This window comes from Sporosarcina sp. P20a (assembly GCF_002743175.1).
Lineage (GTDB): Bacteria > Bacillota > Bacilli > Bacillales_A > Planococcaceae > Sporosarcina.
Genome location: NZ_PDYT01000016.1, coordinates 1 through 57,671, shown reverse-complemented (window position 1 = coordinate 57,671; position 57,671 = coordinate 1). Strand labels below are relative to the sequence as shown.

Below are 57,671 nucleotides of genomic sequence, written 5' to 3'. Positions count from 1 at the left end.
CATATAAAGACCTAATTCGTCATCTTCCTTGAAGACAGCGTTGACTCCATATACTTCTTTGATGATATCCTTTGTAATGATTTCACGCGGCGGACCTTCTGCAATGATTCGACCATTCTTCATCATAATAATCTCATCACTGTACCGAATCGCCTGATTGATATCATGCAACACCATGACAATCGTCAATCCATAGTCTTCATTTAGTGATTTCACAAGCTCCAATAATTCAATCTGATAATATATATCCAAATAAGTTGTGGGCTCATCCAGGCACAGTATTTCTGACTGTTGTGCCAGTGCCATCGCAATCCATACACGCTGACGCTCTCCACCCGATAATGCTTCTAAGTCATTATGGCGTTTGTCTGTTAGATTCGTCACGGACAATGCCCAATCTATAGCCTTACGATCCTCTTCTTGATTACGCTGCAATAACGTTTTATGTGGCAGCCGACCAAAGCCAACCAGTTTTTCAATCGTCAAATCTTTTGGTACTTCATTCTGTTGATATACAATTGCTAACTTCTTCGCAAATTCTTTCGGCTTAAACATCACTAAATCACGATTCTCCAGTGAAGCTGTTCCTGAAGTCGGCATATTACTTCGTGAAAGTACACTGAGTAATGTCGATTTCCCACAGCCATTCGGCCCTATGATCGTCGTCACTTTCCCTTTAGAAATAGACGTCGAGACATCATCCAAGTGATTGGTGATATTATCATGCGATACAATAATGCGCTTCATTTCCATAACAGGTCACTCTTTTCGCAGTAAGAATATTAAGAACGGTCCACCGATGATCGCCATCAGCGTCGAAGCAGGTATTTCAAGCGGTGCCACAATCGTTCTACCGAGCGTGTCAGCCAGCAAGATAATCAAAGCCCCTAAAAGCGCTGTGAACGGTATAAGCACCTTATGATCATAGCCAACTAATCTGCGGGCAATATGCGGTACAAGTAATCCGACGAATGATATCACACCCGCCACTACGACCGAAATCGCTGCTAGTAAAACAGCTACTGCCGCAATAATTAAACGGGCACGCGCGACATGGAAGCCGATACTCTTTGCTGTCTTATCCTGTAGCACTAATAAATTACACCAGCTGTACAATGCAAACGCCAGAACCAATCCGATAGTTCCGTATGTTGCAATTGTCGATACATCGCTCCATGTACGCATCGTTAAATTCGAACCAATCACACTTGAGGCTGAGACATTCAACGAACCACCAAAGCTAATGAACGCTTCGGTGAGACCTGTGAACATCGCATTGATCGCAATTCCCACAAGAATTAATTTCAATGGGCTGAGACCTGATTTCCACGACAATGCAAAGACGAGAAAACAAGCGAAGGCCCCACCCATAAATGCAAATAAAGGCGTCATGAAAAAGAGCGCCGGAAAGAACGAAATAATGAATAACTGCACGAATGCTGCTCCGGAGGATATCCCGATAATCCCTGCATCGGCAAGGGGGTTACGCATGACAGACTGCAACAAGACACCCGAAACCGACAATGCCGCGCCTGCAAAAATTGCCACTATCATTCGTGGAAAGCGCAAGTCACGAATTGCTTCCATCTGACTGTTGTCCTGTTCAAAAAGCGCACCGAAAAATTCAAAGAATCCCATTTTAATACTGCCTGTCGTAGCCGAATACACGATGGTTACAACAAGCAGCAGGGAAACGATTACATAACTAGCAATTCTTTTTCTCATGACGGCCTTCCTTTTCAAACGAAATTCATCGAGTTATCGATAGAAAATCTTCATTAGCTCACTTAATGCTTCAGGTACTTGCAACGAAGCGGTTGTGCCGAATAACTCTTCTTCCAAGTCATAGACTTTACCATTTTTCACGGCGTCAAAATGCTTCCATACATCATTCGTTTGGAACTCTTCATTAAACATTTCCACGACTTCATCTGGCATACCATGTGATAAACGCAAGATAATATCTGGATTACTATTATGAAGATACTCAGTATTGGATGATAAGTACTCAGGGTCCTGACCTTCCATGACATTTGTTCCACCCGCACGTTTTACGAGATCACCCGCGTAGGAGTTTTCTGTCGCGACTAAGTAACTGCCTGGAATACCTAGTAATATCAATACACTTGGTCCTTTGCGATTCGCAGCCACTACTTCGGCAGCTTCAATCTTTTTCTGTAAGTCCCCTACTAATTTATCTGCTTGAGTAGTACGATTATAGCGCTCTCCAAGACCTTGGATTTCTTGTATCATCGAGTCCACACTCTGGAAATTTAAAAATGTTGTCGGGATATTCAATTGTTCAAATCCGGCTTCAAGGTCATATTCCAATGTGGATACCGATAAAAAATCTGTTGGATCCATTGACTTCACAATTTCCATATCCGGCGTCATCGCATTACCGATAGTTGGAAGCCCATCAAAGCGGCTCGCCAACTTTTTTTCTGTTTCAGGAATGGCGATGGCATCTATATCTAACTTATCTAGAATGTCCGCGATGACTACAGTGCCCGCAATAATTCGTTGATCACTTGTTTCAGCGGCTTCACTTTTCTCGGCGGTATCTGCTGAAACGGCTTTCTCTTCTTTATCATTGCCGCACCCTGCGATAATAGCTGCTGTCATGACTGCCAACATCAGCAATACATATCTCCATTTTTTTTGCACGATGTAATCCTCCACTCATTATTCATTACGCATAACATGATTTTTCTTTAGTAGTCGACGTATCAATAAGACACCCGACAACATACATAATGTAAACAGTATTCCCATTTTCATTATATCAAAGGGAATCGTTTGTTCATCTTGTACAGAGGTTGCCAGTTCTTCCGGTTCACTTGCTACTTGCGTAACGACCTCAGCTGGTTCTTCCTTCACATCATCCACCGTACGATCGAATTCCAATTGCACTTCAGGAAGAAGAGGCGGTAACTCGTCCTGTTGTTGTTCTTTTTCTTCGTTCGACTTTTCTATCTTTTTTTCTTTTTCAGTCGTGGTTTGTTTAGTTAGAGTAGTGGGGTTTTTAGGTTGCTCAGTTCGCTTAGTCAATGAAGAAACTGCCTTGTTGTCTGAAGGTACTTTGTTCAAAAACTTCGCTATCTGTTGCTGATTGAAAGCAAGTTGCAAATACTCTTCCTGTACATGCGAGTTCTCAGATTCCTTCACTTTCATCCAGATACGAGTCCCCTTCTGGAAATCTTCTACTTCAAACTGCACAATACGTGTCTTGTTTTGTGATACCACTTTTGGTTCCACTAAATTCCCTTGCTGCTCTACTGTGAAGCCTTTAACCTTACTCGGTTGAAGAATCTCTAACTGGGCAAAGTATCGATTGTCACGTGTTACAACGCGCAGTACTGGATTGACGTATTCATTCATTGCCGAAGGTTTACCGTCTGAAAGCAATCGGTAGTGTATCGTATCATCACCTGACTGAATGGACTTCACTGGTTGGTCCTGGTCAAATGCCGGTAAGGACTGCTCCTCGATCAACACTTCATATGAAAAGGATTGCAGTGCATGTTCTTTAGGCAAACGATATGTGCCCGTAAGTTCAATCTTGTGTTGTACATCCTCTATATCAAACTGAACTAAGTTTTCTGCTCGATCCAGTCGCGTGCTCGTTTTGATTCCTTGTTGCACGGCAGTGATTTGCGTTAGGATGTGATCATTCTTCGCCGCAATGGATAGTGTATAGCGATCTTCCTTAACTGTTAACGTAGCCTGCTTAGCAAATAAAACATTTGTATCCTCGGCTTCATGTGATAAAAAACTTAGTTCAACTTGATACACATCATTTACGACTTCTTTCCGTTCATTTGCGGTTACAGAATGAAAAGGAAGCCACGCAGAGATGAGTAGCAAAAGTAGAGGGAACAAAACCATTCTTTTCATTTCAGACGTACACTCCTTTACATATCATGTAAAACGACAGGAACTTCCTTCCGCTTTTGAATAGCGAAAGGAAGTATCTGTACTTGATCTTATTTATTCATAAATTCTAATGAACCATATAGAATTTTAGCCATTTGTGTACGTTGTAATGAACTGCCTGAGCTGATCAAAACTTTACCGTTTGGCTGAGGTGCACCTGTCATGATTTTTTCTGCATATAATAATGCAAATGCCTGCTTCGCCTCAGGATCTGTAATTGCTTTTCCATCTGCATAGAACGGAAGAGTTGTATCCCCTTTTTTGATTTCTTTACCTTCTGCAAATTGAATCGCACGGTATAGCATCAAAGCACCTTGCTGACGAGTTAGTGTATCGTTCGGGTTGAACTTTTCATTTGTTTGCACAATGCCTGCTTCTGCAAGAGCATTGATTGCGCTTTTACGCTCAGTATCTGTAATCTTGTCTAAGTCCTTGAATCCAACGTCTTTAGTAGACTCAAGATTTAATGCACGTGCAACCATCAATGCGAACTGTGAACGTGTGATGTTGTTCCGTGGATTGAACTTGTCCGCGCTTTTTACAATACCTTTATCAAGCAATGCAAGGATCGCTTCTTTGTTACCGTCTTTGTCGATATCTTTAAACGGGTTTACAGTTGGTTTTGCACCATCAAGACCAATTTGCACTTTGTGGTTTGAATCATATTTAATAGGTCCTTCATTTACAATAACGTGAAGATCCGCATTTACTAACTTCGTTAGATCCGCTACCTTGAATGTATATGTGCGTACGCCAGTTGATTTATCATCTGTTGCTACAGGTACATCCTTACCAGCGATTTTGAATCCGTGGATATAGCCGCCTTTAGGGAAGGTTACTGTTACTTCATTACCGTCCGTTACTTTCTTTACAGATGCTACTGGTGACATATAGGTATTCATAATAGACTCTTCATTCGTTCCATCCTTAAAGACCTTAACGCTTATTTCCTCAATTACTTCTGCTTCATAATCAAATTCATACCACACGTCACGTCCTGGAACTTGAACGTGCATCTTTCCAGAGTTGATCTTATTTAACTCTACCGGAAAACTGTACAAAACAGATCCATCTGTGTTCTCCACTCCTGGTGCGGTAACAAATTCATTGCCTTGCTTTGTTTGTACTTCTAAAATCATGGGTGCTGACTTAGCGATGACTGTCAGATTTGCAAATGTCTTACCCTCATTTTCTACAATTGTTACTTGGGGCAAAACATGATTGCTAATTGCAGGTTGCGGTTCAGTTGTACCTGATTTATACACCTTCAAATCTACTGCTTGATCCACTGCTACTGCCTGTGTCAAAGCAGATGTTGCCTGGTTGCTTGTGCTGATCGGGTTAGCCGATGCTGCTGTTGGAATAGCAATGGAAGCTGCTAGTAATGAAGCAAGTACTACTTTCATTGCGCGAGATGATGTTTTTTTCGTCATAATTATTGTTCCCCCTGTTTTCTTTGGAATCTAGTTTTATACAATAAAAATGCAGAACCTGCGAATACAAAGATTAATAGGTACGGCGTTGAATCACTGGTTTGTGGATTCTTAACTGGTACTTGAGTAGTTGGTTTTTTTGTGACTGTACTGGTACTAGTGTTGGTATTTGTATTTGTATTTGTGTTCGTGTTAGTACTAGGTGGTGGGGTAGTAGTAGTTGCAGGTGGTTTTACTGCCGGTGGTGTCACGGCACTCTTGTCCTCGAACACCAAATCAACTGTATACTCGTGGTGGTAATTAATATGCTCTACGTCCACTTTTATAGGAATCTTCACTGGCTTTGAAATATCACTTACGCTAAACTCTACAACACGCGTGTCTGCTTTTAGATCTTCATTGACTACTTCTGCACCGCCTGCAGGCTCAAACTTCGTAATCAAAGAACTGTTCTTCAGCGTAAGCTGTACGATGGCAGAACCATTCGTCACCGTTACGAGTGCCGGTTTTTGGAAGTAATCATTCGCAATAGATGCGTTATTGCTGTCCGGCTGATTGACTTGATAATTTAATTGCTGGGTACCGTCTGCTATTTTAGCGGATGCTTGCGGCAGACCTATTGTCAGCACGAAAAAACTTACAACTAAAAAGTATAAAAATGCTTTTCTCACTTGGACATAATCCCCTCTCACTTGTTCATTTTCATGCTACATAAATCCACCGATTGATTTCCAGCCGCTGGATATATTTCCACTTCTAAATTATCTCATAAATTGTCCCATACATGAATCATAGCAACTTACCATCTAGTAGATTATGACAAACGTGTGACGTTTATAACGCACAAATGAGAACAATTATCATTTAATATATCCTGTTTTGCCAGTAATGTCAATCGATTATTGGAAAATTATTTCAATTTGAACTGTGTATTTTTCCATTAGTCACTAAATTGAAAGCCCTGCATAGTCTAGATAGATATGATTTATGGACGAAAGGGGTATTACGATGAATCTTCAGTCTTTTAGTGGTGTCGTCATGGTAATAAATGATTTCTATACGGGGCAAAATAGTGACACAGGTTGCTACCTATTGATGACAGTAGATAATGGCCAAGGAAATGTCGTCAACTTTGTAGTGGAGCCGACAACTTATTTCGTCAATCACGTGAAAGTTCATGTAGGTGATCGCGTTACAGGTTTTTATGATGCCGACGCTCCCACACCTATGATTTATCCCCCTCAATTTAGAGCGGTGGTTATGTCCAATGATTCTAGTCGTGAAAACGTCAAAGTCGACTACTTCAATCGTCGCTTGCAAAGTAGTGATGGAACGCTTCAATTGAATCTGTCCCCGAAAACTGAAATACTTTCGACAAATGGCCAGCATTTCACAGGAAATATAGCAGAGCGAAATTTGATAGTTTTATATGGGGCCACTACAAAAAGTATTCCACCACAAACTACACCACATAAAATCATTGTCATTTGTTCATGAGTTTTGTACTTAGAGAAAATAGAGACACGCGGCTTGACGCGTGTCTCTATTTCATATGGAAAAGAATCGTTGTGTCGTCTTATGGATTTCTCTATATGCTTCATCAACAGTTACACCTTTAATTTCAGCGATGCTATGCATACTTTCATGCATCATGGAGGGATGTGTTAACTTCCCTTTGAAAGTATGCTCAAAAGTCCATGGTCCATCTGTCTCTACCATTAACTGAGTTAACGGAACTTGTTTAACAATATGCTGAATCTTTTCTCGATACGTAACTTCCGGGGTTACAGAAATCATATAACCGTTCGAAACAATTCGCTGCAATACTATATCGTCCCCTTTGAACCAATGAAAGTGTGCTTTCGTGATTGAATACCGCTCTAACATCTCACACACCCTATCCGCATCTTCATAAACGGCATGTAAAGCAATTGGCAAGTTATATTTAGCCGCCTTCCGAATAAAGCATTCCAACATATTTTTATATAGCGCTACGTCCACATTAGGTTGTTCTTGTCGCAAATAATAAGGTAACCCCACTTCTCCAATTGCCGTGAGACAATCTACATGGTCATCGATCAATCGAAGAATAGCTGAAAGCTCACATTCACTCGGAAGAGCTTGTTCGGGATGATAGCCTATAGCAGGTTTGATGCGTCTATCTCTTTTTGCAAGTTCTAATTGCTTAACGGAAGATGTAAAGTCATTTGATACCGCCACGATTGCAGTGACATCATTCACTTCTAATTCGCTCAAAATTTGAAGCCGCTCTTCCTTTTCATACATATCCAAATGAATATGGGCATCAATAATCTGTCTGCTCAAAACCAATCACCCGCTTCCACTAATCTTCCATGTTTCACGTGAAACATCTACCCGTAAATGAACCTGAACTATTATCTAAGCGTCATACTAATTTACTTCATGAAAAAGTAGGCGGTGACATATGAATTTTCATGCATTACGTAATAAGACAATGAATTCTACACGACAACTCTTTAATTTTGGAAGGCAACAAGCTTTATCTTGCATTTTTCCTGTTATCATCTTCAGCTCACTGGCACTTACACAAATTATACCTTTACCTTTCCTGCCACGATACGACTGGCTACTCCTCATTTTTATCGGAACTCAGTGGTGGATGGTACGATCTGGACTCGAGACACGTGATGAACTGAAAGTGATTACGTTATTTCATATCATTGGCCTAACTTTAGAGATATTTAAAGTACATATGGGTTCCTGGTCTTACCCTGAAGAAGGCTTTTTCAAAGTTCTTGGTGTTCCTTTATACAGCGGCTTCATGTATGCGAGTGTGGCAAGTTATTTATGCCAGGCTTGGAGGAGATTACACGTCAATCTGATTCAATGGCCACCGCTCTGGGCAGTTGTTCCGCTTGCCATCGCTATATATGGAAACTTCTTCACACATCATTATTGGGTTGATATAAGATGGTGGTTGTCCGCATTCGTACTACTTATTTTTTGGCGTGCCTCGGTGAGTTATTGGGTAACTGGAAAACAGTACCGTATGCCCTTATCTCTTTCATTTATATTAATCGGCTTTTTCGTTTGGGTAGCTGAAAATATTGCTACTTTCTTCGGGGCTTGGACCTATCCCAATCAAAGCGAGACATGGCATCTCGTTGGTATAGGTAAATTAAGTTCTTGGTTATTATTAGTCATCGTCAGTTTCCTCATCGTAGCTGTGTTAAAACAAATAAAAAAGGAATAGATATGTATATAGTAACAGGCAAATACTTTACTATGCACATTCTCTCAGAAAAGTGTATTCCACGGGAAATAAATGAATATGCACTATCAAAAACGCAGCAGGCTCAATAGCCTACTGCGTTTTATTGATGATTAATGTGTAGTTGGTTCAGGGTAATTGAAGCCTTTTGTATCTACTTCAACTGTCTTCATTTTCTGCTCTTCAATAGGCTTGTCCATAGCATCTGTTTCATTAGCTACGATAGCATCCACTGTCTCCATGCCTTCCGTCACTTTACCGAAAGCTGCATACTCGCCATCGAGTGAAGTGTTGTCGTCCGTCATGATAAAGAATTGTGACCCTGCAGAGTTCGGCTCTTGCGTACGTGCAGTTGAAATGACACCACGCTCATGTTTCATATTATTTTCAAAACCGTTTGAAGAAAATTCTCCATCAATAGAGTATCCTGGTCCACCAGATCCATCACCTGAAGAATCTCCGCCTTGAATCATAAAGCCTGGAATTACACGGTGGAAAATCAAACCATCGTAATAGCCATCTTCAATTAAAGAGATGAAGTTTGCTACTGTATTCGGTGCAACAGTCGGCTCTAGTTCTAAGACGATCTTCTCATCGTTTTCCATCGTAATTGTCACGATAGGGTTCTCTTTTACGTCTGCCGAGTAATCAACCGCTGCTTCTTTAGGTTGCTCTGTAGATTCTTCTTTCGGTGTCTCCACTGTTTTTTCTTCAGTTGCTTTGCCACACCCTACTAGAAAAATTGCCAATGCCATTACACTTATTAGGAAATACCATGCTTTATTACGCTTAAACATATCTTTCTAACACTCCCTATTATTTTATACCTTCAATTACCTTTAAATCATTTACTGCTCACGGTAGCGTAATGCTAATCCTTTTAGAAAGTTTCGAGCGTATCGATCGCCACACGGTTTATAATTTCGGTGGCCTTCTTTACGAAGAACAGCACTCAATTCATTTTTAGAAATCGTAACACCTGCATTTTCTAATATATCGAGCATATCTTCACTTGTGAGAGATAACGCGATTTTAACTTTCTTTAGCAAAATATTATTAACATTTCGATGGCCTTCCTCTGACATGAGGAATGGTTGCGGACCATTTTCAGCATTCTCCGGTACTCCCCTTTTTGAGCTGATCAAACCATTTAGAAATGACTCCAACGTTATATTGTCAATTTCCTTGGCATATTCATTCATCTGCATTTCATCCGTGCTATCCTCATTTGTTTTCGTCAGCATCTCTTTAACTTCTGCTCTGTTTGTCTTCAGTCCGCCTAACGCAAACATTTCTACAACTGCCGAATCTTTTAGATCCAATGCATAGCGTAATCTACTTAAAATATCATTATTATTCATGTAATCACCTGTACCCTCTCTAGTCTATTGCTGTGATTCTTAGTATAGCCTGATTCGTTATAATTTGTCTTCATTCAATCGATTGAAGTTGCTTCTGCCTCATTTTCAATTGTTTGTATAAACTGATCACCGAAATCACAAATTGATGTAACGACTGGTTCCAATAATAAACCGATATCACTTAATTTATACTCCACTTTCGGTGGCACAACAGGATAGACGTAACGTGTAATGATTTTGTCCTCTTCTAATTCACGTAACTGTCTGATTAGCATACGTTGATTCGCATCAGGAAGCTTTTTCTGCATCTCACTTAGTCGTAATGGCGATTCGTGTAGCAAGCACCAGATAATCGCAATTTTCCAACGTCCGCCTATGACGGATAAAGCTAAATCCTTACTAGTGAAATACTGCTTATCTTTATAATGAATGACCATATTGCTTCACTTCTTTCTATACTTTTCATGTTCATAGTGACAAAAGAGTCAGTATTGCATGGTGAATTATAATATGTAATGATAGAAATGTAAACACTATAAAGTAAAAGAAAGAAGGGCTTCATTTGAAAAGTAGAGCAGCTGTAGCATTCAAACCTGGAGAACCACTTAAAATTGTAGAAATCGATGTAGAAGAACCAAAAGCTAATGAGGTATTAGTCAAAATTCTTTACACTTCTGTCTGTCACACAGACGCATATACATTATCCGGCGATGACGCAGAAGGAGTATTTCCAGCCGTTTTAGGTCACGAGGGCGCTGGCGTCGTAGTTTCAGTAGGTGAAGGAGTCACATCCGTAAAACCTGGGGATCACGTGATTCCATTGTACACACCTGAATGTGGGAAATGTAAGTTCTGTCTATCCGGTAAAACTAATCTATGTGGCGCAATTCGCGAAACACAAGGTAAAGGATTAATGCCTGATGGTACTACACGCTTCTCTTACAACGGAGAACCTATCTATCACTACATGGGAACAAGCACATTCAGTGAGTATACTGTCGTGTCTGAAATCTCCCTAGTTAAAGTAGAAGACCACAACGTACCACTGGATAAAGTTTGTCTATTCGGATGTGGCGTCACTACGGGTATTGGAGCTGTTCATAAAACAGCGAAAGTAGAAGAAGGTGCTGTTACGGCAGTCTTCGGTCTAGGCGCTATTGGTTTAGCCGTTATTCAAGGACTAAAGCAAGCAAAAGCGGGCCGTATCATCGCCATTGATATGAATGAAGATAAATTTGAATTGGCGAAGAAGATGGGCGCAACAGATTTCATCAACCCTTCTACATTTGATAAGCCCATTCAAGAAGTCATTGTAGAGATGACGGACGGCGGCGTAGATTACAGCTTCGAGTGTATCGGTAATGTTGAAGTCATGAAAGCTGCTCTTGAGTGCTGCCATAAAGGTTGGGGCGAGAGCATCATCATTGGTGTCGCGGGTGCTGGTAAAGAAATTCATACACGTCCATTCCAACTAGTTACGGGTCGCGTATGGCGCGGTTCTGCATTTGGTGGAGTAAAAGGAAGAACTGAATTGCCAGGGATGATTGATGACTACATGGACGGTGAAATTGATTTAGATTCGTTCATTACGCACCAACTAAACTTTACGGATATCAATGAAGCTTTTGATTTACTGCATAAAGGTGAATCAATTCGATCAATATTAACATATGGAGAGTGAGATCATGAATGTAGAACGCGTTGAGCAAAGACGATCTTTTGGTGGGGAACAAAACAAGTACAACCATTATTCAGAAGTCCTCAAGTGTGATATGACATTTAGTATCTTCTTACCATCACATAAAGAGCAAAAAGAAATTCCGCTTATTTGGTTCCTATCAGGATTAACATGTACGGATGATAACTTCAGTCAAAAAAGTGGTTTCCAAAGCTTGGCTGAAAAACATCAAGCGGCAGTGATTATTCCAGATACATCACCACGCGGAGAAGACGTAGCGGATGATGAGGCATTCGACCTTGGACAAGGTGCGAGCTTTTATCTAAACGCAACACAAGAGCCATGGTCAACGCATTATCAAATGTATTCGTATATAACGCAGGAGCTAAGTGAACTTGCTGCTACTCTTGTGCCTAACTTCTCGGGTAACCAAAGTATCATGGGGCACTCGATGGGTGGTTATGGTGCGTTGATGATCGGAATGAAGAATGCAGATCGTTTCAAAGCGATTTCTGCGTTCTCTCCGATTTCAAGCCCAAGCGATGTTCCTTGGGGGATCAAAGCATTTACTACGTACCTAGGTGAAGACAAAGCGACGTGGAAAGAGTGGGACACTGCCGAGTTAGTGAAGGAAACAGGTATACCACCCATTCTTATTACGCAAGGAACTGCTGATGGCTTTTATCCAGAGCAGTTGAATGAGAAACCGTTCCTTGTAAACGCGAAGCAGCATAATCAGGCAGTGGAATATAACAAAGTAGATGGCTATGACCATAGCTATTTCTTCATCTCTTCTTTCTTAGAAGAACACTTTGATTTCCATATGAAGAACTTGGGATAACTTGAATACATGTAGATAGTTGAAGACAGTAGCAGGGGGCGCTTCCTATAGGCCGTGGTAAGCCACACCTATGGGAATGCGTCCCCCTGCAGTGTCTATCAACGGTGCATCTCCCTATTGCATTCATCTACATTCCGAATGTCCACATTGCTTATAATGTGGATGTTTTTGTTTTTAAGAGCATATGAATTAAGATAGAAGGAACGTATTAAAATCTATTACATAGGAGGGACAGTTACGATGAATCTAAAGAAAATGTTAACCGATGAACGTGTGAAGCCGTATGTTCTGAAAGCTCGGTATGGTATTGAAAAAGAAGGCCAACGCGTGGATCTTGCGGGGAATTTAGCGACAACGGATCATCCTGCAAGCATTGGAATGGCAGATGAACATCCGTATATTCAGCGCGACTTCTCGGAAACACAAATGGAATTGATCACGCCTGTCCTGAACACACGGGACGAATTATTTGATTATCTATCGGCTATCCATGATGTAGCATACCGCTCCATGGGCAAAGGAGAAATGTTATGGCCATTAAGCATGCCTCCTGCACTTCCTGAAAAAGAGGAAGATATCAAAATTGCGAAATTGGACAACTTTGAAAATGTTCTTTATCGACGCTCTTTAGCTAATTCATATGGTCGCAGAAAACAAATGATTTGTGGGATCCATTTTAACTTTGAGTTCAGTGATGAATTACTCGAGAAACTATTTGATTTACAGTCGGATATCGATAATTACCGGCACTTCAAAACAAAGATTTACTTAAAACTTACTAGAAATTATTTATACTACCGCTGGCTTGTGACGTACTTTTACGGTGCCTCCCCTACTAGTAATGAGAACTTCTACGGTTGTGATGATCAGCCTAATGAACCGGTTAGAAGTATTAGGAGCAGCAGATTCGGCTATGTAAATCACGATGACGTGAAAGTCTCATTCAGCTCTATAGAGAAGTATATTGAAGATTTATCTTGTGTTGTAAATAGAGGTTTGCTTGTGGAAGAAAAAGAATTCTATACCGCTATGCGCTTACGTGGAAGCGAGCGTGTAGAGGAATTCTTGACCGAGGGTGTCCGTTATGTAGAATTACGAAATATCGATTTAAATCCTTTTGAGACGAATGGAATCAGTTATGAACAAGCGGAGTTCTTACATATATTCTCACTGTATCTTCTGCAGAAAGATGAACATCCAGAAAGTGATGAGTATGGAAAGATAGGCGATGCGCGGAATGATGTCGTTGCGCTTGAGCACCCATTGTCACATACAACATTTGAAGCAGAAGCATATGAGCTAGTTGACGGTATGGAAAAAATGTCTAAAGAATTGGGCTTCCCTGTTTCCGACTCGTTATTTAGCAATTTGAGAACTATGCTAGAAGATCCTTCGAAGACTCTAGCTGGCAGACTGTATACGGAAAGCCAAAAAAGTAGTCAACATCAAGTAGCTATGGAAATTGCAAAAGAAACCTACGCTACTCTATGGGAAAAACCGTATGAGTTAACGGGCTTTACGGATATGGAATTGTCTACGCAGATTCTAATGTTTGATGCATTTCAACATGGTATCCAAGTAGAAATTTTAGACCGTCAAGATCAGTTCTTGAAGCTCAAATTACGGGACCATGTAGAATTCGTCAAGAACGGTAATATGACAAGTAAAGATACGTATGTCTCTACTTTGATTATGGAAAATAAAACGGTCACGAAGAAAATTCTTCAACAAGAAGGCTATCGTGTGCCGGGTGGTGACGAGTTCAGTAATATAGAGGAAGCTTTGCGTGCCTATGAGATGTTTGCTAAGACGCCTTTCGTTGTGAAACCAAAAACAACGAACTACGGAATCGGCATATCTATCTTTAAAGATGGCGCCAGTTACGAGGACTACGAGCAAGCAATTACACTTGCATTCGATGAAGACTCGTCTGTCTTGGTAGAAGAGTTCTTAGACGGCACAGAATACCGTTTCTTCGTATTACACGATAAAGTCCTTGCCATTATGTTGCGTGTTCCTGCGAACGTCACAGGAGACGGCACACACTCGATTAAGGAACTGGTTGAAGAAAAGAACCGTGATCCACTAAGAGGTACAGACCACCGTACGCCATTAGAACTTATTCAGCTGGGCGAACTAGAAGTTCTCATGCTGAAAGGTCAAGGCTATCAACTGGATTCAATCCCTAAGGACGGTGAAATTGTCTACTTACGTGAAAACTCCAACGTCAGTACTGGTGGAGACTCAATTGATGTAACCGATCAGTTTTCCGATGATTATAAGAAGATTGCAGTAGAGGCAGTAGCCGCTCTAGGCGCAAAAATCAGCGGAATTGATTTCATCATTGAAGACCTCGATGTGCCCGCAGCGAATCCAGGTGCGTATGGCATCATTGAAGCGAACTTTAATCCTTCGATGTATATGCATATTTACCCTTATAAAGGTGAAACACGTCGAGTGACGACAGATATATTAAATTACTTATTCCCGGAACTGTTATAAATAGTTCAATGAAATAAATAGATGGTCTCTTTCCTTTATGTAGATGTACACACCCTACATGAAGATTAGAGGCCGTTTTTTATATTGTGGGATGCACGAAGATACCGCTACAACTATTCTCTCTACTAGATGTAGCAGTATTGAGATAGAGGGATTTAGAAGGGTTTCACCTTGTGTATATTGAATTGGACACAGCGTCATCTAGACTATTAAAGCACTCCGAACAGCTTATAGTATAAGGAAAAGAAAAGTACAACTTCCTAAAACAAATATTTTACCTATTCCCTCATTATTCAGTGTATGATTAATACTACTGAACTACTAACTAGAGAGGAAGAGGATAAGTGATGTTTTTAATAAAGAAATGGCATGTGTTTTGGTTACTAGTGACATTATTTATACTAGTGCCGCTATCAGCAGCAAATGCAACCGTTTTTACGGATGAAGCAACCAATGTACCCGTTGATAAAACATGGACAATTAAATTCAACTTTCCTGTAGTTGAATCTAGCGTCAAATCTAATGCTATTTACGTGTTGAATAGCAAAAAGGAAAAGCTAGCCGCACAAGTTTCCGTAAACGATCGTGTGGTAACTGTTCACCCACCTAAAGCAGGCTATGAGCTAGGCCAGAACTATACTCTGCATATTACAACGGATATCTTAGGACAAGCCGGTAAAGAAGTTAAAGCTTTAAAACAGCCTATTACAAAACCTTTTACGATCGCAACAGAGGTCTATACTATTGTCGATATTCGTGAAAATGGAACTTATTCAGTTGCCTCAAGCCACCCTACTTTTGATAAAGCAAATGCATACTTACAAGACGATCAAGGTATCATGCTAAATGAACAATATGTTAAAATTCCATCTGGTTTTGTAGCAACCAATACTCAAACCGTCACATCTATTTACAAAGAGCCAACCTTTACATCAAAATATGAATATACAGGTGTTGCTACTGATACGGAACTTATTTATGTAGACGCTACAGCAGATTACGTTAAGGTGCATATAGGTGGACAAGACATGTACGTCAAACAAGAAGATGTCACACTCATTCCTACTGCCACGGCGAAAGGACAATCGTATTATAAGGCGAATCAACAAGGCTTATGGCATTACGTTTATCACCATCATAGTGGAAAATACGACGGTGCATATGTAGTTGGTAAAAAACCAGAGTTTCTAAACGTAGGCGTCAATTATTATAGTGTAGACGGCGCAAATTTCACCAATAAAAATGGTGAAATTGCAGGTAAAAGTTATGCCTACTTCCAATATCTATCACCACGTGTGCCAACAAACTATAGCGCGGCAGAGTTAGATACGTATATTAACAGTCAACTTTTCGCAAAAGAACAAACGGGTGGAAGATATACAAATGCTACAGCGAAAAGTCCATTAAAAAAGCTAGGCGGCACATTAAAATCAATTGAAAAAGAGCATCGCATAAATGCATTATTCATTTTATCACTCGCTATTCACGAAAGTGATTACGGCATGAGTTGTCACGCACAAAACTACAACAATCTATTCGGACTAACTGTGCCTGACAATGATGCGCACTGTTCAGAAAATGTCGTTACCTCTTCGGAGAAATACTATTCAACCATCATGGAGAATATCTCGGCTCTAGTGAATCAGTTAAATACGTATTACTTAGATCCGCTGAATATGAAGGCGTACCGGTACAATGGTGTTGCGCTCGGTAATAAAATGATCGGTATGAATGTTCGCTATGCTTCAGACCCGTACTGGGGTGAAAAAATAGCGGGCCATATGTATAATATAGATCAAGAACTTGGCAGTACAGATTATAAAAAACATGATATCGGCTTCACGACAAGTCGCGAAGTTAGTATTCGAAAAGAGCCTATCGTAAATCATAATCGTGCGTATCAGTATAAGCTCGATTGGACGATTAAACGTTTGGATAAAATGCCTATAACGCTCTCTGCTACGCCATCACAAACGAATGGCTGGTTACGTGTTATTTCCGAATTACCAAAAGACGGAACAGATTTATATACAGTAACTCCAAACGTTCACACGGTAACTACGTATTAATAACAAAATCTCCGTTGAACGATCAAAACAGGCCCGTCCAGTTTATCTGGACGGGCCTGTTCATATTTCATCAATCAAATAAATTAAAATGGATTAGTCGCAATGAAGCTTGCTGTCTTCACGTAAAGACGTCGATTTAGTTTCAATTGATTGACTATCACTTCAGCAATGTCTTCTGATTGAATCATTTTAGAGTCATCGTTTTCCTTAATCAAATTTAAATCTATCGCTAAATCTGTTGCTACAGTACTTGGTGTTAGAGCAGAAACACGAATATTATTTCGACGTACTTCTTGTGCCAATGATTCCGTAAAGCCAATTATCGCAAATTTAGATGCACTGTAAGCACTTGAAGTAGCTGCCCCATTTAAACCATTTGTAGATGAAATATTAATGATGTCACCTGCATTTTTTTCAATTAACTGCGGTAATACAGCACGTGTCACATAATATGTACCCATCAAGTTGACATCTACTATGCTTTTCCATTCCTCTGGATCCATCTCCAAGACAGTACCGAATGTTGCAATGCCTGCGTTATTTATTAAAATATCCGCAGTTCCTAGATCATTCGTTAGTGATGCAATTGCTGCTTCAACTTGCTCTTGAGATGAAACATCAGCTGTTGCATATGCGACTTTCACGCCAAAGCTTTCAAGCTCTGTTGCTACCTCTTTTAAAGTAGACTCTGTTCTTGCAAGTAATCCAATATGGACTCCCTCTTTTGCTAAGTGAAGTGCCGTTGCTTTCCCTATACCTCTTGCTGCGCCAGTAACAAATGCTACTTTTCCAGTTAATGATTGTGCCATTTTTAAAGGACCCCTTTCAAGCGTTATATGTTTTCTCTTTTAGTATAACCGTTGAAAAGATCCTTAGCATGGATGGATACTTGTATAGCTACTTTGTAGAGTAAACTACTGCTCTACCCATAGTTCCCTTAGGAATTTTTAATGAACTTAGAGTATTATCTCTAAACCTACATTCACTTATGATAAGGTTCCCCCTTAATAATCCGAAACCCACGATAAATCTGCTCCACCAACACCAACTTCATTAACTGATGCGGAAACGTCATTTTAGAAAACGATAACTTCTCATTCGAACGCTGCAATACACTACTATGTAAGCCGAGCGATCCGCCAATCACAAAGACAATCTTGCTTTTACCATAAGTCATCAATGAATCGATACTGGCTGCGAATTCCTCGGAAGTTTTCATTTTCCCGTCGATTGCTAGTGCAATGACATACGCGTCTGGTGCAATTTTCGCTAAAATTCGATCGGCTTCTTTCTTTTTAACGATTTCCATATCGGCTTCGCTTAGTGTTTCAGGTGCTTTTTCGTCCGCCACTTCGATTAATTGCATTTTTGCATAGCTGTTCAGACGTTTTGTATACTCTTCTATTCCTTGTTTTAAATACTTCTCTTTTAACTTACCCACGGTCACAATTGATATATTCACAGTTTATCCACTCTCCCTCTAAATGTTATACACAATACTTATGCACATATCCACAATCTTATCTACATATTGTGTCCGATTATTTGTTCCGTACTACATGTCAATTTCTCTGATTATTGTATCATACTTTTGTGGATAACTTTTTATCTGTTTTATAATTTGAAGAGGATTATCTAATTCCCATTAAAAATGAAAATACCACAACCTGTTGACCTGTAAGGGATTAACACTTGTCACTTTGGTTTTATATATTATTTTCCAAACGTTTTCTTTTACACAATATTATACACATTATTTAGATTTTATCCACAATTGGATAACTTCATAAAAAAATCAGGCATCATAGCGCATTTTCGCTAGATGCCTGATGTGGACGGAAAGTTGTTCACTGTGTGGACAATGTACTTTCTCTTAGAATGTATTTCCGTCTTTCAATACCATTTCCAAGTCCAGTTTCTTTCCATCTCGATAGACTGTAATTTTCAATGGATCGCCAATTTCTTTTTTATTATACAAATACTTACGTAGACTGACCATATCCGTCACTTTCTCTTCATCCAGTTGAACAATTGTATCATACTTCTTTACGCCAGCTTGTATTGCGGATGAATTCGGCATGACATCTGTTACGACGACACCTTCCGTTACTTCTTCAGGCAACTTCAATGTCTGTTGCTGTTGCTGAATGGGGATTTGTTGAAGATCAAGTAACGATACGCCCATTGTCGGACGATTTACTTGTCCTGTTTCTTCTAAGTGCTCGATAATCGGTAATGCGATGTTGATTGGAATAGCCAGTCCGATTCCCTCTACTGTTGCTTCAGAGATCTTCATGGAGTTGATCCCGATCAATTGACCCGCCATGTTAATTAAAGCGCCACCGGAGTTCCCTGGGTTGATCGCAGCATCTGTCTGTAAGACGTCTGCTTGCCAATCGACGTTGCCGTCTTTGTTTAGGTCCATTGGAATGGATCGGTCTTTACCAGAGATTACACCTACCGTAACGGATCCTGCAAAACCAAGTCCTAATGGGTTACCAATTGCAATAACTGATTCCCCACGTTTTAATGCGTCTGAGTCACCGAATTCTATCACTGTATCGACGTGTTTTGCATCAATTTCAACTACAGCCAAGTCCGTCCATAGATCACTGCCGATTAATTTCCCTTCAACCTTTGTACCATCATCAAAACTAACTTCGAGTTGTTCGGAATTCTCTACGACGTGGTGGTTGGTGACGATATATGCTTTGTCGCCTTCTTTTTTATACAGAACACCAGAACCAGAGCCGGCTTCTTGCGTAGACGTTGTGGAAGACCAGAAGTCTTGGACTGTCTGGATATTTGTGATACCAACGACAGCATTTGCAACGTCACCTACCACATCCGTAATTTCGCTTGAGATGTCCATTGATACTTGGGCATGTTCCGAGTTGGTTTTGACTTCCGTTGTTTTAGACGTTGCAACATCGTCAGAACTTGATGAGCCGGTAGTGTACATCATGACCAAAAATACGATGACCCCACCTAATAACGCACCAAGTAAAGCTGGCCAGAAACCGCCTTTTCGTTTTCGGTCTCGCTTCGGTTCTACTGGTGAAATAGGCTTTTGCCATTCCGTCTCTTCTCTTCCTTGTTCTCTTCTCTCATCATCCATCCGCATTTCCTCCTTATCAGAAAGTATTCCTACATGTACTGTACCCCAATAACTCTTTGAAAATGCAAAAAGCCTCACTAATTTAGCAAGGCTTTTCGCATTTACTTCAGACTAGCACAAGCTCTGTAGATTCTGATGCATCCGTATCATGCAAGTGAACAAATTCCCCTGCACGAATGCCGCAATCTTCGAGGGTCTGTGCTACGCTCATGCGCGCCAAGTCTTTCATATTGTTATCTAAGCTAAGATGAGCTAAATAAATATGTGCTTCTTTTTGAGCTACTACTTCACTCATTGCGACAGCAGCATCTTCATTCGATACGTGGCCTACGTCACTTAGTATACGACGTTTGATAGACCATGGGTAACGTCCCATCTGCAGCATGCTGACGTCGTGATTGCTTTCGAATACAAAGCTGTCAGCTCCGTGGATATGACCCTTCATACGGTCACTGACGTAGCCTGTGTCCGTAATAATCGCCAGTTTGCGGTCACCTTCATTGAACGTATAGAACATTGGGTCGGCTGCGTCATGGGATACAGCAAATGACTGGATATCCAGTGAGCCAAATGTTTTCACCGTTTCCATGTCAAAATGGAAACGCTGATCAACGGGAATCTCTCCTACCAGTCCGTCCATCGCCTGCCACGTTTTAGCATTGGCATAAATAGGCGTTTTATATTTCCGGGCAAGTACGCCGATTCCTTTAATATGATCACTGTGTTCATGTGTGACGAAAATGCCGTCAATTTGTTTCATCGAGCGATTGATCGATCCAAGCAAACCTTCAATTTTCTTACCGCTCATGCCGGCATCTACGAGAAAAGCGTGCTCTTCGGTCTCTATATATAGCGAGTTGCCTGTACTACCACTCGCCAAAATGCTAAATCGCATGTGGAAAACTCCTATTCTGTTGGTTCTTCTAACATATCCGTTTGAAACTCAATGACTTTTCCTTCAATCGCATTGATGAAGTAATGTTCTATCGTTCCATCCTTCAATTTTACCTGAACATTCCACGTCGGTGCAAATACTTGAGTTTCTGTCAGCTGAACAAGTGTCGAATAACCTGATTTGACTTGCATAACAGTAGAATCAGGCTTCAGATAGCCACGTGTAACAAGTGAGGAGACGGCATCGTCTTGCGACAGTAAATCCTTTTTATGATTAAAACTCAAGAACTCGTCGAGCATACGTTGTTCATAATGCGTGACTTTGCCTTCTTTGTCCCAGTGCATGATGAGCATGGCGTTTGGACTGTAGAAGATGGTTTCGTTCTTTACCCGTTGAAAGAATACGGCGCTCCGCTCTTCTTCGTCCACGTCCCAGAGCACGTAATCCTTTCCATTGAGCACATACTTCTTTAAGAACTCGTCAAAATCATAGTCGCCTTTCTCCTCAATTACTTTTACATCTTTTTTCATGTGGGATAGTAATCGTGATTTTTCGATTAAGACAACCGATTGATCACTTAACTCTTCTAATTTCTCAGTAGGAAAGGTGGCGAGATGGGCCGACAAATACGAGACATCCTTTTTATTGAAAGGAATAGGATCATACGTAATATTCTCCAGTGCTAAGGTTTCTTCTACGGAAGTTTTCCCGAGAATCTGCATATTTCCGACACCCATTTGCCTGTCCAAATACAGCCAATACAGAAAGACATTGAGAATTGAAAAGACGATGATAAAGATTGTTTTTGTTCTATTCCAATCCAATCATACCACCTCCTTGCAATTCTTCTGGAGTGAAGCGTAACCAGTTATCCTTAATGAGATAATACCAGCAAGGCTGTAAAATAATTAATTCATCGTCAATATCATGAATCATATAATAGCCTGGAGTGATTTCCTCGATCATATCAAAATCTAGTTCTTCCGATTCTCGTAAAGCCTTCGCCACTTCTACTCCTGAAGGTAGTTCCAGTTTCTTTTGTTCCTGTTCAATTTCCACATCTAAAGTGTAGTATGGGCGTATATATTTGAAGACGCGATCATCTCCCCATGTCTCCGTAATTTCACTCATCCCTGATTGATCACTAAAGACGGGCAAACCATCGACATATAGCTGGAACCGGACATAGCGGGAATATGGATTCATATAGGCATAGCGGAACTCATCCGTCCAACCACCATGTTCATTAATGAAATCGATAGTATTCAACAACAATTCTGAAGGGAGCATGAAATCCTGACTTTCCACTGCCGGCATGACATAATTCAACCTTTTGATCTCGGTATCGATATTCATGAAAGCATGATCATCTCCATATTCTTCATGCGTTGAGTCGACTTGATTACGCCGTACGGCATTGGGGTCACTGAATAATGCATCACGGAAACGTAATGGTTTGATCTCTTCTTGATAATACGTCTTCCCCATAGCGGTGATAGGATCTTTTGGTACAGCGAGAAATGGTGCATTGCCACGATCGATTTCCGTATACTCATCGAATGATTGACCGACATCCACTACGTTGCGCAGGAAGCTAGTTTTATTCGGTAGCGTCACTTGCATCTGATAATGTAAGCCGCTCATTTCACTGAGTAAATGAATAACTGGTGCTTGAGTGGATTGACTCCAGTCAATGATTAGACGATTAAAGCTGGCTTCTGGAATATTTATGTCATCTACTAATAATACATTGTCATATACTTGCATGGGTACTTCACCCGTGAAGTAGAACGTCATTTGGCTTGGTTGCCGTAAGATTTGTGCAAAATCAAACTTATTCATGTCTTGTCTCACTAGTTCAAGATCAGATAAATCCCATGTATTCATTTCTGTTAGGATCCTGTCGATCTTTTCGGTATGCGTAGAGCCCAGTATCTGATCTTTTAAATTCGTGATGATTTTATATGGCTTAATGATTTCATCGATTGTTTTCTTCTCAGAAATGGATATATCGACAGTCTGTAGTTTTTCCATTGGCTCGTAATTCGGTGAATAGTTCCAAATTGCCAAAGTGAATAGGACACTCAGTGAGACAAGCAACAACAATACGATGGATTTAATTGGTTCAATGTATTTCAATCCCACTCACCGTCCTCTTGTTGTTCAAATGGCAACTTGAAGAAGATCGTCGTTCCTTTTCCTTCTTCACTCTGCGCCCAAATATCTCCTTTATGTGCCACAATCATTTCTTTAGCAATAGCGAGGCCGAGGCCAGTTCCACCGAGTGCACGGGAACGAGCTCTATCTGCACGATAGAAACGGTCGAAAATTCGATTGACATTGGATTTAGGAATCCCCATTCCATCGTCCGAAATCATTACTTTAATATAATCACCTGAGACCGTTACACCGAAGCGAACTTCTCCGCCATCCGGCGAATACTTCAAGGCGTTAGAAATGATATTGTCTAGTACTTGCGTTAATTTGTCGGTATCGATCTCCACGAATAGGCTACTTGAATACAAATTCCGTGTGAATCGTACATTTTGCGACTTTGAAAATTCAAAGCGCTCAATAACAGCGTTGAAGAACCGATTAAATTCCACCCATTCTTTATTCAATTCATATTCTTTACTGTCCATACGTGAAAGTTTCAGTAAATCATTCACAAGTCGGATCATTCGCTCGGTTTCATTTTGCGTAACATGTAAGAAATTCGGAGCGATCTCCTCATTGCGCCAAGCCCCTTCTGCCAATGCATCAAGATAACTACGCATTGTAGTAAGTGGTGTACGCAGTTCATGTGAAACATTTGAAACGAACTCACGACGTTCCATATCAATCTTTTCTTGCTCCGTATTATCATGCAATACGACAATTAAGCCGTTTACGAATCCTGTTTCACGCTGGGTAACAGAAATTGTTGCCCGTAAAATATATGCTTGATCTTCTGTACTAAAGTCCAGTGGAATCGATTCTCTCATCTGGATCAATTCCTCAAACGTATACTCATCGTCTATACCCAGAATGCTAGCGATAGGTCGATTGATGACAAGGTCATTCGTTACACCGAGCATTTGTAATGCTGAGTCGTTAATTAAGCTCACTCGTCCTTTGCGGTCAGTTGAAATGACACCATCTGTCATATTTTCTAGAACCGAGGCTAACTTTCGCCTTTCACTCTCAGTAGTAGACTGCGATTCTTGCAGCTGGTTAGTTAAGTGATTGAATGCGATGGCTAGCTGACCCATCTCATCCGATCCATACACTTTAACCTTTCGTGTGAAGTTCCCTTTGGCCATCGCCTGTGCTTGTCGCCGCATGTCTGAAATTGGTCGGGTAAATGCCCTGGCAATAAAGATCCCGACTATTATTGTAATGGTTAGAGATACCGCGGCCGCCCCTGCCAATATTCGATTGATTTCTTCAATTTGTTGAAAAACCGATTCAATATTGGCTTCTACATAGAGCGACCCTACAATTTCATTGCCGTTAAAGATCGGTTTGGCTAAGGAAAGGACGCGATTATGAGATTGTGGATCAATCATCACGACATCTTTCATCGTCTCTGATGTAATAGTTTTTCTTACATTATCATTAGTCGAATGTTGGCCTACCCTCATTTGATTGTCGAATGAAGATGTCGCCAGAATGCGATACTTGGGGTTTATAACCTGTATTTCAATAATGTCATCTGAAGTGAACTCGACCAAGACATTTTTTAAGCTTTGTTCTAGTGTGGGATCACTGTCCTTACGTTTTTTTGTAATCTCTTCCCGCACACTGAACTCGACTAAATTCATACGGTCTACAATCGAGTTCGTAAAGTTATCTTTTAATGTTTGTTCCAATTCACGAGCAAAATACAGCCCGATAATTTGCATGGACACAAGTATAAGCAGGACATAAATCAAAACAAATTTAACTTGAATCGACCGAAAAAAACCTACCTTATGCATAGGGGCTTACTCCTGTTCCGGATCGCGCAAGTAATAGCCTACACCACGTCTCGTGACGATCCAGCTTGGATGACTCGGCGTGTCTTCAATCTTTTCACGAAGACGTCGAATCGTTACATCGACCGTTCGTACATCTCCGAAATAATCATAGTCCCATACGGTTTGTAGTAAATGCTCACGTGTCATCACTTGACCAATATGTTTGGCTAGGTAATACAGTAATTCAAACTCACGATGCGTCAGTTCGATTGTCACTCCACGCTTTTGAACATAGTATGCATCGGGTTGGATGACAAGTTGACCTACCGTGATATCGTTCGTTTCTTCTTCCTGGTCTTCCGCTATAGTTCTTGCGTGACGACGCAGGTTGGCTTTAACTCGGGCAATTAATTCTCTCGTGCCGAATGGCTTAGTGACATAATCATCTGCGCCTAGTTCAAGTCCTAAGACTTTATCGATTTCCGAGTCTTTGGCTGTCAACATGATAATAGGGAAATCATACTTTTTCCGTACTTCTCTACAGACTTCCATGCCGTCTCGTTTAGGGAGCATGATATCAAGTAGCATAAGGTCTGGCTGGATTTCTTCTACACGGTTGATAGCATCCTCACCGTCGTATGCGCAAAAGACATTAAAGCCCTCCTTTTTCAAATTAAATTCTATGATGTCTGCGATGGGTTTCTCATCGTCTACAATAAATATCGTTTTATTTTGCATGATTTGTTCCTTTCTCACCATAATTGGCGATTGAATTTTCAGCTATGTTCTCGTTCCACGACTAAATTAAGTAATGTGAAATTGTATGGTATATGGAACACTAATCTATCTCTTCTATGGTTACAGCCTGATTATAAAGCTGAAATATATCTTTCCATATCCTTTAACTCTATCACGATTTGTGTAAAATCGCACTTTTTCAGATGGGAGCGGCTTGTTTGGAACGATGAAAAAACAGCGCGTCCTTTTCTACGGTGGTAGAAGAAGAGCGCGCTGTTTTATTCATAAGACGGAGGCGATTCGTGCTGACTCCAGTCGATATTAAGGAATTTATTGTATTCCTTTGCAAATGCCAACGTTACTGTACCAGTTGGGCCGTTACGTTGCTTGGCAATAATGATTTCAATCATATTTTGCATTTCGGTTTCTTTATCATAGTAGTCTTCCCGGTAGAGGAAGGAGACAATATCGGCATCTTGCTCAATACTCCCTGATTCCCGAAGGTCAGACATCATAGGGCGCTTATCTTGGCGTTGCTCTACCCCCCGTGATAGCTGGGATAGTGCAACGACTGGGATTTTTAGTTCACGAGCTAGTGCTTTTAATGAACGGGAAATCTCAGATACTTCTTGCTGGCGATTGTCGCTGCCACGGCCGCTTCCCATGATCAGCTGCATGTAGTCAATCATCACCATACCGAGACCGTGTTCTTGTTGCAGACGTCTACATTTCGAACGGATTTCATTCACTCGCAAACCTGGACTGTCATCAATGAAAATTCCTGCATTTGATAACGACCCCATAGCCATTGTCAACTTGCGCCAGTCGTCAGCTTCAAGGTTTCCTGTACGCAGTACTTGTGCGTCAATGTTACCTTCTGCACATAACATACGCATGACAAGCTGTTCGGCACCCATCTCTAAACTGAAGATCGCGACGTTCTCTTCTGTCTTCGTTGCCACGTTTTGCGCTACGTTCAACGCAAACGCGGTTTTACCAACAGAAGGACGAGCCGCCACGATAATCAAGTCATTACGCTGGAAGCCTGCCGTAATCTTATCCAAGTCACGGAATCCGGTTGGAATTCCTGTTACATCACCTTTACGTGTATGCAATAATTCAATATTGTCATACGTCTCCACTAATACATCTTTAATATGACGGAAGTCACCCGCATTTTTCCGATTGGACACTTCCATCATTTTCTTCTCGGCTTCACCAAGTAAGGCTTCTACTTCGTCTTCCCGTGTGTAGCCGTCTTCCACAATGTCAGTTGCAACGCGGATCAATCTGCGTAACAAAGCTTTTTCATCAACGATATTTGCATAATAGACGATGTTTGCAGCAGTCGGAACTGCGTTGGCAAGCTCTGTAATATACGAAATGCCCCCGACGTCTTCGAGCTCATTTTTTACTTTGAGCTCTTCGGCGATTGTCACCAAATCGACTGGCTGACCTCTGTCATTCAATACAAGCATAGTTTCAAAAATCTTTTTATGTGCGATCCGATAGAAATCTTCCGGCATCAATATTTCAGATGCGGTTATCAGTGCCTGTGGTTCTAAAAATATTGCACCAAGAACCGACTGCTCTGCTTCGTTGTTATGCGGAGGTGTGCGCTCGATCATCTGGTTCAAGCTATTATCTCCTTATCATTCTTCTGTAACATGCACTTTAAGTGTTGCTGTTACATCAGGGTGTAATTTGATCGGAACATTTGTAAAACCAAGAGCACGAATTGGCTCAGGTAATTCCATCTTGCGGCGATCTACTTTAATTTTGTTTTGCTTTTCTAACGCTTGTCCAATCTGCTTGGACGTAATAGAACCAAACAGACGACCGTCTTCGCCCGTTTTCGCCTGTAGCTCTACAGTCAACTTTTCGACTTGCTCTTTTAATTCTTTAGCTTCTGCTAATTCCGCAGCTGCATCCTTTTTCTGGCGATCCTTCTGGCCTTGCAACTTACTTAAATTACCTGGAGTCGCTTCAACTGCTACATTATTTTTCAATAAAAAGTTTTGTGCATATCCAGTTGAGACCTCTTTCACCTCACCCTTTTTACCTTTTCCTTTAACGTCCTTTAAAAAAATAACTTTCATCATTCATTTCCCCTCTCTACGTATTGATCTAGTGCGTCCTTTAACATAGTAATTGCTTCATCCATCGTGTCTACACTTAACTGGCAAGCAGAATTTGTTAAATGACCGCCACCACCCAACTCTTCCATAATGACTTGAACATTCAATTCGCCCAATGAGCGGGCGCTAATACCAATTCTTCCATCATCACGCTTTGCTACGACGAATGAAGCGGAAATACCTTGCATAGTCAATAAGATATCAGCTGTCTGCGCGATCAGTACGGAGCTGTGCACGACTTCTTCCTGCCCTCTCGCAATCGCAATATCTCCATTGCCCGCAAATTCTACGGTCTCTATTAGTTTTGATCGTTCAATATATGTCGCAATATCTTCTTTTAATAAACGCTGTACTAGTACGGTATCAGCACCATTCGTTCGCAAATAGGAAGCGGCTTCGAATGTGCGAGAACCTGTCCTAAGTGTAAAGCTCTTCGTATCCACTACGATACCTGCTAGCATCGCTGTTGATTCCAACATTGTCAACTTCTCATTCTTCGGCTGATACTCCAGTAATTCCGTCACAAGTTCCGCTGTGGAAGATGCATAAGGCTCCATATAAACGAGCACGGTGTTATTAATGAATTCTTCGCCTCGTCGGTGATGGTCAATTAATACAACCTTCTGGGCCTTGTCCAGTACACGCTCATCTATAACCATACTTGGCTTATGCGTATCGACAATAACGACCAACGAACGCTCCGTCATCAATTCCAACGCCTCTTCAGGCATCACCATATGGTCATATAATTCTTCATCTTGCTGTACTTCATCCATCAAACGGCCAACACTAGCATCGAGCTGATCAAAATTAACGACGACATAGCCTTCAACGCCATTCATCCTTGCCATCTTACGTACACCAATCGATGCACCTATCGCATCCATGTCAGGCATTTTATGACCCATAATGAACACGCGGTCACTATCTTGGATTAAATCACGTAGTGCGTGTGAAATGACACGTGCGCGTACACGCGTACGTTTTTCAACAGGATTTGTCTTACCACCATAGAATTTCAGTTTCCCATCATGGTGTTTGATCGCTACTTGGTCACCGCCACGCCCTAGAACTAGATCCAGGCTCGACTGTGCTAACTCACCAAGCTCTGTAAGCGACGTAGTACCTGTCCCTACCCCAATACTCAACGTAAGTGAAACACTGTGTTTAGATGTATTCTCACGAATCGTATCAAGCAACGCGAACTTAGTCTTCTCCAAAAGTTCTAGTTTACCTTCATTGAAAACAGCCAAGAAGCGCTCAGAAGAAATTCGTTTTACGAAGATCCCATATTCATCTGCCCATTGATTGACCAATGAGGTGACCAGTGAGTTCATCTGGCTTCGTGTCTGGTCGTCCATTGTCTGAGACAATTCATCATAGTTATCGACCAATAAAATCCCAATCGTCGTTCGATCTGCATAGTAAAGGGATTGTATCTTTAAGCGTTCTGTTACGTCAAATAGATAGATCAATTTCTCTTCCGGTTTATAGTACACGCGGTACGAGCGATCATTCAATACGATGACATCTTGCTCACTGTCTTCTCTAATGACTTGACGAAATGCTTCATTCATTTCGTAGAGCTGTGAACCAATCCAAGTCTTGTCGGGATATATCGAGTTGATAAATGGATTGACCCACTCTACTAATTGCTTATCATTCAGCAAAATAATCCCAATTGGTAACTCCAGTAACGCTTCTTCTCCTACCCTTTTCATCCGGTAGGATAAGGTTTCAATATATTTCTCCGTTTCCAAATAGTTCTCATTCTCTACTTTCCAAGCGGTACCTAGTGCAAGCGCATAAGCAACTGCAAAAAACAGTCCCACCCAAAAGTTTAATAGCATTAGTAGTACGGAACCTACCGCTCCAAGTAGAGACAAGAATGCTAACGGAATACGTATGCCACGTTTTTTATAAAATAAATTCAATATCTCATCTCCTACGCTCTCTTGTCTTTATCTATCCATGTACGAATGTTAATGGCGATATCCAAAACACCCAACATTACGGTGAAGGGACTGAGGAACATGGCGAATAATGTAGCTAGCACGTTGACGATTATTGGAAGCTTCATCTTGCGCAATGCATAGTAAATTAACGCCAAACCTTGTAAGAAGAATAAGAATCTAAAGATGAGAATGGCATTTGCCTCCATTAGATAAAACGTTGTTCCTTGTTCCGGCTGCGACAAAATGGAAATCAACAGTAATGCTAGATAGGCTAGTACCGTTGCAAATGGAAGACGCATGTTAAGGAAGGAAGCAAACTTAGGAACTTCAAAACGTAAACGTGTTGCAACCGCCAAAATGGGCATAACAAACATGTAGGCAGTTACAAAAACAGACAAGATGAACAGGGAAGGCACAATGGTTTGGTAATACGTAAATGCCTCGGCCACAGTTCGCTCAATTTCTCTTGTTGAATTTCCCATTCCGGATAGAATCACAAGTGCTTCCTGCTGTATAGTTGAAAATTGTTGCATCAACTGTTCAATGGGGTTGATTTTCATGAACCACACAGTGCCTAGATACAATAGACTCAATGAAATGAGCAATGTGACACCGGTTGCCATATATACATAAAGTTTCGTCTTGCCTGTTCGTACGGTATCACCGATAACGAATCCAACAGCACTTAATACAACCGCTGCTGGTATGGAAAGCAAGCCACCAATCAATAATGTGATAAGCCATGTACACATCGCGACCATCAGCGTAGAGACACGGTCATAGCGCAAACGATAAATCGTAATGGGCAATGGAACGAGCAACAATGTCAATAAGCCGAGTAATGGTACGTATAAAGTCATTGCCAGTAATATGGCGAAGAGTGCTACCATCATCGCACCGTACGTAATTCTACTTGCTTGATCTTGCATATCCACGCCCCAATTCATTCACTGCTTCTTTTGCCACCTATTGATTATAAAGGGACAAAGTGTTGCATTCCTTAATTCATATAAAGCTGCAATCATCCTTCTAATTGTATCACGATTCGACGTGAAATCAAAAATACAGGCAGTTGCGGTTTCCAGTAAAGTGGATGCGCAATGGACTATGGATTGTATGATTTTCCAGATAAATAAAAAACCGCCACTGACTGAGTAACTCAGTCAGTGGCGGTTTATATATTACCGCTCTTCAGATACGAACGGAAGAAGTGCCATGATGCGTGCACGTTTGATTGCGACCGTCAATTTACGTTGGTATTTAGCGCTTGTACCAGTAACTCGACGAGGCAACATCTTTCCGCGCTCAGAGATAAACTTCTTCAACAAATCTACATCTTTATAGTCGATGTGAGTAATGTGGTTAGAAGTAAAATAGCAAACCTTACGGCGTTTGCGACCTCCACGACGTGGTGCCATAATTGTTGTCCTCCTTCCTATTTACGTATTAAATGAACCGTTCTATCAGAATGGCAAGTCGTCATCTGTTACTTCAATCGGACCGCCGCCTGGCTGGAATGGATCATTATCAACACGTGTCATATTTTGCTGATTCGGTTGGTAGGATTGCTGGTTATTGTATCCTTGTCCTTGGTCTTGAGAAGGTGCGTTATAAGAAGGAGCTCCACCACCATAAGATGGTGTTTGCTGACGTTCTGTATTGGCACTTCTTGGTTCCAGGAATTGAGTACTATCCGCAACAACTTCTGTCGTGTAAACACGCTTACCGTCTTGACCTTCGAAGCTGCCCGTCTGTATACGGCCATCCACTCCAGCTAGACTTCCTTTTCGTAAGTAATTCGCGATATTCTCAGCCTGTTTACGCCAAGCTACACACGTGATGAAATCCGCTTCCCGTTCTCCTTGGGCATTAGCAAACGCACGGTTCACTGCCAGTGTAAAACGTGTTACAGCAATTCCAGTTTGTGTATACTTCAGCTCAGGATCTTTTGTTAATCGGCCAACTAAAACGACACGGTTTATCATTCAGAATCAAACCTCCCTCATCATAAATTTATTAGATTTTATATCAGATTACGCATCTACACGAATTGTCATATGACGAATGATACCTTCGTTGATGTTCGCTAGACGTGTAAATTCATCGATTGCTTCAGCACCAGCGTTAGCAGTTACTAATTGGTAGTAACCTTCACGTAAGTCGTCGATTTCGTAAGCAAGACGTCGCTTGCCCCACTCTTTCGACTCGATGATTTCCGCTCCGTTTGAAGTTAGGACAGTATCAAAACGTTCAATCAACGCTTTTTTCGCGTCATCTTCAAGAGTTGGGCGCATAATGTACATAATTTCGTACTTTCTCATCAATAGTCACCTCCTTATGGACTTGGGCCCTACTTTTACAAGTGGGCAAGGAGTAAGTAAATTTAATATTACTCACATCAGTACATACTATCACAACACAATTGGAATATCAACCACCAATATACTATACTGAATGAATTAAGGAGTGGTTTCACATGGAAGAACAACAACCTGTGATTGTCGAACTCGACTTACAGAAAATAGCGAAGCAAAGTCTTTGGCTCACTTTCCTACCACTTATAGCACTTTTGATAATTCGTGGTCTGCTACAAGGTGGATTATTTCTGTCATTTTCGGTGTGGTATGTTGGTTATGCTTTGGTTGGATACATTTTATTGATTGTTATACATGAGTTTTTCCATTTGCTTGGTTTTCGTATTTTTTGTAATGTGCCGTGGAAGAACATGGCATATGGTGTCAATTTGAAGATGGGTGTTGCCTATGCTACCACGGATCAGTTGATGGACAATAAAGGTATCCGCAAAGCGTTATTATTACCATTTTGGATGACAGGTGTCTTGCCTGCTGTTCTGGCGTTGTACTTCAATGATGGCGTGCTGTTGCTGTTAGGTGCGATGCTAATCGGCGGAGCAGCAGGAGATTTTGCGATGTACAAGGAGTTAAAGAAGTTTCCGGATGATGCACTAGTGAAGGATGATCCGGAGTTGCCTAAGTTGTATGTTTATCCTGCTCAATAAAATAAAAAAGCTGGCAGTAGGATTGGAATGGGGATTTGCGCTTCGGAGGGGACGCTTTCCGAAGGGCCCGCGGTGAGCCAAGCAGGTCGCTGAGCTCCCTTTGGTTGTCTCACCTGATCGGGCGGAGTCGCCCCTCCTACACTCCAATCCCTGCAATGCAAGTGGAAGATACTTTTTCTAGTCTACTGAAATCAGGGTTGTATTCTTTACAGCTTTTGAATCGCTCTTGATTTCAAATACGTCCAAAGACAATGCTAATTCACTTACTATTGACAGTAAGTGATCTACATCCGTCTACTATAAACGTAGGATTGCAACGGAGGTCGGGTCGACTCCGAGTGGATCAGCGTGAGCCTTGAGACCTTGCAGGAGCACACACTTGCGACGAGGAGGCTCAAGCCACGCCCACCGGAAAGCGTACCCAGCCCGAGTTGCAATCCCCTCGTACTCACCAATTAACTTACTCTTTCACTTCCCTTGCAGGTCTTGAACTGGACCTCTTTCAAACCAAGAAAAAGGCTGATTCTCACGGGGAGAATCAGCCTTTATTTGTATTACACGTTGAAACGGAAGAGCATAACGTCGCCGTCTTTAACGACGTATTCTTTACCTTCTAAACGGACCTTACCAGCCTCTTTTGCCGCTGTCATGGAACCGTGCTCGACTAAGTCGTCGTATGCTACCGTCTCCGCACGGATGAATCCGCGTTCAAAGTCGGTATGGATTACGCCGGCACATTGTGGTGCTTTCATACCTTTACGGAATGTCCATGCGCGAACTTCTTGTACGCCTGCTGTGAAGTACGTAGCAAATCCAAGTAAGTTGTACGTTGCTTTAATTAATTGATCAAGACCGGATTCTTTGATACCTAGCTCTTCAAGGAACATTTCCTTCTCGTCGTCTTCAAGCTCCGCCATCTCTTCTTCAATTTTTGCACAAACTACGATTACTTCTGCATTGTCCTTCTCTGCAAAATCACGAACCTGTTGTACGTATGGATTATTAGCTGCGTCCGCAATTTCATCTTCTGAAACGTTTGCTACATACAACATTGGTTTGATTGTTAACAAGTGCATGCCTTTGACTACATCCAACTCATCAACTGTTAATTCTACAGAACGGGCAGCCATTGCATTTTCAAATGCATCACGTAATTTGAGTAGAATTGGCTCTTCTACCATCGCATCTTTATCTTTTTGCTTAGCCATTTTGGAAACTCGAGCTAAACGCTTGTCTACACTTTCCATATCTGCCAAGATCAATTCCAAGTTAATGACTTCAATATCGTCGATTGGATTTACCTTTCCCGATACGTGTGTAATGTTTTCATCTACGAAACAACGGACTACCTGACAAATCGCATCTACTTCACGAATATGTGAAAGGAACTTGTTACCAAGACCTTCACCTTTACTTGCACCTTCTACAATCCCCGCAATATCGGTAAATTCGAATGCAGTTGGCACTGTCTTTTTCGGTGTGACAAGCTCAGTCAATTTGTCTAAACGCTCATCTGGTACCTCAACTATTCCTACGTTCGGGTCAATCGTACAGAACGGATAGTTCGCCGCCTCTGCTCCTGCTTTTGTTATCGCATTAAATAAAGTGGATTTCCCTACGTTCGGAAGACCTACAATCCCAGCTGTTAACGCCATTATTCCCACACCTTTCTTATCTATCCAAAGCTTACATTATTCGTTAGTCAACCACTTCATTATAAGGATAATGCGGTGTATTGTCCACGTGTTCTCAAGACTCGTTCTTCAGCAGAACTTTTTTCATCTTCTTAGCAAATTCATTACGCGGGATCATGACGCTGTGTCCACAGCCTTCGCATTTTATTCGAATATCCGCGCCCATTCGGATGATTTTCCAAGCATTTGTGCCACACGGGTGTTGTTTTTTCATCTCCACCACGTCATGCAAGTTAAACTCTTTGTCCGCCATCGTATGAATCCCCTTCCTTATGTTCTTCACGTATTACCATTCGTGGATAAGGCATTTCAATTCCATTCAAATCCATGAATTTCTTTAAGTCCTGTCGAAGTTTACGACCTACGTTAAAATTAGCAACCGGCTCAGTCTCCGCAGCAATACGTAGCAAGATCCTTGATGGTTCCATACTTTGTACGCCCAACACTTCCGGTACGCCAATCACCTCTGAATAGCGCTCTCTCGGTAACTTCCCAAGGAATCCTTTGATTAATTCCTCTGCGTGGTCGATATCTGTTTCGTAGGATAATGCTAGATCGAGCAAAACCATGGAGTTCGTGACGGAGTAATTGACGACTTCACCTATTTGACCGTTAGGTACTGTATATAACTCGCCACCGTATAATGCGATTTTCGTTGTGCGAAGCCCGATTTCCATAACCGTACCTTCACCTGAATTAATACGCACATAGTCGCCGACTCCAAATTGATCTTCAAAAATAATGAAAAATCCAGAGATGACGTCCTTTACTAAACTCTGAGCACCAAAACCGACAGCTAGACCTAGTACACCTGCACCTGCAAGAAGGCCTTTTGCATCTATCTTAAACTCCGTCAGAACGGCTAGTATGGCGGAGAAATAGACAATGTATTTCAAGGCGTTTTCCAAAAGTTTGATCATGGTCTTTTCACGTCGTTCTGTTTTGCGCATCGGACTTTTTAGCTTAATGGCGAAGAATCGTCTTATTAATACTTGCCCCACTTTTACCACTACACCTGCCACCACAATAATCAAGATAATGCGAATAGCAAAAAATCCGGTAGAGAGCCAAAAGTCAGCACTGAATATCGTATCTTTTACTTGTTGAATTGCTGCTTCTAAACCTTTTAGGCTTTCTTTCGCTTCTTCTGTAGCAGAAGTAGATGCCATTGAAAGAAATCCTCCTTTCGTATAAACCCTTATCCCTCGGGATATACTGCACAGCAATACATGCGCAGTATGAATTTCAGCGTAAATATAACACAAAGGACTGGTGTCTCCCTATGTATACAGCCGAACCCTCTTCTTATCATTACCGAATTTCTAGTAAAGAAACCGGTGTCGTGTGGAAATTAAGCACTTATTTCATGCAACATATCCCATTTAAACAACAACCAATCATTTTTTATTGCATCGGAACTGATCGTTCCACTGGAGATTCTCTCGGTCCTTTGACAGGCTCCTACTTGTCAGAGCTAAGTCTATTCCCTTATACAGTAGTCGGCACGTTACAAGAGCCACTACACGCTCTGAATCTACAACAACGTATGGAGCTCACAAGCACATTATACCCCGAAGCATTTGTAGTGGCGATTGATGCCTGTCTAAGTAAAAAGGACGCTGTTGGTGATCTATTGTTTCATAGCGGTCCGATTGCACCAGGTAAAGCCGTAGGAAAAGAACTTCCCCTAGTCGGTGATGTATCTGTTAAAGGAATCGTCAACGTAGGCGGCTTCATGGAGCAAGCAGTTTTACAAAGCACTCGTCTTCATCTACCGTTTGAAATGAGTCGTATGATTGGTAGAGCCTTACAATTAGCACATCATCGTCAACCTTCAAAAAGCATATACAATCGTAACGATGACCGCAACTACCGCAATACCTGGGATAAAGTTGGCTACCCGGATTTTCGTCAAGCCGATTAAATTTAATCCAATAGCCGCAATCATCAAGCCACCTGTAGCCGTCATTTCAGAAATAAATAACTGCATTAATTCATCTGGAACAAACCGACTAAGGATGGTGGCAAGAAAGGTTATACTACCTTGGTAAATTAATAGAGGAATTGCCGCAAATGCAACACCAATACCTAATGTGGAACTAAAGATGATTGAAGTGAATCCATCTAATATTCCTTTCATTATTAACACACTATGATCGTTGCGGAGCCCACTATCAATAGCTCCAATGATCGCCATGGAACCTACACAAAAAAACAGCGTAGCCGTAACGAATCCTTGTGCAATTCCCTGCCCTTCTTTTTTAGCCGGTAACTTCTTTTCAATCCAGTGCCCCAATTGGTTAACTTTTTGATCAAGATCAATCCATTCACCAAGAATTGCGCCTATCACGATACTAAGAATGACAATGACAATTTGTGTTGTTTCAAATGTCATTTGCAAGCCGATTGCTACTACAGCCATCCCTATTCCGTACATGATGGTTTCCTTCATTCGTTCAGGTATTCCATATAAAAACCTTCCGATTAATGTACCAATTATAATCGTCAATACATTAAACAGTGAACCAAACAATATCATGTAGTCACGTCCAAGTTCTCTTCAAGAATAAAACCTATTTTGCATCGAAAGCAAAATAGGTTTGTGTATCATTACTCAGCGTTCAATAATTCAAGAATACGTTCAAAGTCTTCATCTGAGTGAAACTCGATTTCAATTTTGCCCTTTTTCTTCGTCTTCTTTATAGTTACGTTTGTACCGAATTGTTCACGTAGAGTGTTTTCCTGTGCCTCAATAAATATATCTTTTTTCTTTTCCTTCTTCGTTTCACGTGGAACATCTTCATTTAAATGTTGAACCAGTTTCTCCAATTGACGAACATTTAACCCTTCCGTCTTGGTCTTTTCGGCAATAGCCAAGATTTGCTCTTTTTTACGCAACCCAAGAAGTGTACGACCGTGTCCCATTGAAAGTATTCCGTGGGAAATGTCTTTCAAAACTTTCTCGGGTAACGCGAGTAAACGGATATGGTTAGCGATATGCGGTCTACTCTTGCCTAATCTAAAGGCAAGTTGCTCTTGTGTTAGCTTCAGACTTTCCATTAGGTTTTGGTATGCCTCTGCTACTTCAATAGGAGATAAATCTTCCCGCTGCAAGTTTTCAAGAATAGCCATTTCCATTGATTGTTCATCTGTTAAATCACGTACAACAGCTGGGATTTCCTTTTTGCCTGCTAGTTCGGAAGCACGGAATCTTCTCTCCCCTACAACGATTTCATACTGTGTACCAACACTTCTCACGATGATTGGTTGCAGAACACCGTGTTCCTTAATCGATTCGCTTAATTCGTTCAACGACACTTCATTGAACTCTTTACGCGGCTGATACGGATTAACTTTAATGCTTTTCAGACGAATAAGCTCTACCTTTTCCAATGTTTCACGAGGAAATAATGCATTAAGACCCTTACCTAGACCTTTACTCATTCTCCACCACTTCCTTTGCCAGCTCTGAGTACACTTCCGCACCTTTAGATCGTGGATCATATAATATAATTGGTTTACCATGACTCGGTGCTTCACTTAAACGGACGTTACGCGGAATGATTGTTTTATACACTTTATCTTGGAAGTATTTCTTTACTTCTTCAATAACTTGAATGCCTAGATTGGTTCTGGCGTCAAACATCGTCAGTAATACCCCGTCAATATAAAGTGATTCATTTAAATGTTTCTGGACCAGTCGAATCGTGCTGAGCAATTGACTAAGTCCTTCGAGCGCATAGTATTCACACTGTACAGGAATAATGATTGAATCCGAAGCCGTCAATGCGTTCAACGTCAAAAGGCCAAGAGATGGAGGACAATCAATAATGACGTAGTCATAGTCATCTTTAATATCTTGAATCGCGTGTTTCATGCGAACCTCACGTGATATCGTAGAAACTAGCTCTATTTCAGCTCCCGCTAATGAAATAGTGGCAGGGACAATTTCAAGATTTTCAATTTCTGTTGGTAGAATCACGTCACGTACTGGCACATCATCAATTAACATATTATAAATACAGTCTTGTACATCACCTTTGTTAACACCGACTCCACTCGTTGCATTTCCTTGTGGATCAGAATCAATTAAGAGCACTTTTTTGCCTAAATGGGCAAGGCATGCACTTAAGTTTACAGAAGTTGTCGTTTTTCCGACTCCTCCTTTTTGATTTGCTATAGCAATAATCTTACCCACTCTTGCACCTGCTTTCTTTCCTATTTCGATTGTCTTACTAGTATACCAAAGTTTTACTGGTTGCTTCCTGTGCTTGAAATACCTGACAAAGAATATCTTCTATGTGGTCTATTTCAGTTTATCATCTTCACTGTACGAACTCTATTGATATATAAGAAAACTCTTGCTAGTAAATCAGCAAGAGTTTTCATTCGTCACTTTTTACTTATTTTTACCGTAATTGTGTAGTATTCTTCAGAATCCATTTCCTCAGATGCTACTTCAATCCCACTCTTAGATATCAGTGCAAGAGATTCTCGCAACGTGTTCACAGCAATACGAACATCCTTACTCACGGCTTTTTGTCGGGGCCCGCGTCTTCTTGCAGGCTGCACTTTCTCAACTGATTCCGTTGGGTACATGATTTCTTTAATCCTAGCTTCTAAATCTTTGACGTTATATTGATTTATTTTGATTTCTTCCAACACTTCCATCTGAAGAATTGGTTCTTTTAACGGTAACAATGCACGTGCATGACGTTCAGATATCTTTTTCTGTAAAATTGCTGTTTGAACTGGTTCAGGTAACTTCAACAAACGCATCTTATTCGCAATTGTAGACTGTCCTTTACCGAGTCGTTGTGCCAATGCTTCTTGTGTTAATTCATGTAACTCTAACAAACGTTCATAAGCATGCGCTTCTTCAATTGCCGTCAATTCTTCACGCTGTAAGTTCTCGATTAAAGCGATTGAGGCGGTCTCTTTATCATCCAAATCCCGCACAATTGCTGGTACTTCGGTCCAACCTAGCTTACGCATCGCCCGATATCGTCGTTCCCCTGCGATTATTTCGTATGATCCGTCATCTTTTGTTCGAATGACAATAGGTTGAATAACGCCATGTGTATGAATTGTTCTAGCTAGTTCTTCGATTTTTTCTTCATTAAAAATTGCCCGTGGCTGGTATTGATTCGCTGTAATTGAATCAATTGCAATTTGTGCTACCTTCTCCAGATGATGAACTTTCACTTCTTCAATCGTAGTCATCTTTTCTCCCCCACCAAAAAAACGCGAAAAAGTACTTTTCAACCTCTGCACCACCTTTTCGAAACTATTCCCTTTTTATCTCTTCTAAACAATTGTTTCACGTGAAACATTTCCCACAGTTAGTCTGCTGTAATCGGTGTTTTATTAGGTACGCCTGGTTTTCTAGGATACTTCTTAGGTGTCTGCTTTTTCTTTTCAAATACAAAGATGTGACGTTCACTATTTTCTTCCGGTAATAAGAATTCATGTTCATTCTGTAAAACTGCCCCAAGTAGTTTTACAGCACGAGTAGCGTCTTTCATTTCTTCAGATGCAGCTGCACCTTTCATAGAAACAAAAAGTCCTCCTTGTTTGGCAAGAGGAATGCAAAGCTCCGACAATACCGATAACCGTGCTACCGCGCGTGCAGTTACTACATCAAACTGTTCACGGTACTTCGGGTTACGACCGAATTCTTCTGCTCTTGCATGGACGAACGCCACATTTTCAAGCTTTAATTCCCCAGCCAAATGATTTAAGAATGTAATACGTTTATTCAATGAATCTACAATAGTCACGTGGAGATGTGGGTAAATAATCTTCAACGGGATACTTGGAAAACCTGCGCCAGCACCTACGTCGCAAACAGATTCATACTTCGTGAAGTCCACGTAAAATGCACTTGTAATGGAATCATAGAAATGCTTTAGGTATACGGACGGCGCATCTGTAATTGCCGTCAAGTTCATCTTTTCATTCCACTCAACTAGTACTTCAAAATAGCGTTTGAATTGTTGCTTCTGTGTATCGGATAATTCAAAGCCTTTCTCTTGCAGAGCTTCGTAAAACTGTTGTTCCGTCATGTTCTCATTCCTTTTCAAAAAGACTGACGCTACTAAGCGCCAGTCATAGACTCAACCGGATACTTTTGCGATTTTCCCTTGTTCAATATAGACAAGCAAGATTGAGATATCTGCGGGGTTGACACCAGAAATACGTGATGCTTGCGCAATCGACAATGGCTGTACCTCTTTGAGGTTTGCCTTTGCTTCTTTCGCAATACCTGAAATCGCATCATAATCAATGTTTTCTGGTATCCGCTTATTCTCCATCTTTTTCATTCTCGCCACTTGCTGCATGGACTTTTCGATGTATCCTTCATACTTAATGAATATCTCTACTTGTTCCGCCACTTCTTCGTTAATTTCTTCAAGAGGTGGAACCACTTTACACAATTCGCTATACTTCATTTCCGGCCGCTTCAGTAAATCAGCCGCCTTCATTGGTTCTCGGAGTGCTGTTCCATTCACTGCCGCGATGATCTCCTGGATCTCTTCGGTAGGTTTCACTGTTACCTTACGTAAATGATCAATCTCCGCGTCGATTTGTGCTTTCTTCGCCAAAAACTTCGTGTGGCGCTCTTCACTAATCATTCCGTTTTGATAACCAATCTCCGTCAAGCGCATGTCAGCATTATCATGACGAAGCAAGAGACGATATTCCGCTCTTGATGTCAAGAGACGATAGGGTTCACTTGTACCTTTAGTGACCAAATCATCGATAAGTACACCAATGTACGCATCACTACGTCCAAGAACGACCTCTTCCTTGCCAAGTACGTTGCATGCAGCATTGATTCCCGCCATCAATCCTTGTGCTGCGGCTTCTTCATATCCAGAAGTTCCATTGATTTGGCCAGCCGTGTACAAGTTTTTGATTTTTTTCGTTTCCAGCGTAGGCCATAATTGTGTCGCAATGATAGAATCGTACTCAATAGCATAGCCAGCACGCATCATTTCAGCCTTCTCAAGTCCCGGTACACTCGCAATCAGACGATGCTGTATATGTTCGGGAAGACTTGTTGACAATCCTTGCACATATACTTCTCTTGTATTACGACCTTCAGGCTCGAGGAAAATCTGGTGACGTGACTTGTCCGCAAAACGTACAATTTTATCTTCAATGGATGGACAATAGCTAGGTCCTTTTCCTTTAATCATGCCCGAATACATCGGAGATAAATGAAGGTTTTCATTGATGATTTCATGCGTTTCCGGAGTTGTATACGTTAACCAACATGGCAGCTGATCCGTAATGAATTCAGTTGTTTCATAGCTGAATGAACGCGGTACGTCGTCTCCTGGCTGAATTTCTGTCTTGCTGTAATCGATCGTATTGCTGTTAATACGTGGCGGTGTTCCTGTTTTAAATCGAACCGTCTGTAAACCAAGTTCTTGCAAATGTTCCGCCAGTTTAATGGATGGCATTTGATTGTTCGGTCCACTCGAGTACTTGAGATCTCCGATGATGACTTCCCCGCGTAAAAATGTACCTGTTGTAATAATGACGGTCTTTGCACGGAAAATGGCACCAATCTGTGTCACTACGCCTTTTATTTCGTCATCTTCTACGATCAATTTCTCGACAACTGCTTGACGAAGTGTCATATTTGGTTCTTCTTCCAGTATCCGCTTCATTTCTTGCTGATACAGTACTTTATCCGCTTGTGCGCGTAAAGCACGCACGGCCGGACCTTTCCCCGTGTTCAATAAACGCATTTGAATATGTGTTTTGTCTATGACCTTTGCCATCACGCCGCCAAGTGCGTCTATTTCCCGCACTACGATACCTTTTGCAGGTCCTCCTAATGAAGGATTACATGGCATGAAAGCAATCATGTCTAAATTCATTGTTAATACTAGTGTCGATGCGCCCATCTTGGCTGATGCGTAAGCTGCTTCTGCGCCTGCGTGTCCAGCTCCAATGACGATACAATCGAACGTGCCTGCTTCAAATTGTGGCATGTTCGTTCATCCTTCCCATTTATAAAATCATTATTTTCCGAGGCAGAACTTTGAGAACAACTCTTTAATTAAACTATCTTGAACGGTATCTCCGATGATTTCACCGAGAATTTCCCATGTGCGTGTAACGTCTATTTGAATCATGTCGATAGGAACTCCTACTTGTGCTGCTTGTACCGCATCATCAATCGTATTACGTGCCTGCTTTAGTAACGAAATATGACGTGCGTTGGATACATACGTCAGGTCATTGGATTCCAATGAACCTTCAAAGAACAGTGCAGCAATCGCTTCTTCCAATTCGGTAATACCTTGCTCTTGCAGTATCGAAGTAGTAATCACTCGATCTCTTCCTGCTACTTCATAGACTCGCTCCAGATCAATCTTTGTTGGTAAATCTGTTTTATTGACGATAACGAGCATGTCCATTCCAGCAACAGCTTCAAACAATCGCTCATCCTCATCTGTTAATGCTTCAGAACTATTCACCATCAAGAGTATAAGATCCGCTTCTTTCAGTACCTTCCTTGAACGTTCTACACCAATCCGCTCGACAATATCTTCCGTCTCCCGGATTCCTGCAGTATCGACAAGACGCAGAGGAACGCCACGGACATTGACATACTCTTCTATAATATCACGGGTAGTGCCCGCGACATCAGTAACAATCGCTTTGTTTTCCTGCACTAGGCTATTAAGCAACGATGATTTTCCAACGTTCGGACGTCCTACTATTACGGTAGACAATCCTTCACGCAAGATCTTTCCTTGTGATGATGTACGCAATAACTCATCGATCTCATTTGTTACCCACGTTCCTTTTTCAATCATCAAAGGGATCGTCACTTCTTCTACATCATCATACTCCGGATAATCTATATTAACTTCCACTTGTGCAAGCGTTTCGAGTAGTGCCTGTCGCAATTCACCAATCAAGTGAGATAGTTTCCCCTCCATCTGATTGAGTGCAACGTTCATGGCTTTATCTGTTTTGGCCCTGATCAAATCCATAACTGCTTCGGCCTGGGATAAATCAATCCGGCCATTAAGAAATGCTCGTTTAGTAAACTCGCCGGGTTCTGCTAATCTAGCCCCCTCTGTCAATACTAATTGGAGTACTCTATTGACTGAAGTGATGCCTCCGTGACAGTTGATCTCCACAATGTCTTCGCGCGTGAAGGTCTTTGGTGCTTTCATGATCGACACCATGACTTCCTCCACTAATTCTTCAGTGGCGGGATCGTGCAAATGTCCATAATGAATTGTGTGCGATGGTTGTTCGCAGAGTGGTTTCGCCGCAGGTGACTGGAATATACGGTCTGCAATCTTCCATGCGTCATCGCCGCTCAGACGAACGATGGCAATCGCTCCTTCTCCCATGGGAGTGGAAATGGCGGCTATCGTATCAAAATGCAAGTTTTTCACCTTCCTGGCTTCGTTGTGCACATGTGCATATCTTTTATAGCGAATACTACTTTCTAACAACCTATATTATCATAAATCGTCGGAATCTCCTAGCACACGAATTTAAAACATGTGGATAAATTCAGGAATTTTGAACCAAGCGTCACGGTAATTTATCATGTGCTAGCAGTCGACAAAGAACACTGTCGTTTCAGGCTTTCTAGTGTAGAAAGTTTCTTAAAGAAAAATTTAAGGTGTGGAAATCGGGCCAAGAAATGGAAGTGATTTGAGGGTAGAGATTCGCACTCTATGCGGCCGCGTTTAGAGGGTCCATCTAGTGTCGCCGCCAGCCTCTCCACTCCCTTACATAGAAAGTAGTTTACATTCAGTATTGTACGTTGATGGTAAGTCTCTATGGCATAGATGCATTAAAAAACCTCGCAGAAAGTTTCTACGAGGTTAGTCTTATTCAATTCCTTTGATGACAATGTGTCGGTATGGATCTTTTCCTTCGGAGAATGTCTCAATATCGAGTCTAAGTGACAATGCGTTATGAATGACCTTTCTCTCGTAAGAAGGCATAGGCTCAAGTGCGACCTGACGTTTTGTACGTACTGCACGGTCTGCCATGCGGTCTGCCAGTTGCTCAAGCGATTGCTCGCGGCGCTCACGGTAATCTGCGACATCTATTCTAACAATTTTGAATTGCTTTGTTACCTTATTGGCTACAAGTTGCGCTAATTGCTGGATCGCATTAAGCGTTTGTCCTCTTTTACCTATTAAGAATGCTGCTTTTTCACTTTCAAGCTGGAAGTTGATGTACTTTCCTTTTGTTTCGTACGTAATGACCAAATCTTCAATGCCCATTTCCTTGGCCATGTCTTCAATGTACTGTTTCGTTTCGTCAATAGCCTCTTTTTCATTGTAGACTTTAGCTTCAGGTACTCTTTCAGCTTCCTGTACATCCACAATGGTTTCTGATTGCTCTACTTTAGTTTGAGGCTGTTGAACAACTTCTGTTGTCTCAGTAGCCTCAGTTATAGGAGATAATACTGCGCTGTCATCTGTAAGCGTCTGTACTGGTTTAGGAGCTGGCTCCGATTTTTCTAAGACGGTTACAAGCACTTCTGCTTGTTTTACGCCAAAACCGAGAAAACCTTTCCTGCCATTTTCTACTACCTGTACCTCAACTTGATCTTTTGTTACACCCAGGTCCTGTAAAGCTGATTCAATTGCTAGCTCAACGGTTGCTGCCCTTTGTGTAAGTTGTTTCATTTCTTTTTCCCTCCTGTTTTCACTACTTCGACGTTTTTCGGCTTATCGAACGGCTTATAGATGAAAATGTTTTGGAGCAGTGAAATGATATTTCCGACAATCCAGTATAAAGCAAGTGCTGCTGGCAAGAATGAACCAAATACCATGATCATAAACGGCATGATGTACATCATCATTTTCATTTGTGGGTTATCCATTGCGGGTCCTGTACGTAGAACCGTTAATTGGAACAATCCAGCGATGACGGCAAATAAAATACTTGGTGAACCTAGAGCGACGCCTAGGAAGTTTCCTAACTCAATCGTTGGTGTGGCATTCATCCGGCTGATCGCGTGGTAGAAACCAATAAATATTGGCATCTGGATGATAACCGGTAGACATCCTGCAACTGGATTAATCTTTTCGTTGATCATAATCTGTTGCATTTCTTCTTGATACTTTTTCTGTGTAACAGCGTCTTTTGATTTATATTTCTCTTTTAACGCTTTTAGTCTTGGTTGAATTTCCTGCATACGTTTTGAACTTTTCGTTTGTTGAATAATTAATGGAAGCAATGCAGTACGAATGATCGCCGTAACAACGATAATCGCTAGTCCGTATGTACCTAGCCATGTTTTAAATTTCATAATCAATGTAACAAGTGGCCAAACAAGATATTCGTTCCAAATTCCTGTACTCTCTGCTGTGATCGGCTCTCTAAATTCCGAACAACCCGCCATGAAGACGGCGACAACAACAAGTAGTGAAAGGAACACTAATTTCTTTTTCAACATTTTTTCCCCCAAACAGTCGCAAGATCATTTTAAAAGTTTTTTTCAGTGTAACATGATGGCTTTAATCGTTCTACATCTAGATAAGACTTTAATTTCACTTAAAGACTTTCGCGATTTTTAGAACATGTCGCAGATTTTTTTTGGCCGTATGGAAATCGAGCGTGGCAGCTTGATTTCTTGCGATAATAACATAATCTAGATCAGGTTTAACTTCATCTTTCATTTCTAGGAATGATTGTCGGATATAGCGTTTGATTCTATTACGCGTAACAGCATTACCGACTTTTTTGCTGACGGATAGACCAATTCTAAACTCTTGCTGATCTTCCTTCTTATAGGTATAGACGATAAACTGTCGATTAGCAAAAGACTTTCCTTTTTTAAATACCGTTTGAAATTCTTTATTTTTTTTAATTCGCTGGTTTTTTTTCATAATTACACCTGCTTTAATTTTCTACCGTCATAATCTGCCGGTCCACTATATAGAAGAGACCTGATAGTCACTTGGAATCGCTCTAATAGCTAAAAAAAAGACCACTGATGTCAGTGGCCTTATGCTGAAAGAACTTTTCTTCCTTTACGACGACGAGCTGCTAAAATTCTACGTCCGTTTTTCGAACTCATTCTTTGGCGGAAGCCGTGGACTTTAGCGCGTTTACGTTTATTTGGTTGGAATGTACGTTTCATTTCGTAAGACACCTCCTGCTTTGATTGTCTCTTTTCCTACTATGACAGTCTTGAATAGTATAGCGATTCAGTAAAAGAATGTCAATGCTTTTCTATTCCTTCGTTTCAGATCCGCACGTAATAATGTTCATACACACTAAATACTTATCCACAGAGCGGCAAAGTTATCCTATGGATGAATTGTTGATGGTAAAAATTACGGATTTTTTAATCCGGCAATTGTCGACAAGTTTCTCACATATCCAGACCTGTGGATAACCACTTTATGCACAGTTAATGGGATTGTGCATAAATCATCGGACTCCTTGTCAATATTCAGTTTCCCTGTTACAATTAAAAAGCTTTTGTTGTGTATATAATTTACAGCCAAGATCTTATCCACATATGTGAATACAGTGTGGATAGTTTTTTCAACATGTTTCGATAATTTCTATCCACAGCCCTGGATACTGTGCATAAGCGGATTCCGGGCTTTTTAATATTTTATTGTAAAGGAGGCACACGATTGGAAAATCTATCGAGTTTATGGGAACAAGTATTAAAGAATATCGAAGCTCGAGTTTCGAAGCCTAGTTTTGAAACGTGGTTAAAATCGACCAAATTATTAACGTATGAAGCTGAACATGCAACTATTTCTGTTCCAAATTCATTCGCCAAGGATTGGCTTGAAACACATTACGTACATTTGATCACTGGGATTTTATCTGAACTGACAGGTGAGGATCGAATCGTTGAGTTTATTGTTCCGCAAGACATGGCAGAGAACGATATTAAATTACCGAAAACACAGCCAAAACCAGTAGAGAAAGCACCTATGGTCAACTCTGCGGGTATGCTGAATCCAAAGTACACGTTTGATACGTTCGTTATTGGATCAGGTAATCGCTTTGCCCATGCTGCTTCACTGGCAGTTGCTGAAGCGCCAGCGAAAGCCTATAATCCTCTCTTTATATATGGAGGAGTTGGATTAGGAAAAACACATTTAATGCATGCAATTGGCCATTATGTACTGGAGCAAAACCCAGCCTTAAAGGTCGTTTACTTATCTTCTGAAAAATTCACGAATGAATTTATTAACTCTATACGAGACAATAAAGCCGGTGATTTCAGGGATCGTTACCGCAGTGTAGATGTTCTGTTAATTGATGATATTCAATTCTTAGCAGGAAAAGAACAAACGCAAGAAGAGTTCTTCCATACATTTAATACATTGCATGAAGAGTCAAAGCAAATTATCATTTCCAGTGACCGTCCTCCAAAAGAGATACCCACACTGGAAGATCGTTTACGTTCCCGTTTTGAATGGGGACTGATTACAGATATAGCACCGCCTGATTTGGAAACTAGAATTGCGATTCTACGTAAAAAGGCGAAGGCAGATGGTCTAGTCGACATCTCAAACGATGTCATGCTGTATATTGCTAACCAGATTGACACCAATATAAGAGAGCTCGAAGGTGCACTGATCCGCGTTGTTGCGTACTCTTCATTGGTAAATGCAGATGTCACCACTGACTTGGCAGCCGAGGCATTAAAAGATATTATTCCAAACTCCCGTCCGCGGATTATATCCATTCTAGACATCCAAAAGGCAGTCGGTGAGCACTTTAATATTAGATTAGAAGACTTTGTAGCGAAAAAAAGGACTCGGGCTATTGCATTTCCGCGTCAAGTTGCGATGTATCTATCAAGAGAGCTAACAGATTCCTCATTGCCGAAGATTGGTTCAGAGTTCGGTGGCCGAGATCATTCAACTGTTATTCACGCGCATGAGAAGATTTCCAAGCAGCTTGAAGTAGACAAAGCATTGCTTCAAGATGTCCAGGATATTAAAAAGGTTTTAGGAAGAGCCTAATGACCTGTGGATAACTGTGGACAAGTAGTGCAAGGTCGTCCACTTGTTATGCACATGTGGGAAACTATGATTCTCATACATTCAAAAGGCTTTTCCACATATCCACAGGCCCTACTACTATTACTACTATATTTAATTACTTAATTATTATTATATAAGCGAGGTATTGATATGCAGTTTGAAATTATGAGAGATAGATTATTGGATGGATTGAGCGATGTTATCAAAGCGATCAGTTCAAAAGTGACAACACCTATTTTGACAGGTATCAAATTAGAAATTACTGAAAAGGGATTGACGATGACTGGAAGTGATTCGGATATTACGATATCCACTTTCATTCCAGTAGAAGAGGATGGTACACAAATCATTCAAACAATCCAACCAGGTACACTGGTATTACAAGCAAAAGTATTCAACGAGATTATTCGCAAGCTCCCAACAAATGAAGTAATGATTGAATTACGTGATGGAATGAAAACGCATATTCGTTCTGGACAGTCTGAATTTCATATTATTGCCCAAAGTGCTGATGAATATCCCATTTTGCCTGATGTAAAAGATGCGGAGCATTTTGAAATGCCTGCAGACTTGATGAAATCACTTATTAGAGAGACTGTATTCGCAGTATCCCAACAAGAGACACGTCCTGTCCTGACAGGTGTTCAATGGATTATGAAAGAACAAGAGCTATATTGTATTGCAACGGATAGTCATAGATTGGCTAGACGGATTGTGACACCCGAGATTCAAGCAAACTCACCATTCAATGCAGTTATTCCAGGTAAAAGTCTTCAGGAACTAAGCAAGATATTGCCTGACGACACTACTTCAGTAGAAATTTTCATTGCGAATCAGCAAGTATTATTTAAGCTCCACAATGTCTTGTTCTATTCAAGACTACTGGAAGGCAATTACCCAGACACCTCTCGTCTGATCCCGACTGAATACAAAACGTCTATTACGATTAATGGACGAAACTTGTTGCAAGCAATTGACCGTGCATCTTTATTAGCTCGTGAAGATCGAAATAATATTGTGCACTTCTCAACGGACGGTAGTCCACATGTGCAAATCTCTTCTAACTCGCCGGATGTCGGGAATGTAGAAGAGTTGGTAGAAGCTGTGCATATCGAAGGTGAACCTTTGAAAATTTCTTTTAGTGCAAAATATATGATGGATGCCTTGAAAGCAATCGATGGCCAAGATCTTAAGATTCATTTCACTGGCAGCATGCGCCCATTCATCTTGAAGTCAATTGATAGCGAAGCAATTTTACAATTAATCTTACCGGTTAGAACGTTTTAATCTGTAACTATAGAAAATATCTCGTAATAGGGTAGTCAACATGTTGGCTACCTTTTTACTTATTGCAAAAAGTTAGGTAAACTAGAGGAACAGAATACTTTATGAGGGATTGAATGAAAAATGGAAATAGTACAGTTTAATACAGAATATATTACGCTAGGCCAGTTATTGAAAATGACGAATGTTATTAGCTCAGGTGGAATGGCTAAATGGTTTTTAGGTGAAAACGTCGTGTACGTAAACGGGGAACCAGAACAACGACGCGGTAAGAAATTATATGACGGAGATGTGGTAAATATCCCGGGTGCAGGAAAATTCAAACTGTCAGTGGATGAATCTGGACAGTCGGATGCATATTGATCGACTTAAATTAACAAACTATCGAAATTATGAGTCTCTGGAATTAAACTTCTCTCCTACGATGAATGTACTGATCGGTGAAAATGCACAAGGGAAAACCAATGTCATGGAGGCTATTTACGTATTAGCGATGGCAAAATCCCACCGTACATCAAATGATCGAGAACTTATACGTTGGGAACAAGAGTGTGGTAAAATAGAAGGGGATGTCCAACGCAAATTTGGATATATGCCGATAGAGCTGACGATTTCCAAAAAGGGAAAAAAGGCTAGAGTTAATCATTTGGAACAAAACCGTTTAAGTATGTATGTCGGTCAGATGAATGTAGTCATGTTCGCGCCTGAAGATTTGAATATCGTAAAGGGCAGTCCACAGCTGCGCAGGCGTTTTTTAGATATGGAAATTGGGCAGATCTCGAGAGTCTATTTGCATGACTTGGTCAATTTCCAAAAGATATTAAAGCAACGCAATGCATTGTTAAAAGCGAATCGAGGTAAATTGGATCTCCAGGATGTTATGTTCGATATTTACACCGAGCAGTATATTCAAGTGGCAGTTCAAATTATTCGAAAACGTTTTTATTTTATGGAATTGCTACAGAAATGGGCAAATCCGATTCATCAAGGAATTTCTCGTGGTCTTGAAACACTAGAAGTTTCGTATGGGACTTTAAAAGACCTACATTATGGGCAGACTGCTCAAGAGATGGAGACGATTTTTGCCGATCAGTTAAAGAGTGTGCGAAGACGCGAATTAGAACGAGGACTTACACTGGTTGGTCCACATCGTGATGATTTGCAGTTTTTTGTCAATGGGTACGATATTCAGACATACGGATCACAAGGTCAGCAACGGACGACAGCCCTTTCTTTGAAACTGGCGGAAATCGAGCTAGTAAAACAAGAAGTGGGTGAAACTCCGATTTTATTGCTTGATGATGTGTTATCGGAATTGGATGATTACCGACAGTCACATTTGCTGAGTACAATGCAAGGACAAGTACAAACATTTGTGACAACAACCAATATCGCAGGAATTGATCATAATACGATCCAGGAAGCGGCTATTTTTGAAGTGCATGACGGATCGGTTTTGCGTCGAGAATAAATGGTTGCGGTTTGATAGTTTTGGAAAGGAAAGGTGAACACCTTGGCAATGGAAGAGAAGGATACGCAGACAGCTTATGATGCAAGTCAGATACAAGTATTGGAAGGTCTTGAAGCGGTCCGTAAACGTCCTGGTATGTATATTGGGACAACGAGTTCAAAAGGGCTTCACCATCTCGTGTGGGAAATAGTAGACAATAGTATTGACGAAGCTCTTGCAGGTTATTGCGATCATATTGAAGTAACAATAGAGAAAGACAACTGGATTAAAGTATCCGATAATGGCCGTGGAATTCCAGTTGGCATTCAGGAATCAACGGGTAGACCAGCCGTTGAAGTCATCATGACTGTACTCCACGCAGGCGGTAAGTTTGGTGGCGGTGGTTATAAAGTATCCGGTGGTTTGCACGGCGTAGGATCTTCAGTCGTCAATGCTTTGTCAGAGAAGACAGAAGTCTATGTTAAACTGGATAAAAAATTATATGCAATTGAGTTTTCTAGAGGCCCTGTCTCAAAGGAGCTCGAAGTCATTGGTGAATCGGATGAAACAGGTACTACAATCCGTTTCAAAGCGGATTCTGAAATCTTCACGGAAACAACGGTATACGAGTACAGCATATTAGCAACACGTTTGCGTGAACTTGCATACTTGAATCGTGGTTTGCGTATTACCATTACCGATGAACGTGGCGAAGAACCTGTATCGGAATTGTTCCACTACGAAGGTGGAATTAAATCATACGTCCAGCATTTGAATGCAAATAAAGAGCCGATCTTTGAAGATCCAATTTATACAGAAGGCGAACGCGATGGTATTACTGTTGAGGTCGCTATGCAATACAATAGCGGCTACGGTGAAAATTTATTGTCATTCGCGAATAATATTCATACGTATGAAGGTGGAACACACGAGCAAGGTTTCAAAACTGCATTAACTCGTGTAATTAACGACTATGCACGTAAAAATGGCTTACTGAAAGAGTCAGAAGACAATCTAACAGGGGACGATGTGCGTGAAGGACTAACGGCTATCGTCTCCATCAAACACCCTGATCCTCAATTCGAAGGTCAAACAAAGACAAAGTTAGGTAACTCAGAAGTTAGCACAATTACGAATTCATTGTTTTCCGAAGCACTGCAACGTTTCTTAATTGAAAACCCAGTAGTAGCACGTCAAGTAGTTGGTAAGAGTACGATGGCGGCAAGAGCACGTATGGCTGCGAAGAATGCTCGTGAATTGACACGCCGTAAATCGGCATTGGAAATCTCCAGTTTGCCAGGAAAACTATCAGATTGTTCTTCAAGGGACCCGGCTATCAGTGAATTGTATATCGTTGAGGGTGACTCTGCGGGGGGATCTGCAAAGAATGGCCGTGATCGTCACTTCCAGGCGATCCTGCCATTACGAGGGAAAATCCTCAATGTAGAAAAAGCACGTTTGGACCGTATTCTTGGGAACGCAGAGATTCGTATGATCATTACAGCACTTGGTACAGGGATCGGACCTGAATTCAACTTGGCTAAAGCACGTTATCATAAGCTTGTGATCATGACAGATGCTGACGTGGATGGTGCCCATATCCGTACGTTACTATTAACTTTCTTCTTCCGTTTCATGCGTCCGCTAATTGAAGCCGGCTATGTATATATTGCACAGCCACCACTTTATCGTGTACGTTCAGGAAAAAGAGAAGAGTATTGTTATGACGAAGAGACGTTACAGGAAATTCTAAGAAGTATGCCTGCCTCACCAAAGCCAGATATCACACGATACAAAGGTTTGGGTGAGATGAATCCTGAGCAACTATGGGAAACAACAATGGATCCTGATAAACGTACATTCCTGCAGGTCCGTATGGATGATGCAGTAGAAGCGAATGAAACATTTGAAGAACTAATGGGTGATGAAGTAGAGCCACGCCGAAAGTTCATTGAAGATAATGCGGTTTACGTACAAAATATCGATACTTGATTACACGTAAATAGATTATTTAGCAACGATTGAACTTATAGACGTAAGTGGTGAAAGGAGCTTGACAACATGGCAGACTTGCCAAAAGGCGGAGTGCAGGAAATTAATATTAATACAGAAATGAAAACTTCATTTCTGAACTATGCGATGAGCGTTATCGTCTCTCGTGCGCTTCCAGATGTTCGTGATGGTTTGAAACCCGTACATCGCCGCATTTTGTATGCTATGCATGATTTGGGCATCACTGCGGAAAAACCGCATAAAAAGTCGGCACGTATCGTAGGGGACGTTATTGGTAAGTACCATCCACACGGCGACAGTGCAGTATATGACACGATGGTACGGATGGCTCAAGATTTTAGTTATCGCTACATGCTAGTAGACGGACATGGTAACTTTGGTTCTGTTGATGGCGATGGAGCAGCTGCAATGCGTTATACGGAGTCTCGTATGTCCCGTATTGCAATGGAATTATTACGTGATATCAATAAAAACACAATCGACTTCCAGGCAAACTATGATGAGCAGGAAAAAGAGCCTGCCGTCTTGCCAGGTCGTTATCCAAACTTATTGGTAAACGGTACATCAGGAATTGCTGTAGGGATGGCAACAAACATCCCACCGCATCACCTAGGTGAAACAATTGACGCTGTACTTGCTTTGGCAGAGAATAGCGCAATCACAACTGAAGAACTGATGGAAATCATTCCGGGTCCCGATTTTCCAACTGGCGGTATGATTCTTGGGCGTAGTGGTATTCGTCGTGCTTATGAAACGGGACGAGGTTCATTGATCATCCGCGGAAGAGCAGAAATTGAGACGGCTGCAAATGGTCGTGAAACAATTATTGTCCATGAAATTCCTTTCCAAGTAAATAAGGCGAAGTTAATCGAGAAAATTGCCGAGCTCGTACGCGATAAGAAGATTGACGGCATTACACACTTGGCAGATGAATCAGACCGTACCGGTATGCGTATTGTTATCGAAGTACGACGAGATGCCAATGCCAACGTATTACTGAACAATCTGTATAAACAAACTGCCTTGCAGACTAGTTTTGGGATCAATATGCTAGCTCTGGTAGACAAGCAGCCAAAAGTATTATCCTTGAAGGAAATTTTATATCACTACTTAGAACACCAAAAGGTAGTCATTCGCCGCCGTACACAATTCGATTTGAATAAAGCGGAAGACCGCGCACATATCTTGGAAGGATTACGTATAGCGCTTGATCATATTGATCGGATCATTGCCTTAATCCGTGCATCTAAGACAACGGCTGAAGCGAAAGCGAACTTGATGGAGACGTTCGAGCTGTCTGATCGACAGTCCCAAGCTATTCTAGATATGCGTCTGCAACGTTTGACTGGACTGGAACGAGACAAAATCGAGTCCGAATACCAAGAATTGCTGACACTTATTGCTGAATTACGTGCAATTTTAGCGGATGAACTGAAGTTAATTGAAATTATCCGTGAAGAATTAAGCGAAATTAAAGAGCGTTTTGCGGACGAACGTCGAACAGAGATTATGCTTGGCGGTTCTGAAATGCTTGAAGATGAAGACTTAATTCCAGTGGAAAACTCCATTGTGACATTAACTCACCAAGGATATATTAAGCGTCTGCCTGCTAATACGTATCGTAGTCAGAAACGCGGCGGTCGTGGAATCCAAGGTATGGGCACGAATGAAGATGACTTTGTAGAGCACTTACTCAATACATCTACGCATGACACGATTTTACTGTTTACGAGCAGAGGCCGTGTATTCCGTAAAAAAGGCTATGAAGTACCTGAATACAGCCGAACTGCCAAAGGATTGCCGATTATTAACTTGCTTGACTTCCAAAAAGGTGAAAAGGTTACGGCAATGATTCCAATCGATGAGTTTACTGAAGATCATTATTTATTCTTCTCAACAAAACAAGGTGTTATTAAACGAACGTCGATTATGGACTATGCCAATATTCGTGCGAATGGTTTGATTGCATTAGGATTGCGTGAAGATGATGAACTGATCTCTGTTAGATCAACTGATGGAACGTCAGATATTGCGATCTGTACAAAACACGGCATGATGATTCGCTTTGACGAAGAAAGTATCCGTCCGCTCGGCAGAACTGCTGCTGGTGTACGTGGTATCAGACTGCGTCAAGAGGATGAGGTAATTGGTATGGATATCGTAGATGCAGGAGATGATATTCTGGTAGTTACTGAAAAAGGATACGGTAAACGTACACCTGAAAGTGAATACCGATCTCAATCACGTGGCGGTTATGGATTGAAAACAATGCATATGACGGATCGAAATGGCGGTATTATCGCGATGAAGTCGGTTAACGGTGAAGAAGATTTGATGTTAATTACGATTCACGGGATCTTAATCCGTATGTCTATTGGCGATATCTCTATATTTGGTCGATCTACACAAGGTGTACGCCTCATTCGATTAGCTGACGAGGAACGTGTAGCAACAGTCGCAAAGGTAGAAAAGAATGAAGATCCTGAAGATGAGCTAGATGATGAACTAGAAGTCCACCTGGAGGTACCTGAAGAGGTACAACCAGATTCAGACTTAGATGCTAGAACAGACTCAGAAGAATAAAGAAAAGTTATTGAAGAGGCGTAATACGTCACTTCAATAACTTTTTTTGCTTTTAGTAGGAAAAATTACTCAGGTATCTATCCATATAATTGAGAATATTATATGATAATAGATAGAGCGAAGAAGAAATTAGGTGAGAGTGATGGATGTTTACAAAGAAGTAAGTGAACTAAGACCGGGTAGTTATCTAAAAGAGCATTTGTATGCCAATACAAGAAACCCAATTATGTTGAAAGACACCAAGTTAATGCTAGAGCATTTCGAAATCCTCCATTCATTTGGCATTACCCGCGTGTTGGTCGAGTCAAAGGCACTCGGCAAGACTGAACAAGGACCTACAGAGCAAATTACGGAAGTGAAATTAACTCCAGAGGTAGAAAAACTGATGAAACAAAGCATCACTCCAAAATCAAGGTCTTTGGAAACGCTATACGACGAAGCAGTAGAATCATACAGAAAAGAATTTGCTAGTTATAGATCAGGCAAGAAATTGGACGTTGCGGCAGTGCGCACAATTGTTTTACCTGTAATTCAAGCATTCTTAGAGAATAAAGAATATGTCAGAAGACTAAATGAGTTTTCTACATTGCAAAGCTATCGCGCACATCACTCCATCAGTGTGGGCATCCTCGCAGCTTTAGTAAGTGAAGCAATGGGATATCCAAGAGGGCAAGTACTTCAAATTGGTATAGCAGGCGTACTGGCAGACAGTGGTATGGCAAAAATCGATGAAAACATTATTGACAAAGTAGCTTTCCTAACGAGTGAAGAATTAAGTGAAGTAAAAAAACATGTCATTCACAGTTTTCAGATGGTCAATGACTCTTCATTAGTACGTCAGGAAATGAAAGTGGCCATCTTGCAGCATCATGAGCGCTTTGACGGTAGTGGTTATCCAAGAGGACTGAAAGGACAGGAGATTACGGAAATCTCTCAAATACTATCTGTTGCGGACGTGTATCACGCTATGGTATCCGAAAGACCGTACAGGCAGAAGGAAAGTTCTTTTAAAGTAATCGAATTAATGAGGGAAGAGGAATTTGGTAAGTTTGATATGAAGGTAATTGAAGTACTTCACGAACTGATCAACAAGCTGGCCATTGGAACAAAGGTGAAACTAACGACTGATGAGATAGCGGAAGTGATTTACTTACACCGTGATTTCCCCTTGCGTCCTATCGTTAAGATTCTGGATACAGGCACACATACCGATCTAACATCTAATAGAAAGATCTCCATCGTTAAAATCTTTTAATAGAATAACCACGTGAATAATGTGGGAAGTAAGAGAAATTATGCGGGTATGCGTCACTACTGTACAATAATGTAGTAGCTTCATATCCGTTTAATGTTGTAGGTACGGGGTTTCTAATGTTTATTTAAAAGAAATGATAAAAAAGCTTGCATTCTCATAAAAGCGGTGGTATATTTATAAGCGTCGCATCAAGCAGTTGCGAAAACATCAAACTTAACAAGAAAAACTTTTTAAGTAAAAGTGTTGACAACGAAACGATGAGATGTTAATATTAGAAAGTTGCCTCTTACGAGAGATCAACCGGATGAACCTTGAAAACTGAACAGCAAAACGTTAACGAAATACAGTTTGTGCACCTAACGTTGACACAAACAAAATGAGTATCTTAATTGATGCCAGCAAATGAAACTCGAGCTAATCGAATTTCTCTTATGGAGAGTTTGATCCTGGCTCAGGACGAACGCTGGCGGCATGCCTAATACATGCAAGTCGAGCGA

Annotated in this window: 54 protein-coding genes and 1 rRNA gene (1 of these 55 running past the window's edge); 16 read left to right on the top strand and 39 right to left on the bottom strand. The window is 41.1% G+C overall.

What is annotated here, in order from left to right:
- From CSV72_RS12305 to isdC, 6 genes are all read right to left on the bottom strand, one after another.
- On the bottom strand, window positions 1–753 hold the 5' portion of the coding sequence (locus CSV72_RS12305) for an ABC transporter ATP-binding protein (RefSeq protein ID WP_099678582.1). The gene continues 18 nt to the left of window position 1, outside the view; the window shows 753 of its 771 coding nt (coding positions 1–753); the start codon lies at window positions 751–753; its stop codon lies off the left edge, out of view.
- A 6-nt stretch (window positions 754–759) separates the two neighbouring features.
- A complete protein-coding gene (locus CSV72_RS12300) occupies window positions 760–1,725 on the bottom strand; it encodes a FecCD family ABC transporter permease (protein WP_099678581.1) in 966 nt (321 codons plus the stop codon).
- Between the two features lie 33 nt (window positions 1,726–1,758).
- The gene (gene isdE, locus CSV72_RS12295; protein ID WP_099678591.1) at window positions 1,759–2,637 is read right to left on the bottom strand and encodes a heme ABC transporter substrate-binding protein IsdE; all 879 of its coding nucleotides are present in this window, start codon (window positions 2,635–2,637) and stop codon (window positions 1,759–1,761) included.
- A gap of 48 nt (window positions 2,638–2,685) precedes the next feature.
- A complete protein-coding gene (locus tag CSV72_RS12290; protein ID WP_099678580.1) occupies window positions 2,686–3,897 on the bottom strand; it encodes an NEAT domain-containing protein in 1,212 nt (403 codons plus the stop codon).
- An 89-nt stretch (window positions 3,898–3,986) separates the two neighbouring features.
- Window positions 3,987–5,369 carry an NEAT domain-containing protein gene (locus CSV72_RS12285; RefSeq protein ID WP_099678579.1) on the bottom strand — a complete coding sequence of 461 codons (1,383 nt, stop codon included), beginning with the start codon at window positions 5,367–5,369 and terminating at the stop codon, window positions 3,987–3,989.
- A 2-nt stretch (window positions 5,370–5,371) separates the two neighbouring features.
- A complete protein-coding gene (isdC, locus tag CSV72_RS12280) occupies window positions 5,372–6,040 on the bottom strand; it encodes a heme uptake protein IsdC (protein WP_233191269.1) in 669 nt (222 codons plus the stop codon).
- Window positions 6,041–6,377: 337 nt separating this feature from the next.
- Here isdC and CSV72_RS12275 point away from each other — a divergent pair, with 337 nt between their 5' ends.
- On the top strand, window positions 6,378–6,866 hold the full coding sequence (locus CSV72_RS12275; RefSeq protein ID WP_099678577.1) for a hypothetical protein: 489 nt from the start codon (window positions 6,378–6,380) through the stop codon (window positions 6,864–6,866).
- Between the two features lie 51 nt (window positions 6,867–6,917).
- Here CSV72_RS12275 and CSV72_RS12270 read toward each other — a convergent pair whose 3' ends face one another.
- The gene (locus tag CSV72_RS12270; protein WP_099678590.1) at window positions 6,918–7,694 is read right to left on the bottom strand and encodes a TatD family hydrolase; all 777 of its coding nucleotides are present in this window, start codon (window positions 7,692–7,694) and stop codon (window positions 6,918–6,920) included.
- 121 nt (window positions 7,695–7,815) lie between these two features.
- Between CSV72_RS12270 and CSV72_RS12265 the strand changes: the two genes are divergently transcribed.
- On the top strand, window positions 7,816–8,604 hold the full coding sequence (locus CSV72_RS12265; protein WP_369802916.1) for a DUF817 domain-containing protein: 789 nt from the start codon (window positions 7,816–7,818) through the stop codon (window positions 8,602–8,604).
- Window positions 8,605–8,735: 131 nt separating this feature from the next.
- Here the strand turns inward: CSV72_RS12265 and CSV72_RS12260 are convergent, their stop codons facing one another.
- From CSV72_RS12260 to CSV72_RS12250, 3 genes are all read right to left on the bottom strand, one after another.
- Window positions 8,736–9,419 (bottom strand): peptidylprolyl isomerase, encoded by a 684-nt coding sequence (locus CSV72_RS12260; RefSeq protein WP_099678576.1) that lies wholly within the window; start codon window positions 9,417–9,419, stop codon window positions 8,736–8,738.
- A gap of 51 nt (window positions 9,420–9,470) precedes the next feature.
- Window positions 9,471–9,983: a YehS family protein gene (locus CSV72_RS12255; protein ID WP_099661864.1), complete on the bottom strand. Its 513-nt coding sequence runs from the start codon at window positions 9,981–9,983 to the stop codon at window positions 9,471–9,473.
- Window positions 9,984–10,057: 74 nt separating this feature from the next.
- Entirely contained in the window at window positions 10,058–10,420 is a 363-nt protein-coding gene (locus CSV72_RS12250; RefSeq protein WP_099633727.1) for a winged helix-turn-helix transcriptional regulator, read from the bottom strand.
- A 125-nt stretch (window positions 10,421–10,545) separates the two neighbouring features.
- On the opposite strand from CSV72_RS12250, the gene CSV72_RS12245 reads away from it, so the two are divergent.
- From CSV72_RS12245 to CSV72_RS12230, 4 genes are all read left to right on the top strand, one after another.
- Window positions 10,546–11,664, top strand: a complete 1,119-nt coding sequence (locus CSV72_RS12245) for an S-(hydroxymethyl)glutathione dehydrogenase/class III alcohol dehydrogenase (protein WP_099678575.1) — start codon at window positions 10,546–10,548, stop codon at window positions 11,662–11,664.
- Between the two features lie 4 nt (window positions 11,665–11,668).
- Complete coding sequence (gene fghA / locus CSV72_RS12240; RefSeq protein ID WP_099678574.1) at window positions 11,669–12,502, top strand: S-formylglutathione hydrolase; 834 nt, start codon at window positions 11,669–11,671, stop codon at window positions 12,500–12,502.
- Window positions 12,503–12,742: 240 nt separating this feature from the next.
- Window positions 12,743–15,004: a bifunctional glutamate--cysteine ligase GshA/glutathione synthetase GshB gene (gene gshAB, locus CSV72_RS12235; protein WP_099678573.1), complete on the top strand. Its 2,262-nt coding sequence runs from the start codon at window positions 12,743–12,745 to the stop codon at window positions 15,002–15,004.
- A gap of 347 nt (window positions 15,005–15,351) precedes the next feature.
- Window positions 15,352–17,073: a glucosaminidase domain-containing protein gene (locus CSV72_RS12230; protein ID WP_099678572.1), complete on the top strand. Its 1,722-nt coding sequence runs from the start codon at window positions 15,352–15,354 to the stop codon at window positions 17,071–17,073.
- A gap of 83 nt (window positions 17,074–17,156) precedes the next feature.
- Here CSV72_RS12230 and CSV72_RS12225 read toward each other — a convergent pair whose 3' ends face one another.
- The 15 genes from CSV72_RS12225 to rpsF form a co-directional block, all read right to left on the bottom strand.
- Window positions 17,157–17,882: a 3-ketoacyl-ACP reductase gene (locus tag CSV72_RS12225; protein WP_099678571.1), complete on the bottom strand. Its 726-nt coding sequence runs from the start codon at window positions 17,880–17,882 to the stop codon at window positions 17,157–17,159.
- 173 nt (window positions 17,883–18,055) lie between these two features.
- Window positions 18,056–18,535, bottom strand: a complete 480-nt coding sequence (gene rlmH / locus CSV72_RS12220; RefSeq protein WP_099678570.1) for a 23S rRNA (pseudouridine(1915)-N(3))-methyltransferase RlmH — start codon at window positions 18,533–18,535, stop codon at window positions 18,056–18,058.
- A 411-nt stretch (window positions 18,536–18,946) separates the two neighbouring features.
- A complete protein-coding gene (locus tag CSV72_RS12215) occupies window positions 18,947–20,191 on the bottom strand; it encodes a S1C family serine protease (RefSeq protein WP_099678569.1) in 1,245 nt (414 codons plus the stop codon).
- Between the two features lie 106 nt (window positions 20,192–20,297).
- Window positions 20,298–21,086 carry an MBL fold metallo-hydrolase gene (locus CSV72_RS12210; RefSeq protein ID WP_099661860.1) on the bottom strand — a complete coding sequence of 263 codons (789 nt, stop codon included), beginning with the start codon at window positions 21,084–21,086 and terminating at the stop codon, window positions 20,298–20,300.
- Between the two features lie 11 nt (window positions 21,087–21,097).
- On the bottom strand, window positions 21,098–21,910 hold the full coding sequence (locus tag CSV72_RS12205) for a two-component system regulatory protein YycI (RefSeq protein ID WP_099678568.1): 813 nt from the start codon (window positions 21,908–21,910) through the stop codon (window positions 21,098–21,100).
- Window positions 21,897–23,231, bottom strand: coding sequence for a YycH family regulatory protein (locus tag CSV72_RS12200; protein ID WP_099678567.1), 1,335 nt, complete (start codon window positions 23,229–23,231; stop codon window positions 21,897–21,899). Before CSV72_RS12200 ends, CSV72_RS12205 begins: the two co-directional genes overlap by 14 nt.
- Entirely contained in the window at window positions 23,222–25,045 is a 1,824-nt protein-coding gene (walK, locus tag CSV72_RS12195) for a cell wall metabolism sensor histidine kinase WalK (protein ID WP_099678566.1), read from the bottom strand. The genes CSV72_RS12200 and walK overlap by 10 nt, the downstream gene beginning before the upstream one ends.
- A gap of 6 nt (window positions 25,046–25,051) precedes the next feature.
- Window positions 25,052–25,762, bottom strand: coding sequence for a response regulator YycF (yycF, locus tag CSV72_RS12190; RefSeq protein ID WP_099678565.1), 711 nt, complete (start codon window positions 25,760–25,762; stop codon window positions 25,052–25,054).
- A gap of 278 nt (window positions 25,763–26,040) precedes the next feature.
- Window positions 26,041–27,390 (bottom strand): replicative DNA helicase, encoded by a 1,350-nt coding sequence (gene dnaB, locus CSV72_RS12185; protein WP_369802918.1) that lies wholly within the window; start codon window positions 27,388–27,390, stop codon window positions 26,041–26,043.
- Window positions 27,391–27,414: 24 nt separating this feature from the next.
- The gene (gene rplI / locus CSV72_RS12180) at window positions 27,415–27,861 is read right to left on the bottom strand and encodes a 50S ribosomal protein L9 (protein WP_099633771.1); all 447 of its coding nucleotides are present in this window, start codon (window positions 27,859–27,861) and stop codon (window positions 27,415–27,417) included.
- Window positions 27,861–29,834 carry a DHH family phosphoesterase gene (locus CSV72_RS12175; RefSeq protein WP_099678564.1) on the bottom strand — a complete coding sequence of 658 codons (1,974 nt, stop codon included), beginning with the start codon at window positions 29,832–29,834 and terminating at the stop codon, window positions 27,861–27,863. Before CSV72_RS12175 ends, rplI begins: the two co-directional genes overlap by 1 nt.
- Before the next feature lie 11 nt (window positions 29,835–29,845).
- Window positions 29,846–30,784, bottom strand: a complete 939-nt coding sequence (locus tag CSV72_RS12170) for a DUF2232 domain-containing protein (protein WP_158232210.1) — start codon at window positions 30,782–30,784, stop codon at window positions 29,846–29,848.
- Between the two features lie 252 nt (window positions 30,785–31,036).
- Window positions 31,037–31,273, bottom strand: coding sequence for a 30S ribosomal protein S18 (rpsR, locus tag CSV72_RS12165; RefSeq protein ID WP_029054370.1), 237 nt, complete (start codon window positions 31,271–31,273; stop codon window positions 31,037–31,039).
- Window positions 31,274–31,318: 45 nt separating this feature from the next.
- Window positions 31,319–31,840 (bottom strand): single-stranded DNA-binding protein, encoded by a 522-nt coding sequence (gene ssb / locus CSV72_RS12160; protein ID WP_099633740.1) that lies wholly within the window; start codon window positions 31,838–31,840, stop codon window positions 31,319–31,321.
- 48 nt (window positions 31,841–31,888) lie between these two features.
- The gene (gene rpsF, locus CSV72_RS12155) at window positions 31,889–32,176 is read right to left on the bottom strand and encodes a 30S ribosomal protein S6 (RefSeq protein ID WP_029054372.1); all 288 of its coding nucleotides are present in this window, start codon (window positions 32,174–32,176) and stop codon (window positions 31,889–31,891) included.
- A gap of 155 nt (window positions 32,177–32,331) precedes the next feature.
- Between rpsF and CSV72_RS12150 the strand changes: the two genes are divergently transcribed.
- On the top strand, window positions 32,332–32,874 hold the full coding sequence (locus CSV72_RS12150) for a DUF3267 domain-containing protein (protein WP_099678562.1): 543 nt from the start codon (window positions 32,332–32,334) through the stop codon (window positions 32,872–32,874).
- Between the two features lie 554 nt (window positions 32,875–33,428).
- On the opposite strand, the gene ychF is transcribed toward CSV72_RS12150, so the two are convergent.
- From ychF to CSV72_RS12135, 3 genes are all read right to left on the bottom strand, one after another.
- A complete protein-coding gene (gene ychF / locus CSV72_RS12145; RefSeq protein ID WP_099678561.1) occupies window positions 33,429–34,529 on the bottom strand; it encodes a redox-regulated ATPase YchF in 1,101 nt (366 codons plus the stop codon).
- 94 nt (window positions 34,530–34,623) lie between these two features.
- Window positions 34,624–34,821 (bottom strand): DUF951 domain-containing protein, encoded by a 198-nt coding sequence (locus CSV72_RS12140; RefSeq protein WP_083034454.1) that lies wholly within the window; start codon window positions 34,819–34,821, stop codon window positions 34,624–34,626.
- Window positions 34,802–35,737, bottom strand: coding sequence for a mechanosensitive ion channel family protein (locus CSV72_RS12135; protein ID WP_099678560.1), 936 nt, complete (start codon window positions 35,735–35,737; stop codon window positions 34,802–34,804). Before CSV72_RS12135 ends, CSV72_RS12140 begins: the two co-directional genes overlap by 20 nt.
- Before the next feature lie 113 nt (window positions 35,738–35,850).
- On the opposite strand from CSV72_RS12135, the gene yyaC reads away from it, so the two are divergent.
- Entirely contained in the window at window positions 35,851–36,492 is a 642-nt protein-coding gene (gene yyaC / locus CSV72_RS12130; RefSeq protein ID WP_099678559.1) for a spore protease YyaC, read from the top strand.
- Here yyaC and CSV72_RS12125 read toward each other — a convergent pair.
- The 11 genes from CSV72_RS12125 to rpmH all read right to left on the bottom strand — a co-directional run bounded on the left by CSV72_RS12125 (window position 36,403) and on the right by rpmH (window position 46,713).
- Window positions 36,403–37,107 (bottom strand): DUF554 domain-containing protein, encoded by a 705-nt coding sequence (locus CSV72_RS12125; protein WP_099678558.1) that lies wholly within the window; start codon window positions 37,105–37,107, stop codon window positions 36,403–36,405. The two genes, yyaC and CSV72_RS12125, sit on opposite strands and share 90 nt — an antisense overlap.
- Window positions 37,108–37,178: 71 nt before the next feature.
- On the bottom strand, window positions 37,179–38,012 hold the full coding sequence (locus tag CSV72_RS12120; protein WP_099678557.1) for a ParB/RepB/Spo0J family partition protein: 834 nt from the start codon (window positions 38,010–38,012) through the stop codon (window positions 37,179–37,181).
- Window positions 38,005–38,766, bottom strand: coding sequence for a ParA family protein (locus tag CSV72_RS12115; RefSeq protein ID WP_099633747.1), 762 nt, complete (start codon window positions 38,764–38,766; stop codon window positions 38,005–38,007). The genes CSV72_RS12120 and CSV72_RS12115 overlap by 8 nt, the downstream gene beginning before the upstream one ends.
- 194 nt (window positions 38,767–38,960) lie before the next feature.
- Entirely contained in the window at window positions 38,961–39,833 is an 873-nt protein-coding gene (gene noc / locus CSV72_RS12110) for a nucleoid occlusion protein (RefSeq protein ID WP_099678556.1), read from the bottom strand.
- 77 nt (window positions 39,834–39,910) lie between these two features.
- The gene (gene rsmG, locus CSV72_RS12105; RefSeq protein WP_099633749.1) at window positions 39,911–40,633 is read right to left on the bottom strand and encodes a 16S rRNA (guanine(527)-N(7))-methyltransferase RsmG; all 723 of its coding nucleotides are present in this window, start codon (window positions 40,631–40,633) and stop codon (window positions 39,911–39,913) included.
- Window positions 40,634–40,684: 51 nt separating this feature from the next.
- Window positions 40,685–42,574, bottom strand: a complete 1,890-nt coding sequence (gene mnmG, locus CSV72_RS12100; protein WP_099633750.1) for a tRNA uridine-5-carboxymethylaminomethyl(34) synthesis enzyme MnmG — start codon at window positions 42,572–42,574, stop codon at window positions 40,685–40,687.
- Window positions 42,575–42,604: 30 nt separating this feature from the next.
- Entirely contained in the window at window positions 42,605–43,990 is a 1,386-nt protein-coding gene (gene mnmE / locus CSV72_RS12095; RefSeq protein WP_099678555.1) for a tRNA uridine-5-carboxymethylaminomethyl(34) synthesis GTPase MnmE, read from the bottom strand.
- Between the two features lie 453 nt (window positions 43,991–44,443).
- On the bottom strand, window positions 44,444–45,253 hold the full coding sequence (jag, locus tag CSV72_RS12090; protein WP_099678554.1) for an RNA-binding cell elongation regulator Jag/EloR: 810 nt from the start codon (window positions 45,251–45,253) through the stop codon (window positions 44,444–44,446).
- Entirely contained in the window at window positions 45,250–46,026 is a 777-nt protein-coding gene (yidC, locus tag CSV72_RS12085; RefSeq protein WP_199168421.1) for a membrane protein insertase YidC, read from the bottom strand. Before yidC ends, jag begins: the two co-directional genes overlap by 4 nt.
- A gap of 94 nt (window positions 46,027–46,120) precedes the next feature.
- Window positions 46,121–46,459: a ribonuclease P protein component gene (gene rnpA / locus CSV72_RS12080; RefSeq protein ID WP_099633753.1), complete on the bottom strand. Its 339-nt coding sequence runs from the start codon at window positions 46,457–46,459 to the stop codon at window positions 46,121–46,123.
- A gap of 119 nt (window positions 46,460–46,578) precedes the next feature.
- The gene (gene rpmH / locus CSV72_RS12075) at window positions 46,579–46,713 is read right to left on the bottom strand and encodes a 50S ribosomal protein L34 (protein WP_029054388.1); all 135 of its coding nucleotides are present in this window, start codon (window positions 46,711–46,713) and stop codon (window positions 46,579–46,581) included.
- Window positions 46,714–47,218: 505 nt separating this feature from the next.
- Here rpmH and dnaA point away from each other — a divergent pair.
- The 8 genes from dnaA to CSV72_RS12035 form a co-directional block, all read left to right on the top strand.
- Window positions 47,219–48,568 (top strand): chromosomal replication initiator protein DnaA, encoded by a 1,350-nt coding sequence (gene dnaA, locus CSV72_RS12070; RefSeq protein WP_099678553.1) that lies wholly within the window; start codon window positions 47,219–47,221, stop codon window positions 48,566–48,568.
- Window positions 48,569–48,739: 171 nt separating this feature from the next.
- On the top strand, window positions 48,740–49,876 hold the full coding sequence (gene dnaN / locus CSV72_RS12065) for a DNA polymerase III subunit beta (RefSeq protein WP_099678552.1): 1,137 nt from the start codon (window positions 48,740–48,742) through the stop codon (window positions 49,874–49,876).
- Window positions 49,877–49,996: 120 nt separating this feature from the next.
- On the top strand, window positions 49,997–50,236 hold the full coding sequence (yaaA, locus tag CSV72_RS12060; RefSeq protein ID WP_099678551.1) for a S4 domain-containing protein YaaA: 240 nt from the start codon (window positions 49,997–49,999) through the stop codon (window positions 50,234–50,236).
- Complete coding sequence (recF, locus tag CSV72_RS12055; RefSeq protein ID WP_099633757.1) at window positions 50,226–51,344, top strand: DNA replication/repair protein RecF; 1,119 nt, start codon at window positions 50,226–50,228, stop codon at window positions 51,342–51,344. Before yaaA ends, recF begins: the two co-directional genes overlap by 11 nt.
- A 48-nt stretch (window positions 51,345–51,392) precedes the next feature.
- The gene (gene gyrB, locus CSV72_RS12050) at window positions 51,393–53,315 is read left to right on the top strand and encodes a DNA topoisomerase (ATP-hydrolyzing) subunit B (protein ID WP_233191267.1); all 1,923 of its coding nucleotides are present in this window, start codon (window positions 51,393–51,395) and stop codon (window positions 53,313–53,315) included.
- 69 nt (window positions 53,316–53,384) lie between these two features.
- A complete protein-coding gene (gene gyrA, locus CSV72_RS12045; protein ID WP_099678549.1) occupies window positions 53,385–55,919 on the top strand; it encodes a DNA gyrase subunit A in 2,535 nt (844 codons plus the stop codon).
- Window positions 55,920–56,061: 142 nt separating this feature from the next.
- Complete coding sequence (locus CSV72_RS12040) at window positions 56,062–57,174, top strand: HD-GYP domain-containing protein (protein ID WP_099678548.1); 1,113 nt, start codon at window positions 56,062–56,064, stop codon at window positions 57,172–57,174.
- A 428-nt stretch (window positions 57,175–57,602) separates the two neighbouring features.
- Window positions 57,603–57,671: ribosomal RNA gene (locus tag CSV72_RS12035) — 16S ribosomal RNA — on the top strand; the annotation flags it as partial.

Excerpts from the sequence above, each read along its gene's own strand:
- CSV72_RS12300 (WP_099678581.1), bottom strand. The coding sequence starts at position 1,725 with ATGAGAAAAAGAATTGCTAGTTATGTAATCGTTTCCCTGCTGCTTGTT.
- isdE (WP_099678591.1), bottom strand. The coding sequence starts at position 2,637 with ATGTTGGCAGTCATGACAGCAGCTATTATCGCAGGGTGCGGCAATGAT.
- CSV72_RS12290 (WP_099678580.1), bottom strand. The coding sequence starts at position 3,897 with ATGAAAAGAATGGTTTTGTTCCCTCTACTTTTGCTACTCATCTCTGCG.
- CSV72_RS12285 (WP_099678579.1), bottom strand. The coding sequence starts at position 5,369 with ATGACGAAAAAAACATCATCTCGCGCAATGAAAGTAGTACTTGCTTCA.
- CSV72_RS12275 (WP_099678577.1), top strand. The coding sequence starts at position 6,378 with ATGAATCTTCAGTCTTTTAGTGGTGTCGTCATGGTAATAAATGATTTC.
- CSV72_RS12265 (WP_369802916.1), top strand. The coding sequence starts at position 7,816 with ATGAATTTTCATGCATTACGTAATAAGACAATGAATTCTACACGACAA.
- CSV72_RS12260 (WP_099678576.1), bottom strand. The coding sequence starts at position 9,419 with ATGTTTAAGCGTAATAAAGCATGGTATTTCCTAATAAGTGTAATGGCA.
- CSV72_RS12255 (WP_099661864.1), bottom strand. The coding sequence starts at position 9,983 with ATGAATAATAATGATATTTTAAGTAGATTACGCTATGCATTGGATCTA.
- CSV72_RS12250 (WP_099633727.1), bottom strand. The coding sequence starts at position 10,420 with ATGGTCATTCATTATAAAGATAAGCAGTATTTCACTAGTAAGGATTTA.
- fghA (WP_099678574.1), top strand. The coding sequence starts at position 11,669 with ATGAATGTAGAACGCGTTGAGCAAAGACGATCTTTTGGTGGGGAACAA.
- gshAB (WP_099678573.1), top strand. The coding sequence starts at position 12,743 with ATGAATCTAAAGAAAATGTTAACCGATGAACGTGTGAAGCCGTATGTT.
- CSV72_RS12230 (WP_099678572.1), top strand. The coding sequence starts at position 15,352 with ATGTTTTTAATAAAGAAATGGCATGTGTTTTGGTTACTAGTGACATTA.
- CSV72_RS12225 (WP_099678571.1), bottom strand. The coding sequence starts at position 17,882 with ATGGCACAATCATTAACTGGAAAAGTAGCATTTGTTACTGGCGCAGCA.
- CSV72_RS12215 (WP_099678569.1), bottom strand. The coding sequence starts at position 20,191 with ATGGATGATGAGAGAAGAGAACAAGGAAGAGAAGAGACGGAATGGCAA.
- CSV72_RS12210 (WP_099661860.1), bottom strand. The coding sequence starts at position 21,086 with ATGCGATTTAGCATTTTGGCGAGTGGTAGTACAGGCAACTCGCTATAT.
- walK (WP_099678566.1), bottom strand. The coding sequence starts at position 25,045 with ATGCATAAGGTAGGTTTTTTTCGGTCGATTCAAGTTAAATTTGTTTTG.
- yycF (WP_099678565.1), bottom strand. The coding sequence starts at position 25,762 with ATGCAAAATAAAACGATATTTATTGTAGACGATGAGAAACCCATCGCA.
- dnaB (WP_369802918.1), bottom strand. The coding sequence starts at position 27,390 with ATGATCGAGCGCACACCTCCGCATAACAACGAAGCAGAGCAGTCGGTT.
- rplI (WP_099633771.1), bottom strand. The coding sequence starts at position 27,861 with ATGAAAGTTATTTTTTTAAAGGACGTTAAAGGAAAAGGTAAAAAGGGT.
- CSV72_RS12170 (WP_158232210.1), bottom strand. The coding sequence starts at position 30,784 with ATGCAAGATCAAGCAAGTAGAATTACGTACGGTGCGATGATGGTAGCA.
- rpsR (WP_029054370.1), bottom strand. The coding sequence starts at position 31,273 with ATGGCACCACGTCGTGGAGGTCGCAAACGCCGTAAGGTTTGCTATTTT.
- ssb (WP_099633740.1), bottom strand. The coding sequence starts at position 31,840 with ATGATAAACCGTGTCGTTTTAGTTGGCCGATTAACAAAAGATCCTGAG.
- rpsF (WP_029054372.1), bottom strand. The coding sequence starts at position 32,176 with ATGAGAAAGTACGAAATTATGTACATTATGCGCCCAACTCTTGAAGAT.
- CSV72_RS12150 (WP_099678562.1), top strand. The coding sequence starts at position 32,332 with ATGGAAGAACAACAACCTGTGATTGTCGAACTCGACTTACAGAAAATA.
- ychF (WP_099678561.1), bottom strand. The coding sequence starts at position 34,529 with ATGGCGTTAACAGCTGGGATTGTAGGTCTTCCGAACGTAGGGAAATCC.
- CSV72_RS12140 (WP_083034454.1), bottom strand. The coding sequence starts at position 34,821 with ATGGCGGACAAAGAGTTTAACTTGCATGACGTGGTGGAGATGAAAAAA.
- CSV72_RS12135 (WP_099678560.1), bottom strand. The coding sequence starts at position 35,737 with ATGGCATCTACTTCTGCTACAGAAGAAGCGAAAGAAAGCCTAAAAGGT.
- yyaC (WP_099678559.1), top strand. The coding sequence starts at position 35,851 with ATGTATACAGCCGAACCCTCTTCTTATCATTACCGAATTTCTAGTAAA.
- CSV72_RS12125 (WP_099678558.1), bottom strand. The coding sequence starts at position 37,107 with ATGATATTGTTTGGTTCACTGTTTAATGTATTGACGATTATAATTGGT.
- CSV72_RS12120 (WP_099678557.1), bottom strand. The coding sequence starts at position 38,012 with ATGAGTAAAGGTCTAGGTAAGGGTCTTAATGCATTATTTCCTCGTGAA.
- rsmG (WP_099633749.1), bottom strand. The coding sequence starts at position 40,633 with ATGACGGAACAACAGTTTTACGAAGCTCTGCAAGAGAAAGGCTTTGAA.
- mnmG (WP_099633750.1), bottom strand. The coding sequence starts at position 42,574 with ATGCCACAATTTGAAGCAGGCACGTTCGATTGTATCGTCATTGGAGCT.
- jag (WP_099678554.1), bottom strand. The coding sequence starts at position 45,253 with ATGAAACAACTTACACAAAGGGCAGCAACCGTTGAGCTAGCAATTGAA.
- yidC (WP_199168421.1), bottom strand. The coding sequence starts at position 46,026 with ATGTTGAAAAAGAAATTAGTGTTCCTTTCACTACTTGTTGTTGTCGCC.
- rnpA (WP_099633753.1), bottom strand. The coding sequence starts at position 46,459 with ATGAAAAAAAACCAGCGAATTAAAAAAAATAAAGAATTTCAAACGGTA.
- rpmH (WP_029054388.1), bottom strand. The coding sequence starts at position 46,713 with ATGAAACGTACATTCCAACCAAATAAACGTAAACGCGCTAAAGTCCAC.
- dnaN (WP_099678552.1), top strand. The coding sequence starts at position 48,740 with ATGCAGTTTGAAATTATGAGAGATAGATTATTGGATGGATTGAGCGAT.
- yaaA (WP_099678551.1), top strand. The coding sequence starts at position 49,997 with ATGGAAATAGTACAGTTTAATACAGAATATATTACGCTAGGCCAGTTA.
- recF (WP_099633757.1), top strand. The coding sequence starts at position 50,226 with ATGCATATTGATCGACTTAAATTAACAAACTATCGAAATTATGAGTCT.
- gyrB (WP_233191267.1), top strand. The coding sequence starts at position 51,393 with ATGGAAGAGAAGGATACGCAGACAGCTTATGATGCAAGTCAGATACAA.
- gyrA (WP_099678549.1), top strand. The coding sequence starts at position 53,385 with ATGGCAGACTTGCCAAAAGGCGGAGTGCAGGAAATTAATATTAATACA.
- CSV72_RS12040 (WP_099678548.1), top strand. The coding sequence starts at position 56,062 with ATGGATGTTTACAAAGAAGTAAGTGAACTAAGACCGGGTAGTTATCTA.